The 43081-nt window shown below is 57.8% G+C and carries 46 protein-coding genes (1 of these 46 only partly in view); 21 read left to right on the forward strand and 25 right to left on the reverse strand.

The window, feature by feature from the left end; genetic code table 11:
• From ACR1XU_RS14500 to mdh, 7 genes are all read right to left on the reverse strand, one after another.
• Positions 1 to 1471 carry the 5' portion of a 2-oxoglutarate dehydrogenase E1 component gene (locus ACR1XU_RS14500; protein WP_480904748.1) on the reverse strand. 1487 nt of this gene lie to the left of the window's left edge, so only the first 1471 of its 2958 coding nucleotides appear in the window; it begins with the start codon at positions 1469 to 1471; its stop codon lies off the left edge, out of view.
• Positions 1468 to 2007 (reverse strand): DUF805 domain-containing protein, encoded by a 540-nt coding sequence (locus ACR1XU_RS14505; protein WP_480904751.1) that lies wholly within the window; start codon positions 2005 to 2007, stop codon positions 1468 to 1470. Before ACR1XU_RS14505 ends, ACR1XU_RS14500 begins: the two co-directional genes overlap by 4 nt.
• A 206-nt stretch (positions 2008 to 2213) precedes the next feature.
• On the reverse strand, positions 2214 to 3095 hold the full coding sequence (gene sucD / locus ACR1XU_RS14510) for a succinate--CoA ligase subunit alpha (RefSeq protein ID WP_170350627.1): 882 nt from the start codon (positions 3093 to 3095) through the stop codon (positions 2214 to 2216).
• 19 nt (positions 3096 to 3114) lie between these two features.
• The gene (locus tag ACR1XU_RS14515) at positions 3115 to 3636 is read right to left on the reverse strand and encodes a hypothetical protein (RefSeq protein WP_480904754.1); all 522 of its coding nucleotides are present in this window, start codon (positions 3634 to 3636) and stop codon (positions 3115 to 3117) included.
• A 19-nt stretch (positions 3637 to 3655) separates the two neighbouring features.
• The gene (locus tag ACR1XU_RS14520) at positions 3656 to 4324 is read right to left on the reverse strand and encodes a class I SAM-dependent methyltransferase (protein ID WP_480904757.1); all 669 of its coding nucleotides are present in this window, start codon (positions 4322 to 4324) and stop codon (positions 3656 to 3658) included.
• 42 nt (positions 4325 to 4366) lie between these two features.
• Positions 4367 to 5560 carry an ADP-forming succinate--CoA ligase subunit beta gene (gene sucC / locus ACR1XU_RS14525; RefSeq protein ID WP_480904760.1) on the reverse strand — a complete coding sequence of 398 codons (1194 nt, stop codon included), beginning with the start codon at positions 5558 to 5560 and terminating at the stop codon, positions 4367 to 4369.
• A 330-nt stretch (positions 5561 to 5890) separates the two neighbouring features.
• Entirely contained in the window at positions 5891 to 6853 is a 963-nt protein-coding gene (gene mdh, locus ACR1XU_RS14530) for a malate dehydrogenase (protein ID WP_170614403.1), read from the reverse strand.
• A gap of 161 nt (positions 6854 to 7014) precedes the next feature.
• Between mdh and ACR1XU_RS14535 the strand changes: the two genes are divergently transcribed.
• On the forward strand, positions 7015 to 7770 hold the full coding sequence (locus tag ACR1XU_RS14535; RefSeq protein WP_480904763.1) for a sulfite exporter TauE/SafE family protein: 756 nt from the start codon (positions 7015 to 7017) through the stop codon (positions 7768 to 7770).
• Between the two features lie 4 nt (positions 7771 to 7774).
• Here ACR1XU_RS14535 and ACR1XU_RS14540 read toward each other — a convergent pair whose 3' ends face one another.
• Entirely contained in the window at positions 7775 to 8089 is a 315-nt protein-coding gene (locus ACR1XU_RS14540; RefSeq protein ID WP_170807421.1) for a hypothetical protein, read from the reverse strand.
• A gap of 167 nt (positions 8090 to 8256) precedes the next feature.
• Between ACR1XU_RS14540 and ACR1XU_RS14545 the strand changes: the two genes are divergently transcribed.
• The 12 genes from ACR1XU_RS14545 to ACR1XU_RS14600 all read left to right on the forward strand — a co-directional run bounded on the left by ACR1XU_RS14545 (position 8257) and on the right by ACR1XU_RS14600 (position 18503).
• On the forward strand, positions 8257 to 9114 hold the full coding sequence (locus ACR1XU_RS14545; RefSeq protein ID WP_170679705.1) for an HpcH/HpaI aldolase/citrate lyase family protein: 858 nt from the start codon (positions 8257 to 8259) through the stop codon (positions 9112 to 9114).
• Between the two features lie 6 nt (positions 9115 to 9120).
• Positions 9121 to 9675, forward strand: coding sequence for an NnrU family protein (locus ACR1XU_RS14550; RefSeq protein ID WP_321249260.1), 555 nt, complete (start codon positions 9121 to 9123; stop codon positions 9673 to 9675).
• A gap of 12 nt (positions 9676 to 9687) precedes the next feature.
• A complete protein-coding gene (locus ACR1XU_RS14555) occupies positions 9688 to 9894 on the forward strand; it encodes a DUF1737 domain-containing protein (RefSeq protein WP_170679708.1) in 207 nt (68 codons plus the stop codon).
• The gene (locus tag ACR1XU_RS14560; RefSeq protein ID WP_480904769.1) at positions 9894 to 10922 is read left to right on the forward strand and encodes a MaoC family dehydratase; all 1029 of its coding nucleotides are present in this window, start codon (positions 9894 to 9896) and stop codon (positions 10920 to 10922) included. The genes ACR1XU_RS14555 and ACR1XU_RS14560 overlap by 1 nt, the downstream gene beginning before the upstream one ends.
• Before the next feature lie 52 nt (positions 10923 to 10974).
• Positions 10975 to 11646 carry a DUF1194 domain-containing protein gene (locus ACR1XU_RS14565; protein ID WP_480904772.1) on the forward strand — a complete coding sequence of 224 codons (672 nt, stop codon included), beginning with the start codon at positions 10975 to 10977 and terminating at the stop codon, positions 11644 to 11646.
• A 205-nt stretch (positions 11647 to 11851) separates the two neighbouring features.
• On the forward strand, positions 11852 to 12238 hold the full coding sequence (gene sdhC, locus ACR1XU_RS14570; RefSeq protein ID WP_480813109.1) for a succinate dehydrogenase, cytochrome b556 subunit: 387 nt from the start codon (positions 11852 to 11854) through the stop codon (positions 12236 to 12238).
• Between the two features lie 13 nt (positions 12239 to 12251).
• Entirely contained in the window at positions 12252 to 12623 is a 372-nt protein-coding gene (gene sdhD / locus ACR1XU_RS14575; RefSeq protein ID WP_170614412.1) for a succinate dehydrogenase, hydrophobic membrane anchor protein, read from the forward strand.
• Between the two features lie 19 nt (positions 12624 to 12642).
• Positions 12643 to 14448, forward strand: coding sequence for a succinate dehydrogenase flavoprotein subunit (gene sdhA, locus ACR1XU_RS14580; protein WP_480904775.1), 1806 nt, complete (start codon positions 12643 to 12645; stop codon positions 14446 to 14448).
• Between the two features lie 63 nt (positions 14449 to 14511).
• Entirely contained in the window at positions 14512 to 16179 is a 1668-nt protein-coding gene (locus tag ACR1XU_RS14585) for a glycosyltransferase family protein (protein WP_480904778.1), read from the forward strand.
• Positions 16180 to 16276: 97 nt separating this feature from the next.
• The gene (locus ACR1XU_RS14590) at positions 16277 to 17056 is read left to right on the forward strand and encodes a succinate dehydrogenase iron-sulfur subunit (protein ID WP_480904781.1); all 780 of its coding nucleotides are present in this window, start codon (positions 16277 to 16279) and stop codon (positions 17054 to 17056) included.
• Between the two features lie 136 nt (positions 17057 to 17192).
• Positions 17193 to 17339, forward strand: coding sequence for a hypothetical protein (locus ACR1XU_RS14595; RefSeq protein WP_480904784.1), 147 nt, complete (start codon positions 17193 to 17195; stop codon positions 17337 to 17339).
• A gap of 318 nt (positions 17340 to 17657) precedes the next feature.
• Complete coding sequence (locus ACR1XU_RS14600) at positions 17658 to 18503, forward strand: urea carboxylase-associated family protein (protein ID WP_480904787.1); 846 nt, start codon at positions 17658 to 17660, stop codon at positions 18501 to 18503.
• Positions 18504 to 18546: 43 nt separating this feature from the next.
• Here the strand turns inward: ACR1XU_RS14600 and deoD are convergent, their stop codons facing one another.
• From deoD to ACR1XU_RS14615, 3 genes are all read right to left on the reverse strand, one after another.
• A complete protein-coding gene (deoD, locus tag ACR1XU_RS14605; RefSeq protein ID WP_480904790.1) occupies positions 18547 to 19260 on the reverse strand; it encodes a purine-nucleoside phosphorylase in 714 nt (237 codons plus the stop codon).
• A gap of 16 nt (positions 19261 to 19276) precedes the next feature.
• A complete protein-coding gene (locus ACR1XU_RS14610; RefSeq protein WP_170614421.1) occupies positions 19277 to 19594 on the reverse strand; it encodes an H-NS histone family protein in 318 nt (105 codons plus the stop codon).
• 122 nt (positions 19595 to 19716) lie between these two features.
• Positions 19717 to 21684: a methylmalonyl-CoA mutase family protein gene (locus tag ACR1XU_RS14615; RefSeq protein WP_480904793.1), complete on the reverse strand. Its 1968-nt coding sequence runs from the start codon at positions 21682 to 21684 to the stop codon at positions 19717 to 19719.
• A gap of 143 nt (positions 21685 to 21827) precedes the next feature.
• Here ACR1XU_RS14615 and ACR1XU_RS14620 point away from each other — a divergent pair, with 143 nt between their 5' ends.
• The 4 genes from ACR1XU_RS14620 to ACR1XU_RS14635 all read left to right on the forward strand — a co-directional run bounded on the left by ACR1XU_RS14620 (position 21828) and on the right by ACR1XU_RS14635 (position 25697).
• Complete coding sequence (locus ACR1XU_RS14620) at positions 21828 to 23216, forward strand: 1-acyl-sn-glycerol-3-phosphate acyltransferase (RefSeq protein ID WP_480491315.1); 1389 nt, start codon at positions 21828 to 21830, stop codon at positions 23214 to 23216.
• 113 nt (positions 23217 to 23329) lie between these two features.
• Entirely contained in the window at positions 23330 to 24616 is a 1287-nt protein-coding gene (gene ccrA / locus ACR1XU_RS14625; RefSeq protein WP_170614424.1) for a crotonyl-CoA carboxylase/reductase, read from the forward strand.
• Positions 24617 to 24820: 204 nt separating this feature from the next.
• A complete protein-coding gene (locus ACR1XU_RS14630) occupies positions 24821 to 25039 on the forward strand; it encodes a hypothetical protein (RefSeq protein WP_170614121.1) in 219 nt (72 codons plus the stop codon).
• Positions 24978 to 25697, forward strand: coding sequence for a LuxR family transcriptional regulator (locus ACR1XU_RS14635; protein WP_170614425.1), 720 nt, complete (start codon positions 24978 to 24980; stop codon positions 25695 to 25697). The genes ACR1XU_RS14630 and ACR1XU_RS14635 overlap by 62 nt, the downstream gene beginning before the upstream one ends.
• Positions 25698 to 25745: 48 nt before the next feature.
• Here ACR1XU_RS14635 and ACR1XU_RS14640 read toward each other — a convergent pair whose 3' ends face one another.
• The 3 genes from ACR1XU_RS14640 to ACR1XU_RS14650 form a co-directional block, all read right to left on the reverse strand.
• Positions 25746 to 26165, reverse strand: coding sequence for an excalibur calcium-binding domain-containing protein (locus ACR1XU_RS14640; protein ID WP_480904797.1), 420 nt, complete (start codon positions 26163 to 26165; stop codon positions 25746 to 25748).
• Positions 26166 to 26237: 72 nt separating this feature from the next.
• Positions 26238 to 26645 (reverse strand): universal stress protein, encoded by a 408-nt coding sequence (locus tag ACR1XU_RS14645; RefSeq protein WP_170614427.1) that lies wholly within the window; start codon positions 26643 to 26645, stop codon positions 26238 to 26240.
• A 70-nt stretch (positions 26646 to 26715) separates the two neighbouring features.
• Positions 26716 to 27036 (reverse strand): antibiotic biosynthesis monooxygenase family protein, encoded by a 321-nt coding sequence (locus tag ACR1XU_RS14650; RefSeq protein ID WP_170614428.1) that lies wholly within the window; start codon positions 27034 to 27036, stop codon positions 26716 to 26718.
• A gap of 141 nt (positions 27037 to 27177) precedes the next feature.
• Between ACR1XU_RS14650 and ACR1XU_RS14655 the strand changes: the two genes are divergently transcribed.
• Positions 27178 to 27840, forward strand: coding sequence for a hypothetical protein (locus tag ACR1XU_RS14655; RefSeq protein ID WP_170614429.1), 663 nt, complete (start codon positions 27178 to 27180; stop codon positions 27838 to 27840).
• 43 nt (positions 27841 to 27883) lie between these two features.
• Here ACR1XU_RS14655 and ACR1XU_RS14660 read toward each other — a convergent pair whose 3' ends face one another.
• The 3 genes from ACR1XU_RS14660 to ACR1XU_RS14670 all read right to left on the reverse strand — a co-directional run bounded on the left by ACR1XU_RS14660 (position 27884) and on the right by ACR1XU_RS14670 (position 32334).
• Positions 27884 to 30172, reverse strand: a complete 2289-nt coding sequence (locus ACR1XU_RS14660; protein ID WP_480904801.1) for a glycosyl hydrolase family 28-related protein — start codon at positions 30170 to 30172, stop codon at positions 27884 to 27886.
• Positions 30173 to 30309: 137 nt separating this feature from the next.
• Entirely contained in the window at positions 30310 to 30711 is a 402-nt protein-coding gene (locus ACR1XU_RS14665; protein WP_170679728.1) for a DUF4864 domain-containing protein, read from the reverse strand.
• Between the two features lie 48 nt (positions 30712 to 30759).
• Positions 30760 to 32334: a lysine--tRNA ligase gene (locus tag ACR1XU_RS14670; protein WP_170679730.1), complete on the reverse strand. Its 1575-nt coding sequence runs from the start codon at positions 32332 to 32334 to the stop codon at positions 30760 to 30762.
• A 239-nt stretch (positions 32335 to 32573) separates the two neighbouring features.
• On the opposite strand from ACR1XU_RS14670, the gene ACR1XU_RS14675 reads away from it, so the two are divergent.
• Positions 32574 to 32981: a hypothetical protein gene (locus ACR1XU_RS14675; RefSeq protein WP_170679731.1), complete on the forward strand. Its 408-nt coding sequence runs from the start codon at positions 32574 to 32576 to the stop codon at positions 32979 to 32981.
• Positions 32982 to 32991: 10 nt separating this feature from the next.
• On the opposite strand, the gene hemF is transcribed toward ACR1XU_RS14675, so the two are convergent.
• From hemF to clpS, 4 genes are read right to left on the reverse strand one after another with little or no spacing between them, the layout of a single operon-like run.
• Entirely contained in the window at positions 32992 to 33876 is an 885-nt protein-coding gene (gene hemF, locus ACR1XU_RS14680; protein WP_480813121.1) for an oxygen-dependent coproporphyrinogen oxidase, read from the reverse strand.
• A 5-nt stretch (positions 33877 to 33881) separates the two neighbouring features.
• Positions 33882 to 34682, reverse strand: coding sequence for an SDR family NAD(P)-dependent oxidoreductase (locus tag ACR1XU_RS14685; protein WP_480904806.1), 801 nt, complete (start codon positions 34680 to 34682; stop codon positions 33882 to 33884).
• A 37-nt stretch (positions 34683 to 34719) separates the two neighbouring features.
• On the reverse strand, positions 34720 to 35685 hold the full coding sequence (locus tag ACR1XU_RS14690) for a class I SAM-dependent methyltransferase (RefSeq protein ID WP_170614436.1): 966 nt from the start codon (positions 35683 to 35685) through the stop codon (positions 34720 to 34722).
• A 53-nt stretch (positions 35686 to 35738) separates the two neighbouring features.
• Positions 35739 to 36080: an ATP-dependent Clp protease adapter ClpS gene (gene clpS, locus ACR1XU_RS14695; RefSeq protein ID WP_170614437.1), complete on the reverse strand. Its 342-nt coding sequence runs from the start codon at positions 36078 to 36080 to the stop codon at positions 35739 to 35741.
• 91 nt (positions 36081 to 36171) lie between these two features.
• On the opposite strand from clpS, the gene ACR1XU_RS14700 reads away from it, so the two are divergent.
• The gene (locus tag ACR1XU_RS14700) at positions 36172 to 36873 is read left to right on the forward strand and encodes an HAD family hydrolase (protein ID WP_170614438.1); all 702 of its coding nucleotides are present in this window, start codon (positions 36172 to 36174) and stop codon (positions 36871 to 36873) included.
• 278 nt (positions 36874 to 37151) lie between these two features.
• Positions 37152 to 38552: a D-alanyl-D-alanine carboxypeptidase family protein gene (locus tag ACR1XU_RS14705; RefSeq protein WP_480904809.1), complete on the forward strand. Its 1401-nt coding sequence runs from the start codon at positions 37152 to 37154 to the stop codon at positions 38550 to 38552.
• Between the two features lie 60 nt (positions 38553 to 38612).
• Here the strand turns inward: ACR1XU_RS14705 and ACR1XU_RS14710 are convergent, their stop codons facing one another.
• The 4 genes from ACR1XU_RS14710 to ACR1XU_RS14725 all read right to left on the reverse strand — a co-directional run bounded on the left by ACR1XU_RS14710 (position 38613) and on the right by ACR1XU_RS14725 (position 42527).
• Complete coding sequence (locus ACR1XU_RS14710; protein ID WP_170614440.1) at positions 38613 to 39860, reverse strand: hypothetical protein; 1248 nt, start codon at positions 39858 to 39860, stop codon at positions 38613 to 38615.
• 172 nt (positions 39861 to 40032) lie between these two features.
• Positions 40033 to 40794: a LamB/YcsF family protein gene (locus ACR1XU_RS14715; protein WP_480904812.1), complete on the reverse strand. Its 762-nt coding sequence runs from the start codon at positions 40792 to 40794 to the stop codon at positions 40033 to 40035.
• Positions 40795 to 40806: 12 nt separating this feature from the next.
• Positions 40807 to 41805 carry a 5-oxoprolinase subunit C family protein gene (locus tag ACR1XU_RS14720; RefSeq protein ID WP_480904816.1) on the reverse strand — a complete coding sequence of 333 codons (999 nt, stop codon included), beginning with the start codon at positions 41803 to 41805 and terminating at the stop codon, positions 40807 to 40809.
• Positions 41805 to 42527, reverse strand: a complete 723-nt coding sequence (locus ACR1XU_RS14725) for a 5-oxoprolinase subunit B family protein (RefSeq protein ID WP_480915622.1) — start codon at positions 42525 to 42527, stop codon at positions 41805 to 41807. Before ACR1XU_RS14725 ends, ACR1XU_RS14720 begins: the two co-directional genes overlap by 1 nt.
• Positions 42528 to 43081 lie beyond the last annotated feature (554 nt).

The raw sequence follows: 43081 nt of genomic DNA on the forward strand, positions 1-43081 counted from the left end.
GATAGCAGAAGATGTCGATGACCACGTCCTTGTGGAACTTCTGACGGAACTCGGTTGCCACCTTGGCGGCATGTACCACGGCCTCTGGGTCGTCGCCATTCACGTGGAAGATCGGTGCCTCGACCATCAGCGCGATATCGGTGGGATAGGGGCTGGAGCGCGAGAAGTGCGGCGCGGTCGTGAAACCGATCTGGTTGTTCACGACGATGTGCATGGTGCCGCCGGTCTTGTGCCCGCGCAGACCCGACAGACCGAACCCTTCGGCGACAACACCCTGACCGGCAAAGGCCGCATCGCCATGCAGCAGAATGGCCATCACCTTGGTGCGGTCGGTGTCGTTCAACTGATCCTGCTTGGCGCGGACCTTCCCCAGAACCACCGGGTTCACCGCCTCAAGGTGCGATGGGTTGGCGGTCAGCGACAGGTGCACCGAGTTGCCATCGAACTCGCGGTCGCTGGACGCGCCGAGGTGGTATTTCACGTCGCCCGAACCGTCCACGTCCTCGGGCTTGAAACTGCCGCCCTGGAACTCGTTGAAGATGGCGCGATAGGGCTTGCCCATCACGTTGGCCAGAATGTTCAGACGGCCCCGGTGCGGCATCCCGATCACGATATCGCTCAGACCCAGCGCGCCGCCGCGCTTGATGATCTGTTCCATCGCGGGGATCAGCGCCTCCCCGCCGTCCAGACCGAACCGTTTGGTGCCCATGTATTTGACGTGCAGGAACTTTTCGAACCCTTCTGCCTCGACCATCTTGTTCAGGATCGCCTTGCGGCCTTCCTTGGTGAAGGCGATCTCCTTGCCGTATCCCTCGATCCGTTCCTTCAACCATGCGGCCTCTTCCGGGTCAGAGATATGCATGTATTGCAGCGCGAAGGTGCCGCAATAGGTCCGCTTCACGATCTCGACGATCTGACGCATGCTGGCCATCTGCAGGCCCAGAACGTTGTCGATGAAGATCGGACGGTCCATGTCGGCATCGGTAAAGCCGTAGGTCCTTGGGTCCAGCTCGGGGTGGTTGCTGGCTGCGCGCATGCCAAGCGGGTCCAGATCGGCGGCCAGGTGGCCCCGGATACGATAGGCCCGGATCAGCATCAGCGCCCGCAGGCTGTCCAGCACCGCGCGCTTGATCTGATCGTCGCTGACCTCGACACCTTTGGCCGCAGCCTTGTCCTTGATCTTCTTGCCTGCCGCCTTGGCGTCGATCTCGGCCCATTCGCCGGTCAGCGCACCCGTCAGGTCATCCGCCGGCACCGGCGGCCAGTCCGTGCGTGCCCAGGATGGCCCCTCCGCTTCTTTCTGCACATCCGGCGCGTCGTCGCCCATGGCTTTGAAGAACTCGGCCCAGGCGGCATCCACCGCACCGGGGTTCTTGGTGTACTGGGCGTAAAGCTGCTCCAGATATTCGGCATTATGCCCCTGCATGAAGCTCGAGGCATGAAAGGCTGAGTTGGGCGAATGTTCGGTCATTGGGCTACCTCATATGGGTTGGGACCGTATTGGTTGGTGCCTGGCTGGCTGGGGCGGGTCAGCCACCACAGCACCAGAAGGGGCGACACAAAGAGAACAAGCAGTGTCGGAATGACGATCAGCAGCGTGGCACGTGTCAGCAGAATATCCATCGTACCACCGTGGAACTGGCTGGCGAGGCCGATGCCAAAGATCAGAACCGCAAACGCGCCCACGATCAGCAGGATCGGCAGCAGGGCATAAAGCCCACTGCGCCCTGTGTCGTGCATCCGGCGGAACGCCACGGCCAGATGCGGAAAGAATACGATCAGGCCGACAATGCTCTGCACAGGCTGCCGGGACGTGGCGGCGACGGACTTGACCTCATCGCTTTCGCTGACAGCGACCTGAGTGAAGAACTGCCAGTCGATGATCCCGGCAATGATGTTCCAGATCACGATGAACAGGAAAAAGAACCAGTATTCGGGCCTAGAGGCACGCCCCGAGAAGGTGAGGAACTTGGAGAAGCAGGTGCGGACGGCGTCGGAGAAGGTCATGGGCTTTCCGACCATCGAGTTACGAACCGACCATCGGCAGCGGACGCAGCCTTGGATTGAGCGACTGTTGCAGCCAATATCGCGACGAATGGAATTGCCCAAGTAGCAAATTTTCGCGGCAAAAAGATAGGAACATCGGGCGGGCGTTTTTCGCCCACCCGTTTTTCGGGCGCTGCCCTCAGAGCATATGCCCGGTTCTTGTTCATTTACCCAATCGCTTCCAGCACAGCCTCACCCAGCTGCGCCGGGCTTTCGGCCACGACGATTCCGGCCGAGCGCATGGCTTCGATCTTGTCCTCGGCACCGCCTTTGCCACCGGCGACGATCGCGCCCGCGTGGCCCATGCGACGGCCCGGAGGGGCTGTGCGGCCTGCGATGAAACCGGCGGTTGGCTTCTTGCGGCCTTTCTTGGCCTCATCCGCCAGGAACTGCGCGGCTTCTTCTTCGGCCGAGCCACCGATCTCACCGATCATGATGATCGACTCGGTCTCGTCATCGGCCAGGAACCATTCCAGCACGTCGATATGCTCGGTGCCTTTGATTGGGTCGCCGCCGATGCCCACACAGGTAGACTGGCCCAGACCCACATCGGTGGTCTGTTTGACGGCCTCATAGGTCAGCGTGCCCGAGCGCGACACAACACCGACCGATCCGCGCTTGTGGATGTGGCCGGGCATAATGCCGATCTTGCAGGCGTCGGGCGTGATGACACCGGGGCAGTTCGGGCCGATCAGGCGCGAGCTTGAGCCTTCCAGCGCGCGTTTCACCTTCATCATGTCCAGAACCGGGATGCCTTCGGTGATGCAGACGATCACTTCCATCTCGGCATCGATGGCTTCGAGGATCGAGTCGGCTGCAAACGGCGGCGGCACATAGATCACGCTGGCATTGGCTTCGGTCACATGCTTGGCCTCGTGGACCGAGTTGAACACGGGCAGGTCAAGATGGGTCATCCCGCCTTTGCCCGGGGTCACACCGCCGACCATCTTGGTGCCATAGGCGATGGCCTGCTCAGAGTGGAATGTGCCCTGCGAGCCGGTGAAGCCCTGACAGATGACCTTGGTGTTTTCGTCGATGAGGACTGCCATTTACTTTCCTTTGTTCCTGCTAGCCGGGATAGGTCATAGAGACGCGCACAGTGCCCGGAGTTTCATATCTGTGGTTGTTCTGGATGGTTGAGAGTTCGATGATCAACGGCAAGCCGCCCTCCAATGAGATATGCCAGCTTGTCGGGCTGAACTGCTCAGTCGTCGGAAAATACTGGTAAAGCGTTCGGCCCACGATCGCCGCCATGTCCGCCTGATTCAGATGGGTTGTATACACAGTGCAAAGACCGGCGGGGCGGCTGGTATCGTCCACCTCAGCATGCGCCGTGTTTGCGGGTGCGTCGAAGTAGTGGCTGCTGCCCCGATGAATGCCGTATTCGTTCACGCCGCGATCCACCTTGCGATAGGTGAACCCCGCTGCCGGAAAGGCCTGCGCGGCCTGCGCCCGACGGAACATCACCTCGACGCACCAATAGGTCAGGCCGGTGACATTGGCCTGCGCCGCATCACGCAGCGTTACGCCCTGCTGCGCCAGAACCGGTTGCGCCAGCGTCAAAAGCGATATGAATGCCCAACGGATCATGACAGGGTTTCAGCGCCTTTCATGACGCACCTCTGTGCCGCTCAAGGGCGGCGATGACCTGTTCGCGTAACCAAATCCCCAATGACCGCTGGTTCTGCCCCGCCGGGCTTTGCAGATACTCGGGGTCCAGGTTGATCTCGCCTGTTTCCGAAATGGTCTCAACGGGGTCTTCGAAATTAAATGGCGCGGCGCAGGGGTTGAACCTTTGAAAGCCAGCATTGGCTCTTAGCCTTCCATTGACGGGAACGTAATGCATTGTGGTCAACAGGTAGGGTGTCCCGCTTCGCACGAAATTTTCGAAGAAGGCCCAGCGCAGCCACCATTTCAGGTGAAACAGGCAATCCCGGCACATCATCAGGTCGACCCGGGGCAACGGATCGGACGTGATGTCCAGATGCATGAAGGAACGACCCGGTGCCCCGTGCCGGGCTTTGACCGCGTCAACCACCTCAAGCGAGATATCCCCGCCGGTATAGTCGATGCCCGTCAGATCCACATGCTGCATCCATGTCCAGTCACCACAGGGCGCATCAAGAAATGTCCGGACCCGATACCTCTCAAAGATCCCGGGCAGTGCCGCGCGCAGCGGAGCCGTCGCCTCAAGCGTCGAACCCTGACCCGAGCGCGGCCCCTTACGGCGCCCCGCCCAGCTCAAGTTTTCAAACGCGTTTCTCAGACCGCTGCGCATCCCGGATGTCCTATCAGCCCCTGTAGTTGAACCTTCCCGAGCTTACCCCTTGACCGCCTTCACGATCTTCTCGGCACCGTCTTTCAGGTTGTCTGCCGCAATCACATCCAGGCCGGAGGAGTTGATGATCTCTTTGCCCTTCTCGACATTCGTGCCTTCCAGGCGCACGACCAGCGGAACTTTCAGGCCGACCTCTTTCACAGCCGCGACAACGCCCTCGGCAATTACGTCACAGCGCATGATGCCGCCGAAGATGTTGACCAGAATGCCTTTTACGTTCGGATCGCTGGTGATGATCTTGAACGCTTCGGTTACTTTCTCTTTGGTCGCACCACCGCCAACGTCCAGGAAGTTGGCAGGCTCGGCCCCATAGAGCTTGATGATGTCCATCGTTGCCATCGCCAGACCGGCACCGTTGACCATGCAGCCGATCTCACCATCCAGCGCGATGTAGTTCAGGTCGTATTTCGACGCTTCCAGTTCCTTGGGATCTTCCTCGGTCGTGTCGCGCAGTTCGGCGATATCGGGGTGGCGGTAGACCGCATTGCCGTCAAAGCCGACCTTGGCGTCCAGCACCTTGAGGTCGCCCTTGTCCGAGATGATCAGCGGGTTGATCTCCAGCATCTCCATGTCCTTCTCGACGAAGGCATTGTAGAGCTGGTTCATCAGCTTGACGCATTGCTTGACCTGCGCGCCTTCCAGACCCAGCGAGAAAGCGATGCGGCGGCCGTGATAGGCCTGATAGCCGGTTGCCGGATCAACTGAGAACGACAGGATTTTCTCGGGTGTGGCTGCGGCCACTTCCTCGATGTCCATGCCGCCTTCGGTCGAGCATACGAACGAGATGCGGCTGGTCTGGCGGTCCACCAGCAGGGCCAGGTACAGTTCACGCTCGATGCCCGAACCGGCTTCTATATAGATGCGGTTGACCTGCTTGCCTGCCGGGCCGGTCTGATGGGTCACCAGTGTGCGGCCCAGCATCTTCTTGGCTTCTTCGGCGGCTTCCTCAACCGACTTGGTCAGACGGACGCCGCCCTTTTCGCCGGCATCGGCTTCCTTGAAGGAGCCCTTGCCGCGCCCGCCCGCATGGATCTGTGCCTTGACGACCCAAAGCGGTCCATCCAGTTCACCGGCTGCGGTTTTGGCTTCCTCGGCGCGCAGAACCGCGCGACCCTCGGAGACCGGAGCGCCATAGCTGCGAAGAAGAGCCTTGGCCTGATATTCGTGAATGTTCATCGAAACTGTCCCGTCTGACTACGATTAAACCGTTATAGGGGGGTCTAAGGGACAAGTTTAAAGGGTTTTTTGATGGGGGTGGGGAAATTAGCGAAGATTTTTCGGATTTGTGATCACGGCGTTTTATCGTGTGATCACAAAATTCAGTCGCCGTCGTCATTGATTCGAAAAATCTTTGGCGGCACTGGAAAACATATTCAAAAAAGGCATTTGCGACGTTTGCGCCAACACTGCCGATCGGGCTTTGCCCTGAAATCCGTCGTCGTCCGGATAGTATGAAAAAAGAGCCGGCCCGAAACGGACCGGCTCAACTTTAGTGCAGGCGCGAGATTAGCTCAGCGAGCCGTCGATGCCCTTGCAGGCTTCGATCAGGCCTTTGACGGCGTTGACCGAGTTGTCGAACCCGGCCTGCTCGTCTTCGTTCAGCTTGATGTCGACGATCCGCTCGATGCCGCCGGCACCGATAACGGTCGGCACACCAACATACATCCCATCGACGCCGAACTCACCGTTGCAATAGGCCGCGCAAGGCAGAACGCGCTTTTGGTCTTTCAGATAGGCCTCGGCCATTTCGATCGCCGAGGTGGCGGGCGCGTAATAAGCCGAACCGGTTTTCAGCAGGCCAACGATTTCGGCGCCGCCGTCACGGGTGCGCTGCACGATGGCGTCCAGTTTCTCCTGCGTGGTCCAGCCCATCTCGACCAGATCGGGCAGCGGGATGCCGGCGACGGTCGAATAACGGACCGACGGCACCATGGTGTCGCCGTGGCCGCCCAGGACAAAGGCGGTGACGTCGCGCATCGAGACGTTGAACTCTTCCGACAGGAAATGCGCAAAGCGCGCCGAATCCAGAACGCCCGCCATACCGCAGACCTTGTTGTGGGGCAGACCCGAGAATTCGCGCAGGGCCCAGACCATCGCGTCCAGCGGGTTGGTGATGCAGATCACGAATGCGTCGGGGGCGTGGGCCGCGATGCCTTCGCCGACCGACTTCATGACTTTCAGGTTGATGCCCAGCAGGTCATCGCGGCTCATTCCCGGCTTGCGGGCCACGCCTGCGGTGACGATGCAGACATCAGCGCCCGCGATATCCGCATAGTCGCTTGTGCCGGACATGGCCGCGTCAAAGCCCTCGGACGGGCCGGACTCGGCAATGTCGAGCGCTTTGCCCTGCGGCAGCCCGTCAGCAATGTCAAACAGGACAACGTCACCCAGTTCCTTGACAGCTGCAAGGTGCGCGAGCGTGCCGCCGATGTTCCCCGCGCCGATCAGCGCAATCTTGGGTCTGGCCATTTGGAATATCTCCGGTCGGTTTTGAAATCGCGGTTTTGCTAGTCCTTAAATGGGTTTCGCGCAAGGGCCGCGCAGCGCGGCATGCGACCGCATACCGTTTGCGCCGGGCAATCAGTTTGCGCTAAACCGGCTGGGAAATATGCCAAATCGGGGCCGCCCGCATGTTCGATCTGAACCTGATGTTTTTTGCCGTGGCGATCCCGGCGGTGATATTTGCGGGGATTTCCAAGGGCGGTTTCGGCTCGGGCGTGGCTTTTGCGTCCTCGTCGATTCTGGCGCTGATCCTCGAGCCGGGGCAGGCGCTTGCCCTGATGCTGCCGATCCTGATGGTGATCGATGTGGCCACCCTGGGGCCCTACTGGAAACGCTGGAGCTGGCCGGATTCGCGCCTGTTGATCCTGGGTGGCGTGCCGGGCGTGGCGCTGGGCGCATGGCTCTATCGCGCCACCGATGACGACCTGCTGCGACTACTGATCGGCGGAATCTCGGTCGGGTTCGTGATTTGGCATCTCGCGCAAACCCGGGGCTGGGTGCGCGGCTTTGCCAACCGGCTGCCGCCTTCGGCAGGTCTGACAGCCGGTCTGGTGGCAGGCTTCACCAGCTTTGTCAGCCATGCCGGCGGTCCGCCCGCCGCCGTCTATCTTCTGTCACAGCGCCTGTCGAAGACCGAGTTTCAGGCCTCGACCGTTCTGGTGTTCTGGGTGATCAACGTCGCCAAGTTCATCCCCTATGCATTTCTCGGCCTGTTCACCTGGCATACCGCGCTGGTGGACCTTCTGCTGGCGCCCTTCGCCATTCTCGGCGCCTGGCTGGGCGTCCGGGCGCACTGGATGATGTCCGAGCGCCTGTTCTTTGGCATCGCCTACGTCCTGCTGACCCTGACCGGAACCAAGCTGATCTGGGATGCACTGACCTGACGGGTCAGATCTTGTCACCTTTTGGCGGCAGCGCATCCGCCAGCGCCTCATAGGATTGACCTGATGCGACCAGACACGCCATACCGTCAGGCAAGGTGACGATGATGGTCCAACTGCCGGTTTCGTCTGACGCGTAGATCTCCATCACCGCGCCTTGGCGGGCAATTCCGATGCCTTTTCGTGTTTCGCCGTATGTGGCCGCCAACCGCTCGATTACGTCCGGGCGCAGGGCGCAGGTGCCCGGCCGGGCAAAGACCTGCTGCGCGGCGGCGACCATGATTATCAGACCCAATGTCATCCTCAGAACCGTCATCCTCATATCCGACCCCTTTGCTGTAAGACCTCAAAAGCTGGCGGCAGAGGTGTGAAATCCGGTTAAGCCGCCGAGCGTTGCGTGCCGATGCTGCGCTGCGGCGATTTTTGCCTTGAACTTTCCGGTAAAAAATGCCCCATTCCGCGCAACATTATTTCTTTGGGAGAAGACAGATGGACCCGCGCCAGCGCCCCTATCGTTCCGTTCTTTATATCCCCGGTTCGAAAGAACGGGCGCTGGACAAGGCGCGCACTCTGCCTGTGGACGCGATTATTTTCGATCTGGAGGATGCGGTTGCAGCAGACGAAAAGGACAATGCGCGCGAAACGCTGAAAGGTGCTCTGGCCCAAGGCGGTTACGGCAACAGAGTCCGGATCGTGCGAATCAACGGTCTGGACACCGAATGGGGCCGCGCCGATGCCGAGGCCGTGCGCGACATGGACGCAGACGTCGTGCTGCTGCCCAAGGTCAACTCTGCCGCAGATGTGGACGCGCTGGCGGCCATCACCGGCGATCTGCCAATTTGGGCGATGATGGAAACCCCGCGCGGCATGCTGAACGCGGCTGAAATCGCGGCGCATCCCCTGATGGCCGGATTTGTCATGGGAACCAACGATCTGGCCAAGGAACTGCAAACCCGGTTCCGCCCGGACCGCCTGCCTCTGATGACCTCATTGGGCCTGTGCCTGCTGGCCGCCAAGGCCGAGGGCCTCATTATCGTCGACGGCGTCTACAACGCCTTCAAGGACAATGACGGGTTGGCCGCCGAATGCGCGCAGGGTCGCGACATGGGCTTTGACGGCAAGACGCTGATCCACCCGGCGCAGGTCGACGTCACCAATGCGGCCTACGCGCCATCGGACGCCGAGATCGATCTGGCCCGTCGTCAGATCACCGCCTTTGAAGAAGTCGAGGCCCAGGGGCAGGGGGTTGCTGTCGTCGATGGGAAGATTGTTGAAAACCTTCACGTTGTAACCGCACGGGAAATTCTGGCAAAAGCAGAGGCAATATTGGCTTTGCAAGCGGGGTAGCCGGCAATGGGTTTTCTTCTTCTGATTCTTGGTGTGGCGCTTTGGTGGGCGGCGCATCTGTTCAAACGCGTCCGTCCGGAACAGCGCGCCGCCATGGGCGAAAAGGGCAAGGGCGCGGTGGCATTGGCGCTGCTGGTGTCGGTCCTGCTGATGATTTTCGGCTACCGCATGACCGATTTCATCCATGTGTGGTCGCCGCCGACCTTCATGATCCACATCAACAACCTGTTGGTCCTGATCGCGATATTCATGATGAGCCCCGCAGGAACCAAGGGAAAGCTGCTCAACGGCATGCGCCACCCCATGCTGGCCGGGTTCAAGACATGGGCCTTCGCGCACCTGCTGGTAAACGGTGATCTGGCGTCGATCATCCTGTTCGGCGGGCTTCTGGCCTGGGCTGTAGTCGAGGTGATCGTGATCAACCGGTCCGAGCCTGAATGGACGCCCGGCGAACCCGGCACTTATGGCAAGGACGCGATGTTCTTTGTGGCTTCGATCGTTCTCCTGGGCGTCATCGGTTATATCCACGGGCTGGTCGGCCCTTCACCTTTCCCCTCGTAAGGAGCTGACAATATGGCATTGCTCTACCGTCTCCTGACCGAGGAAGACACGTCAGCCTTCTGCCACAAGGTTTCGGACGCGCTGGCCAAAGGGTGGGAACTGCACGGATCACCGTCCTACGCATTCGATCCGGCCGGCAACGTCATGCGCTGCGCGCAGGCCGTGACCAAAGAGGTTGCGGCCGACTATTCACCTGACATGAAACTGGGACAACAATAATGGCAAAGACAAATCCGGGTCATTTCTTCGAGGATTATTCGGTCGGGCAGGTTCTGCATCACGCGGTGCCCCGCACCGTCACGACCGGCGAGCGTGCACTGTATCACGCGCTTTATCCCGCGCGGCACGCGCTTTACTCCTCGGATGAATTTGCCCGGAATTGCGGCCTGCCGCAAAGTCCGATTGACGATCTGGCCGCCTTTCACGTCGTGTTCGGCAAAACGGTCCCCGACATCTCGCTGAACGCGGTGGCCAATCTGGGCTATGCCGAGGGCCGCTGGCTGCAACCGGTCTATCCCGGCGATACGCTGCGGTCGGAATCCGAGGTGATCGGGCTCAAGCAGAACTCGAACGGCAAGACCGGTGTGGTTTGGGTGCGTACCCGCGGGCTGAACCAGCGCGACGAAGTTGTGATCGAGTATGTCCGCTGGGTCATGGTGCGCAAAGCGAACCCTGATGCCCCTGCGCCGGAAACGGTTGTGCCGGATCTGAAAAAAGTGCTGGACCCGCGGGATCTGGTGGTGCCGCAGGGCCTCGATTTCTCGAAATATGACTTTGTACAATCCGGCGAATCCCACCGTTGGGATGCGTACAAAACAGGCGAAACAATCGATCACGTCGACGGCGTGACCGTGGAAGAGGCCGAGCACATGCTGGCCACCCGCCTGTGGCAGAACACCGCCAAGGTTCATTTCGATCTGACCTTCCGACCCGAAGGACGTCTGATCTATGGCGGCCACGTCATCTCGATGGCACGTGCGCTGTCGTTCAACGGGCTGGCAAACGCGCAGATGATCGTCGGCCTGAACGGTGGTGCCCACGCCAATCCGTGCTTTGCCGGCGACACGATCAAGGCGTGGAGCGAGGTTCTGGACAAGGCCGAAACCGGCACGCCCGGCATTGGTGCCATCCGTCTGCGACTGGTGGCGACCAAGGGGGGTGAACCGTTTGGGTTGAAAAACAATGACGGAAAATACCTGCCGGACGTTCTTTTGGATCTGGACTACTGGGCCCTGATGCCGATCTGACAGATTACATTCATTTGAACGCAGATCGCGCCAACCATGCTAATCTGGGTTCATGTCTTGGCTTCGCAATATTCTGGCCTGTCTCTGCTTTGCCCCTCCGGCAGCCGCGTGCGATCTTGCGCTGGCGCTGGCGGTTGACGTATCAGGATCGGTCGACGCGCAGGAGTTCCGTATTCAGATGGATGGCCTGTCTGCTGGATTGCGCGACCCGGTTGTGTCCGAGGCACTTGTCAGGGGGCAGGCGCAACTGATGCTTGTCCAGTGGACGGGGTCTTCGCGCCAAAGGATCACGATCCCCTGGACCCGCATCGACAGCTTCGAAGCGCTCGAAAGGTTTTCCCAACAGGTTTCCGATGATCCAAGGGTATGGCGCAACTTTTCCACGGCGATTGGCGAGGCACTGGAGATGACGGTTCCCAGCTTTGACGAGGTTGCGGACTGCAAACGACGCCTGATCGACATTTCCGGGGACGGGATTTCGAACGAAGGGGTTGAACCCTCGCAGTTGCATGCGGTTCTGCGCAGCCGGGGCATTACCGTAAACGCCATCGCAATCGAAGAAAGCGAGCCGGATCTGACCGCCTATTTCTTTGAGAATGTCATTGTCGGCGAGGGCGCATTTGTCGTCTCGGCGGCTGGATTTGACGATTACCCGGAGCGTATCCGCAAGAAACTGCTGCGCGAAGTGACGCAGCAGACGGCGGGCTTGCGACAGAGCAGATGAGATTCGTGATCACATTGCTTTGCCGTTGAAAACGCTAACATAGGCGGCGCAATATGTGATTTGTGATCACGAGAATATTTACCGTGATCACATATTAACTTTATCTGTGATTTTGGACCGAATATGCGGCTTTTTGCATCCGCAGCACGTGACAGACCCACAAAAAACGGTAAAACCTTCGGTAGCCAACCGAAAAGGAGCCGCCATGGCCGATGTTAATCGGGGCAACCGCCCGCTTTCTCCGCATCTGTCGATTTATCGTCCGCAGCTGACGTCGGTCACGTCCATCCTGACGCGCATCACCGGCAACGCCATGATCGTGGCCGCTTTGCTGATCGTCTGGTGGTTCCTGGCCGCTGCCACATCGCCCGAAGCGTTCGCACGGGCCAACTGGTGGCTGACCTCGGTTCTGGGCGATCTGATCATGGCCTTTTCGTTGCTCGGCCTGTGGTATCACCTGCTGGCGGGCGTGCGCCATCTTATCTGGGACAACGCTGTGGGGTTGGACATTCCAACCGCCTACAAGCTGGGTTGGGCCGTGGTGATCGGTTCCGTTGTACTGACCGTTCTGACCCTTTTGATTGTCGGATAATTAGGAGGCCCTCATGCGTTATCTTACCGACCGCAAGCGTGCGATTGGCCTGGGCTCTGCCAAGTCCGGCACGGCTCATTTCTGGGCGATGAAGGTCAGCTCGGTTGCATTGCTGATCCTTGTACCGCTGTTTATTTTCACTTTTGGACCGATTTTGGGACAGCCGTTTGACGTGGTGCTCGACTACTATGCGCGCCCGTTCCCGGCCATTGTCGCCGCGCTGACCCTGGCGGTTGGTTTCAAGCACTTCGCCGACGGCGCGCAGGTGATGATCGAGGACTACGTGCATGGCACGATGAAAAAGGTCCTGATCATCCTGACAATCTGCCTGTCCTACGCCGCTGCCGCCGCTGGCATCTTTGCCATCGCGCGCATCGCCTTGTAACACCCCGGAGCTGAACGAAATGGCTGCATACGAATACGAAACACACGAATATGACGTGGTCGTTGTCGGCGCTGGCGGGGCAGGTTTGCGCGCCACGCTGGGCATGGCCGAGCAGGGGCTTCGCACAGCCTGCGTAACCAAGGTTTTCCCGACCCGTTCGCACACGGTTGCCGCGCAGGGCGGTATTGCCGCGTCGCTGGCCAATATGGGCCCCGACAACTGGCAATGGCACATGTACGACACCGTCAAAGGCTCGGACTGGCTGGGTGATACCGACGCGATGGAGTATCTTGCGCGCGAGGCCCCAAAAGCGGTTTACGAACTGGAACATTACGGTGTGCCGTTCAGCCGGACCGAAGAGGGTAAAATCTATCAGCGTCCCTTTGGCGGTCACACTACCGAGTTCGGCGAAGGCCCCGCAGTGCAGCGCACTTGCGCGGCGGCTGACCGAACCGGTCACGCAATTCTGCACACGCTTTACGGCCAATCGCTGAAGAACAATGCTGAATTCTACATCGAGTATTTCGCCATCGACCTGATCATGTCCGAAGACGGGCAGTGTCAGGGTGTCGTCTGCTGGAAGCTGGACGACGGCACGATGCACGTCTTCAATGCCAAGATGGTTGTGCTGGCCACGGGTGGTTACGGCCGCGCCTATTTCAGCGCCACCTCGGCCCACACCTGCACCGGTGACGGTGGCGGCATGGTGGCCCGTGCCGGTCTGGCGCTGCAGGATATGGAGTTCGTTCAGTTCCACCCAACCGGCATCTATGGGTCCGGCTGCCTGATCACCGAAGGTGCACGGGGCGAGGGCGGATACCTGACCAACTCGGAAGGCGAACGGTTCATGGAGCGCTATGCGCCCCAGTACAAGGACCTTGCGCCACGTGACTATGTCTCGCGTTCGATGACCATGGAAATCCGCGAAGGACGCGGTGTTGGCAAGGACGGGGATCACATTCACCTGAACCTGAGCCACCTGCCGGCAGAAGCGTTGGCCGAACGTCTGCCGGGCATTTCGGAAAGCGCCAAGATCTTTGCCGGCGTTGACGTCACCAAGGAACCGATTCCGGTACTGCCGACCGTGCACTACAACATGGGCGGTATTCCAACGAACTATTGGGGCGAGGTTCTGAACCCGACCGCCGACGACCCGACCGCCGTGGTTCCGGGCCTAATGGCCGTGGGTGAGGCAGGATGTGCCTCGGTGCATGGTGCGAACCGTCTGGGGTCGAACTCGCTGATCGACCTGGTGGTCTTTGGCCGTGCGGCAGCGATCCGCGCCGGTAAAGTTGTGGACGCAGATACGGCGAACCCTGTTTTGAATCAGGCGTCGGTCGACAAGGCCTTCGACAGGTTTGACGCCGTGCGCAATGCCGATGGTGCAATCCCGACCGCCGATCTGCGGCTCGAGATGCAGCGGACCATGCAGGCCGATGCAGCCGTGTTCCGGACTGCAAAGACCATGGCGGAAGGCGTCGAAAAGATGACCGCGATCGCGGCCAAGATGGACGACCTGAAAGTCACCGACCGCAGCCTGGTCTGGAACAGCGACCTGATGGAATCGCTGGAGCTGACAAACCTGATGCCCAGCGCGCTGGCCACCATCGTCGGCGCCGAAGCCCGCAAGGAATCGCGCGGCGCCCATGCCCATGAAGACTTCACCGAACGCGATGACAAAAACTGGCGCGTTCACACCGTCAGCCGTGTCGAGGGCAACAAGGTCGATCTCAGCTATCGCCCCGTTATTGTCGATCCGCTGACAACCGAAGATCAAGGTGGCATAAACCTGAAGAAAATCGCACCCAAGGCGCGGACGTTCTGAGGGTTCGGGGCAAGGTAAAACTCTGAGGTTTTGATTGCATGAGTTGTCGGAGAAAACGTCGGAATGGCTGAGCAACACCAAAAAGGTTTCCACCTTGCTGATGGGCTTGACTATCTGGAATTCCTCCGGCGTCTGCACGTGAATCTGAAACCGGAATGGTATTTCGAGGTTGGAACCCAGACAGGTGCCAGTCTGCGTTTGAGCGATGCGAAATCCATATCGGTCGATCCCAGTTTCGCGGTGCGACACGAACTGATCGGTGCAAAACCCGAGCTATATCTGTTCCAGCAAACCAGCGACGAATTTTTCGCTGAAAACCGGCTTGCCGTTCTTGGGGTCACCGTCGATCTGGCGTTCCTTGACGGTATGCATTTGATGGAATTCCTGCTGCGCGACTTCATCAACACCGAGCGGTACTGTTCCGCGGATAGCGTGATCGTGATGCACGATTGCGTCCCCTGGAACAGCGCCATCACGGCCCGCCAGCGTGGTCAGGGTCCGACCAGCGACTGGACGGGTGATGTATGGAAAATCGTTCCTATTCTTCAGGCGTATCGTCCGGACCTGGAGCTTGAGATCGTCGATTGCGCACCGACGGGTCTCGTAATCGTCACGGGCCTTGATCCGGACAGCAACGTGCTGTCCGACGCATATGACGAAATACTGGCCAGGTTTAAGGATACCGATATCGAAGAATACGGTGTCGAGCGATATTTCGATGCAGTCGATATTGTTCCCGCCGAACAAAGCCGGTGGCTTTCTGCATGTCCAAGGCTGTTGCCCGCCGATTGGAAGCGAAACCCGGATGTATCCATCAAAGTAGCCGCACCCAACCGTGAGACGCAGACTGCTTGGGGGGATTACTATTTCGCGCTCGGCTTGGCCAAGGAATTTTCGCGGCTGGGATATAAAACGACGATCGACCCGGCGGATGAATGGTACAAGAACACGAAACCCGGCGGTATTGATCTGGTATTGAAGGGACGTGCCAACTTTGGAAAACAAAGGGGACGAACTTGCCTGTATTGGGCGATCTCGAAGGGGATTCGAAAGATAAACTACGACGAGGCCGACCATGTATTCTGGGCATCCGGGCTGATGTATGCTGCCGCTTTGGAAAGCGAGATGGCAGAGAAATCGTCTCTGTTGCCTCAAGGGTTCGATTCACACACCATGCACCCTCGTGAAAACCTTCGCGGAGACGGGATCGTTTTCGTCGGCAGAAGCCGCGCAGGATTTGAGCGCGTTTCCGTCGGGTACGCTGCCCGCTCTGAACGCGACCTGAACATCTGGGGACCGGGTTGGAAGGCCAGCGAATATGCTGAGTTCGTACGCGGTGATCGAGTTGAAAACAGCCGCCTGTCCGAAGTCTATTCGCAAGCAGACATTGTGCTGAATGATCATACTCCGCAGATGAAGGAGAATGGCCAGACGTCCAATCGTATATTCGACACACTGGCTTGTGGCTCAGTGCCTCTTTCCGACGACGTCAGATGGTTGCCCGAAGATCTGCGTGAGTATGTATATTTGTTTGACGACGAAGAAAGCTTTGGTAAAGCCATTGAAGCTGCGTCATCTGAAACCGATGCAAAACGCCGTAAGCGCCTGAAATTTGCCAGCCAGATGCGCGAGACTCATTCGTTTGAGGCCAGAGTCCGAACTATTCTGGAAGTGGTCGAAACACTTCCCGTTGAAGGCGAACATAAAACCGCAGCGGAGGTCAGCCAGTGAAAAAAGCTTGTCCCGCCTGCGGTGGACCTGAACGCCGCTATCCCGCGCTGAACAAGTGCGGGCCTGAACTGCCGATGCCCTGCCGGAGAGTCCAAAAATGGTTCAATTAACGCTTCCCAAGAATTCCCGTATCACGACAGGAAAAACCTGGCCCAGGCCGGACGGCGCCCGCAACGTGCGCAAGTTTCAGATTTATCGCTGGAACCCGGATGACGGGCAGAACCCGCGCGTGGATACGTATTTCGTTGATATGGACGATTGCGGCCCGATGGTTCTGGACGCGCTGATTTATATCAAGAACAAAGTGGATCCGACCTTGACGTTCCGCCGCTCGTGCCGTGAAGGCATCTGCGGTTCCTGCGCAATGAATATCGACGGGATCAACACGCTGGCTTGTATCTACGGCATGGATGAGATCAAGGGCGACGTGAAGATTTATCCTCTGCCGCACATGCCGGTGGTCAAGGATCTGATCCCCGACCTGACGCATTTCTACGCGCAACACGCCTCCATCATGCCGTGGCTGGAAACCAAGACCAACCGCCCGGCGAAAGAGTGGAAGCAATCCATCGAGGATCGCAAGAAATTGGATGGCCTTTACGAATGCGTTATGTGCGCCAGCTGCTCGACATCCTGCCCCAGTTACTGGTGGAACGGTGATCGTTACCTAGGCCCCGCCGCTCTGCTGCACGCCTATCGGTGGATCATCGACAGCCGGGACGAGGCCACGGGCGAGCGCCTGGATGAATTGGAAGATCCGTTCAAGCTGTATCGCTGCCATACGATCATGAACTGCGCCAAGACTTGCCCCAAGGGGCTTAATCCGGCCAAGGCTATTGCCGAGATCAAGAAAATGATGGTTGAGCGCGCCGTTTAATCGAAACACGACAATATGCGCTTGCCGCCTTGCGGCAAGCGCATTGCCCGTCTGCAAAATTGTATGATGTAGCGGTGACCCTGCAGCTATATCTTTGCGACAGGGAGGAGTGACAGGATCTAACGGGGTCACTCCGATGAAAAAATCTAAAGACAACAAAAAGATCAACGCGTCCGAAGCATTGGAAATTCTGGGTCAGGCCTGGGCCTATTACACGCCGGAACCTGTGCTGAGGCTGGCTGAGGGTGAGCCTGAGTTGTTCGAATACGCAAACGCAGCTTGATGCGCGCGGCAAGGGCAACCCTCTTGAAATTCACCGGCAGATGAGCAAAGCAGAACCATGCCAGTTCTTCTGCTTTTGCTCGCTGCGGGTGTTATTGCCTATTTCTTTTGGAGGTCGCGCCATTCGTCTCTGACCCGGGATTGCCGGTGGCGTCAGCATCTGAAAGAGGGCACGTGGTCCTGCGCGTTTTGTGGGGCCGTTGTCCAAACAAATGATCAGCCTATGCAATGCCTGAGGAATCAGGCTTAGCCGGAACGCCGAGGCTTTTCAGGTCGGGCGATATGAGGCACTCTGGCCAAAAAGCTGGATGGACTGAAGATGGCTCTGCCCCCTGAAGATGCTGCGGCCCGTCGGGCGATAAAACCGGTGATCTGTTATCCTAATGACACTTTGCCCATACCTGATCTTGCGCTGTACCGGCGCGTCCGAAAGGATGCGATAAAGACGGATGTGGTGTTGGTGCCCCCGCGCGATGCCCGGTGTTTCGAGGTGCCGGCGGGTCATTTCTTTCGCATCACTTCTGTCGAAGGGCCGCAGGTCGGCGATCTGAATATATGGAATCTCAACGACTTATCGGAACGATTCTATTCCGGAAAGTCCCGCGCCCTGCATGGCACGCATCTGACAGTCGGAGAGCGGATGTGGTCAAGCTTTCCCAACCTGCGCCCTTTGGCCACGATTGTCGAAGACACGCTGGACTGGTACGGGATCGACGAATTTGGCGGGTCCGTACATGATGTGATTGGAACCCGGTGTGATCCTTACACCGGAAACCTGTTGTCGGGGACGCAATACCACCATTGCTGCCACTCCAATCTGACCCGCGCACTGGCGGACCATCTGGGAATTGAGATGTCCGAGGCTGAGCAGGCAGTTCACGACGTCCTTAACGTTTTCATGTGCACCGGATTCACGCGAGATACCGGTCAGTATTTCATGAAGGCGTCACCCGTCCGTCCGGGCGATTACCTGGAGTTCTTTGCCGAGATCGACCTGTTAGGCAATCTGAGCGCATGTCCGGGCGGGGATTGTTCATCCGTGCATTCTTCGGATACCGCAACCTGCCATCCGTTGCTGGTTGAAGTCTTTGCCCCGTTGGACGGTGCGCTGGACGGCTGGGCAAGCCCTGATCCGAACGGTTATAACCGGTCGCATGGGCGTTAGCCTGACGGGGCAACAAGGGGCGAAAGGATCGCCCCTAGCTTGGTCACGTCGCGTCCGGGAACGCGGCTTGCAATGCGATTTCGACCATGTCGCCAAAGCTGCTTTCACGTTCTGACGACGGCAGTGCCTCGCCGGTCAGCAAATGGTCTGAAACGGTCAGAACCGCCAGCGCCCGGCATTTGTGGCGGGCGGCCAGAATATACAGCTCTGCGGCTTCCATCTCGACGCCCAGAATCCCGTGCCGGACCATCTGTTCATTCAGATCGGGACGCTCATCGTAGAATACGTCCGACGAATAGATGCCGCCGACATGCGTGGTCGTGCCCTTGGCTTGCGCGGCGCTGGCTGCGGCCTGCAACAAGCTCCAATCGGCGCAGGGGGCAAAATTCAGCTCTTTCATGATCCCGCGCGAAGGCGTGCTGAGCGTGGTCGAGGTCATGGCCAGAATAACGTCACGGATATTGACGTTGTCCTGCATTCCGCCGCACGAGCCGATGCGGATCAGGGTTTTCGCGCCATAATCACGGATCAGTTCATTGACGTAAATTGACAGGGACGGCATTCCCATGCCGCTGCCCTGAATGGTTACAGGATTTCCCTTCCAGGTGCCGGTAAAGCCCAGCATTCCGCGCACGTCATTGATTTTTCTGACATCCGTCAGAAACGTTTCCGCCGCCCATTTTGCCCGGTACGGATCACCGGGCAAAAGAACGGTTTCAGCGATTTCACCTTTTTCAGCGCCGATATGAATAGTCATTTTCCGGCCAGCCCTGTCAGATTTCCAGATCTGCGATATCCGCGCCCGATTTCAGCGCGTCATGTACCCATTGCGGTTTGCGACCGCGGCCAGACCAGGTCTGTTCGGGTGCGGCCGGATTACGGTATTTTGCCTTGGCTTTTGAGCCTTTGGGTCCACGCGGCGCGTCGCTCGACAATTCGGCCAGTGAAAACCCAAATTCGGCGGCAGCTTGTTCTGCCGCTTTCAAGGCGTTTTGGCGCTCGCGTTTTTCCGCTGTTTTAAGTGCCTTTTCGATCTGATCGCGCAATTCCAACAGGTCCTTGCGGGACATATTGTCCAGATTGATCCCCATTATTTCTCTCCCATTCATTTATTTTACGAAAGGCCAATTGGCCTTTCGCATCCCGAACAATGCCGTAATCCATTCATTCGGGTTTGGGAATAGAAACTGGGAATTAATCTCGGTTTTGTGCGTTATTCTGCTGCAAGGTTTTTTGGATCGGCCAAGGTGACAATATCGCCCATGATCGCATTCAGTTCGAAATTTTTTGGCGTGTAAATTCGGGCAACGCCAAATGATTTCAGTTTTGCCGCATCGTCATCCGGAATAATGCCGCCGACAATGACCGGGATATGATCCAGTCCGGCTTCGCGAAGCCGGGCCATGACATCCTGTACCAGCGGCAGGTGGCTGCCGGAGAGGATCGACAGGCCAATGACATGAGCGTCGTCCTCGATCGCAGCCGTCACGATTTCCTCGGGCGTAAGGCGGATGCCCTCATAGCTGATATCCATACCGCAATCGCGGGCACGGAAGGCGATTTGTTCGGCTCCGTTGGAATGACCGTCCAGCCCCGGCTTGCCAACCAGGAACTTTAGACGCCGCCCCAGCTTGTCGCTGACCGCGTCCACTGCGGCCCGCAGATCCTCCAGGCCTTCGGTCTTGTTCGAGACCGAGCCCGACACGCCCGTCGGGCCGCGATAGGTGCCGTACACCTTGCGCATCTCTTCGGCCCATTCGCCGGTTGTTACGCCCGCTTTGGCGGCGGCAATCGAGGGTTCCATGACGTTGGCCCCGGATTGCGCAGCCTCGCGCAACGCCGCCAGAGCCGCTGCGACCGCGTTGTCGTCGCGGTCCGCCCGCCATTCGTTCAGCCGCCCGATTTGCTCCTGTTCAACCGCCGGGTCGACGACCATGATGCCGCCATCTTCGGTTTGCAGCGGCGAAGGTTCGCCTTCGGTCCATTTGTTCACGCCGACCACGACGGTCTCATTGCGCTCGATGCGGTTCAGGCGATCCGCGTTGGAATCCACCAGCCGCGATTTCATGTATTCGATCGCGGCAACAGCACCGCCCATCGATTCGAGGTTTACCAGTTCGGCCCGCGCACCCTTTTTCAACTCTTCGACCTTTGCATCCACGGCCGGGTTGCCGTCGAACAGGTCGCCAAACTCAAGCAAGTCGGTTTCATAAGCCAGAATTTGCTGCATCCGCATCGACCATTGCTGATCCCAGGGCCGTGGCAAACCCAATGCTTCGTTCCAAGCAGGCAACTGCACCGCCCGGGCGCGCGCCTTTTTCGACAACGTCACGGCCAGCATCTCAATCAGGATGCGATAGACGTTGTTTTCCGGCTGTTGCTCGGTCAGACCAAGAGAGTTCACCTGAACGCCATAGCGGAATCGGCGGAATTTGGGGTCTTCGACCCCATACCTTTGTTGCAGGATTTCATCCCAAAGGTCGACGAATGCCCGCATTTTGCACATTTCAGTGACAAAGCGGATTCCCGCATTCACAAAGAACGAAATCCGTCCGCACAGCGCGGGGAAGTCTTCGGCCGGAACGCGCGGGCGCAGTTCGTCCAGAACGGCGATAGCGGTGGCCAGCGCATAGGCCAGTTCCTGTTCAGGTGTCGCGCCAGCCTCTTGCAGGTGATAGGAACACACGTTCATCGGGTTCCACTTCGGCACGTTGGTGTAGCAGTATTCGGCCACGTCCGCGATCATCTTCAGCGACGGTTTCGGCGGGCAGACATAGGTGCCGCGGCTCAGGTATTCCTTGATCAGATCGTTCTGAACCGTGCCCTGCAGCTTGGAGACATCCGCGCCTTGTTCTTCGGCCACGGCGATATAAAGCGCCAGCAGCCAGGGCGCGGTGGCGTTGATCGTCATCGAGGTGTTCATCTGCTCCAACGGAATCTGGTCGAACAGAACCCGCATGTCACCCAGATGGCAGACGGGCACACCCACTTTACCCACCTCGCCCCGTGCCAGCGTATGATCGCTGTCATACCCCGTTTGAGTCGGCAGATCGAAGGCAACGGACAGGCCGGTCTGCCCTTTGGCCAGGTTGCTGCGATACAGCGCGTTCGAGGCCTGTGCGGTGGAATGACCAGCATAGGTTCGGATGAGCCAGGGGCGGTCTTTCTGCATCTGCGTCATGGGTGGGCCTCGCGTTTGGGTGGGCAACATAATTTCGTCTAAGGGTTCTAAAGCGCAATTTTTGGGATATGTCAATTCGCTGCGTTGCGGCATCCCGAATTGTTCAGATTGTAGGTGTTTTGGAATAATGGCACTGTGCCGCCATGACGCAGACCGTGGAACTTCCGCTTTGGCTGTTTGTACTGATCGTGGTCTTCGCTGCGGTCACTTTTGCGTCGCATTTTCTGTTCCCGTCGGTGCGCTGGTTTTTTCGCCGCCGCCTGGAGCGGGCCGTGTCGCGCCTGAACCAGCGGCTGCAAAGACCAATTCAGCCGTTCAAGCTGGCTCGGCGGCATGACATGATCGAAAGGCTTATCTACGACCCACAGGTTGGCTATGCGGTGCAGCAACATGCACGTGAACAAGGTATCCCCGAAGGCGTTGCTTTCGAGCAGGCCCGCCGCTTTGCCCGCGAGATCGTTCCGTCGTTTTCAGCCTTTGCCTATTTCAGCTTTGCCATCCGTATCGCGCGCCTGCTGAGCAACGCGTTTTACGAAGTCCGACTGAGCCATCAGGATGAGGACGCCTTAAAGAAAATAGATCCCGACGCGACGGTTGTCTTTGTCATGAACCATCGAAGCAACATGGATTATGTACTTGTCACTTACCTGGCAGCGCAGCAATCGGCACTGTCTTACGCGGTCGGAGAATGGGCGCGCGTCTGGCCGCTGAGCCGCCTGATCCGGGCGATGGGCGCGTATTTCATCCGGCGAAAGTCGGGAAGTGACCTCTACCGTCATGTACTGGCTTGTTATGTGCGTCATGCAACCGAGGCCGGTGTTACGCAGGCGATGTTCCCCGAAGGCGGGCTGAGCCTGACCGGCGCATTGGGGCGGCCCAAGCTTGGCTTGCTTAAATACATCATAGACGGGACCACATCCGATGGACGGGATGTGGTCTTTGTTCCCGTGGCGCTGAATTACGATCGTGTACTGGAAGATACGATTCTGACCCGGGCCGCGCTGGGAAGCGAGCGGCGCTTTCGCGCAAGGATCGGGGTTGTGACGCGTTGGATGCTCAAGCAGGTCTGGCGGCGCATTATTGGTCGATACACAAGGTTCGGCCTTGCCTCTGTGCGCTATGGCGAGCCTGTTTCGCTGCGGGCCTATCGGGCAGGTGGCAGCAAGGACCTGATGACCGATCTCGCACGTCTGCTGATGGCGCGTATTGGTGAGGCGATACCCCTGGTGCCTGCGCCTGCAGCCTGTTGGCTTGTGCGCGAACATGGTGAGATGTCCGGTGCAATGCTGACCGACCTGATCGCCCGCTTCATGCAGCGGGACGGAGGCGGATCCGAATCCAACAGCGATGCGATAACGTCCGCTGTCAACCAGTTGGTCGAGCGCAGGGTATTGCGACAGGTTGACGGAAAAATCTCATCCTCAGGGCAAAGATTGGATCTTCTGAACTACTATGCCGCCTCTGCGCCAAAGGAAATCGAGACGTATTATGCTGCAGAAGCGAAAGGTCTTTCTGCAACTGCTGGGTCATAAAATTACAAAAACAGTGTCAATATCTATTGCAATGTTACTCGATGGCCAATATTCCATCGGTTAACGGGCGCGATTCTGCGTCGCGGCAAACGAACTGATTAAAGGAGGCCAACATGGCTCTGGACACCGACAGCGGTATCGCGTCGTACGAGGCACCTGAAAAAGACCTCTATGAGATGGGTGAGATCCCTCCGATGGGGTATGTCCCCAAGAAAATGTATGCCTGGGCCATCCGCAAAGAGCGCCATGGCGAGCCTGACACTGCCATGCAGCTGGAAGTGGTTGATGTGCCTGTATTGGACAGCCACGAGGTGCTGGTTCTGGTGATGGCCGCAGGTGTCAACTACAATGGCGTCTGGGCGTCGCTGGGCAAGCCGATCAGCCCGTTTGATGGCCACGGCCAGCCGTTTCACATCGCAGGTTCCGATGCTTCGGGTATCGTCTGGGCCGTGGGCGACAAGGTCACACGCTGGAAAGTCGGCGATGAGGTCGTGATCCACTGCAACCAGGATGACGGTGATGACGAGCACTGCAATGGCGGCGATCCGATGTACTCGCCCAGCCAGCGTATCTGGGGCTATGAGACTCCGGACGGCTCGTTCGCGCAGTTCACCAACGTTCAGGCTCAGCAGCTGATGCCGCGACCCAAGCACCTGACTTGGGAAGAAAGCGCCTGCTACACGCTGACGCTGGCAACCGCATACCGGATGCTGTTCGGTCACGAGCCGCATGACCTGAAGCCGGGTCAGAACGTTCTGGTTTGGGGCGCGTCGGGTGGTCTGGGCTCTTACGCGATCCAGTTGATCAATACAGCCGGCGCGAATGCGATCGGTGTGATATCAGACGAAAGCAAGCGTGACTTTGTCATGGGGCTGGGCGCCAAGGGTGTACTGAACCGCAAGGACTTCAATTGCTGGGGTCAGCTGCCCACCGTGAACACGCCGGAATATGCTGAGTGGTTCAAAGAGGCCCGCAAGTTTGGCAAAGCGATCTGGGACATCACCGGCAAGGGTGTGAACGTCGACATGGTGTTCGAACATCCGGGCGAAAGCACCTTTCCGGTCTCGACATTCGTCGTCAAAAAAGGCGGCATGGTTGTGATCTGTGCCGGCACCACCGGCTATAACCTGACCTTCGACGTGCGTTACATGTGGATGCACCAGAAGCGACTTCAGGGGTCTCACTTCGCGCATCTGAAACAAGCCGCCTCGGCCAACCAGCTGATGGTCGAACGCCGTCTTGATCCCTGCATGTCCGAGGTCTTTTCCTGGAACGAATTGCCTGCTGCGCACATGAAGATGATGCGCAACGAACACAAGCCCGGGAACATGTCCGTTCTGGTGCAGGCACCGAGAACCGGTATGCGCACACTGGAAGAGGTTCTGGACGCGCGCGACTAAGTCCACGAAAGCCAATTTCAGCGCCCGCGAATCACATTTTTGGTTCGCGGGCGTTTCTTATTTTAGAGGGACTTCAATGCTTTCAGAGAGTTGCAATATCGGTCCCCGCTATTTTTGGGGAGTAGAAAGCAGTGAATATGCGAAAAAACACTATGCATGCTATGGTTGTGTTAACCCTTCGTTAACCGTTTCGGAGAGACCCTGATGGCGCAAAATGAGTGGATACTGGACGTATTGTCGGACCTCAACGCCTTTGCTTCGGCAAACGGTTTGACCGCGCTGGCCGAGCAGCTTGACGATACCAGGCTGATCGCAGCGGCCGAAATCGCGTCCATGAAGAATGAGGTGCGGGCGCCGGCGGATGGTCACAAGACTCGATTTGAGCCAGATCCTGGAGGATTTGGAAAACACCAGCACGCTTGATGAGCTAAGCGCTATCGCTGTTCATCTCAGAGACAAGCTGCAGATTGAACACATCATCTATCACTGGGTTGATGGGGCAGGGGACCAATACGGATATACGACCTATCCCGACGCCTGGGCCGAGCGATATCAGGAAAAGAACTATCACCGGATCGACCCGGTCATAATCGGGTGCTTCCAGCGATTTCATCCTGTTGACTGGAAATCACTGGACTGGTCCGGAAAGGTCGCCAAGGCTTTTCTTCTGGACGCGCAGCAGCACGGCGTCGGCAATCAGGGTTACTCCATCCCGATCCGCGGTCCCAACGGCCAGTTTGCTCTGTTTACAGTGAACCATTCCTGCGATGACGAAACCTGGCAGGATTTCATCTCCGAAAATGGACGTGGCCTGATTCTGATTGCCCATTACTTCAACCGAAAGGCGCTGGAGTTTGAGCGTGAGCGGCAACCGGACGCTCCACGTGCCCTGTCCCCGCGCGAGATTGACGCGATGACCTTGCTTGCGCTGGGCTATAGTCGCGCTCAGGTCGCGCACTCCCTGTCGATTTCGGAACACACGCTGCGTGTCTATATTGAAAGCGCGCGGGCAAAGCTGGGCGCACAGAATACCACCCATGCCATCGCCACGGCCCTCAGCCGGGGACTGATCGTGGTTTGATGGCCTGCGGTTCCGGTTTGTCTTTGTGGATGAGCAGGTGCTCAGCCTTTAGGGCCGGACGAATTTTGCATTACCGACCGAACGCACGCTCGTGGCTGGGGGGCGTTGTTGTGTCTGTCCGGTCGAAGAGGCTTGATTGAGAATCCCGCAGGCGACACCGTCGCCATTTGGATCGTTGCGTTCATGATACCCTGGTTGGCCCCGGACGAATGGTCCCGGGACAATCTTCAGAACGGTGTCACACCCCGCCATCGCCACAAGATGAATAATGGCGTCGTTTCTTTCGTACTCGGACGTCCGCAAATAGATGTTGACGGCGACCAGTGCCGTAGTCAGGGGCAGGGCCAGAACCATGAACAGAATGCGGATCGGGGACAGAGCCCTTTTGCGCGTCGCGTCTGCCCGACGATACCGGTGAGCGGCGCGCGAATTCAGTTCGGGCTCAGGTGGTACGGATCTTTTCAACATTTCGCGCTGATCTTCGCCCGGATTTGTGGCAAAGCTTTGGCCTCGGAATGGCGAATGCTGAAGGACTGAATATCAGCGTACTACGTGAACCGCGCAGGCCGCATGGCGCACCACATGGTTGGCGGTTGATCCAAGCAACAGATCCTGCATGCCCGGTCGGTGGGAAGCTATGATGATCAGATCAGGTTTGTGCTCCTGCGCCCAATCCAGAATGGTCCGGCCGGAATGCCCTTCGACCACAACGCCCCGCGCGTTGGGAATATTTGCTGCCAGTTTGTCCAACTCGGCTTGAATGGCCCTGCGGGCTTCGGTCAGATATTCCGTCGGCATGTACGAGATCGCGTAGCTTGGAATATGTTCAACGACATGCAGCAGCGTGACCTTTGCCTCAGGGGTCGCCAGAATTTGCGCCAGTTTCAGTGGTCCGGACGTGTCACGTTCGACATCGAACGAAATGGGTACAAGAATGTTGTGATACATGACACGAGCCTCCGTTTCAGGTTTTCAAACTGAACCCAAGTTCAGTTGTGGTCTTTGATTCAGGTCAGGATCAGCCGAATGTTTCCGCGACATCATACATGACCGGTTCGAAACTTTTGCACAGCTCATTGATCTTGCGGTTCCGGTCGCGCATCTCGGGAGTGCGGAGCATGGCAAGGAAGTCTTCGCGGCGTTCCCATTGCGAGTAGTTTGCGATCCTGGTTTGGGCATCGTTGACGTGCAGACCGGCGGATACGAAACCCGGTTGTTTTGAGATGAATTCCGCATAGGCATCCGTCAGCGCCTCAAGCAGGTCCTGACAGGTCCCCGGTGTCATTTCGAATGTGGTGATAACAGTCTGAACGCTTGCGGATTTTGAAATCTGTAGCATCTGGAATCTCCTTTGGCTTTTCTCAGCCTAACACAGGAACCGGAAACGTCTCGTGTTTCGTTTTGTGTCTTCGGGAATTAGTTTCCAGAAAACAAACGAAAAACTAACGATCCGTTAACCATGCTCGGGGAAGGTGCGGTCATGATCCGCATCTTGCTTTTCCTTTTTCTGATGACATTGGCCGGTCCGGTTTTTGCCGGGGCCTGGCTGAGGGAACAGAATACCGGCTTTGTCGCGGCTGCAATCACGGGATTCAGGACCGAGGACGGCAGCTACGAATACAAATCGTCACTTTATGCAGAATGGGGGTTACGCCCCGGACTGACGATTGGGCTAGACGCCGAGGAGCACCAACACCTTTATGGCCACGCTTTGATTTTCGCCCGTACTCCGGTCGCGGATCTTGGGCGCAAAGGTCGGTTTGCCGCCGAATTTGGTGTCGGCGCACATCACCGGCAAAAAAGCGCGTGGGCCTTGTACAAGGCGACTGTGTCTTACGGAAATGGGTTTGAAAGCGGTTGGGGAAATGGCTGGATCGCGATCGACGCAGCTTTGGAATACCGCACGCACGATGCGCTGTTTCGCAAACTTGATCTGACGGCGGGGCTGTCATCTCAGCGATGGATCAATCCACTGCTGCAGCTTGAAAGCACATATACCCCCGGCCGTCCGGTTTATTGGAGCGCACGGCCGTCAGTGATGATCCGCCGAAAGGGCGGGAGTACAACTTGGGTTGTTGGTGCCGAACGGAATGCCTTCCAAAGCAACGTCGGGATCAAATTTGCCTTGTGGCGCGACTTCTGATGCGGCGGGAGTTGGCCGTCCTCCAGGGACGGCCATGTCGGCCTCAGCTGTCCATGCGTAGGGTAACGGATACTTCCCCGCTAAGTTGCTCTGGCCAGCGGAGGATCACGTCGCGAGCGCCAAAACCCTGTTCGAGCTCGGCATATGGGCTCGCGTGGCTCACACTGCCAAACACCGTTCTCAGGGGACCAAGCGTGGTTACGGCGTCGCATCCCCGAGATTTGCCCGCGAATGGGAGTTTGCCCACCGACAACACACCCCATGCAAAGGATGGCGTCTGTTGCTTGTGCCGCACCCGAACCGGGTTCTCTGAATCCGTCAGCGTTCCGTGGAATGTATTGTGTTGGAACGTGACATTCATGTGCGCGTTATTGTTCAGGTCCGCAAAGCTCGTGTCCACGCGTTCGGCCTTGTAGATACTCCCGCTCGAAGACCGGAACTTGTTTCCGGTGACGATGAAGCCGTTCAGGAAGTGGCCGGGGCCGTGCGGTCGGATAACGATGAAACTGAACCATGACGGCGCCTCGCTACAGTAAAAAATATTGTCTGTGATACTCAGCGCGCTGAAGGAATAGCCGGACGTATAGGTCGGAGCGGCATCCCGTTCATTCGTCCATTCGAAGTAGCAATTGTCGATGTAGTTCTCAGCAATGGTCGAACTGTTGTAAGTGCGCGTCAGGATCAACCCGGCGGTTCGCAACCCCTGCGGAATGCTGTCGCCCTGAAAGAAATGATTGCCCAGAATCAAGTTGTTGGTGCCGCCCAACAGAGCAAAATGCAGGAACCGAACCGCCCGATTGTGCCGCAGTTTGACATCATTCGCTGTTGCATTGAGGGCGATCGACCGGCGATCGGTAACGTTCAGGGACTCCTCGGCGGACAGGAACTGGCAATTGTCGATCAGCATGCCCTGACAACCGGTTCCGATGGATGTGATCCCCCGATCCATGGGACGGCTGATAAAGCAATTGCTTACCGCAAACGTGCTGCCGGATGGAGCCAGACGAATGGCGCTACATCTGCTGTTGCACTGAAATTCGATTTCTTCCAGGCCGAACTTCCGCAGCGTGTCGAAGCCGCTGAAATCAAGCAGATACTTGAAGCTGGTGAAGGTGAAGGTCTGTGTGCCAGCAGCATTGTAAATCGGCGCGTTCAGCGTGATTTCACCGGCACCCTCGTTCTTCGAGCGGACGTAGATCTCGCGCCCGACACCATTGCCCTGAACCAGAGCACCAACCGGAATATTCGCAACGTTGGCGACATTTGTCAGCCGGGTTTGGTCCGCAGGGTTGTAGGTTGCGACCGAGGTGAAGATCTCGGTGTCCCAGGTCGAGCTGCTTTTGACGTCAAACTGACCATTGCGGATCACGCGCCGGGTTGAAAAACCACTTTGCTTATTGGGAACGGCAGCGGCCATGTCGATGGGCTGGCTGACCGAAATCTTGCGCCCGCCCATATCCAGCGATTCATGATCTGAATTGTTCAGCAAAGCCTGAAACGCTTTTTTGAAAGCAAGCTCTTCATCGCCAAAGGCCGATATATAAGTCGGCAGGTCAAAACCTTGGGTCAGCAACAGCATCTTGTCGTCGGGCATTGTAACGGTGCCCTCAAAATCAACTTCTGACACGATGGTTGTGTTTTCTGCCAGCAAATAAGTACCCTGCGGCACAAACACACGACGGCCCCCCGCCGCCTGATCGGCTGCTTCGAACGCAAGGGAATCGTCCACAACCCCATCGCCGACTGCGCCGAAATCCGTGACATCCACGATGCTGATCATATCGCGCAGAAAAACACTCGTGATGTCGGTGATCTGAAGATCGTCAATGCGCACCACGGCCCCATTTGGCCCGTCGATATCCAGACCGAAATGTCCATACATTGCCTGTGCGCCCCACGCCATGTCGACGCCAGCCCGCTGACCAGTTCCGACTATGGCGGTAATCTCATGAACTGTGCCGTACCCCGACAATTGCGTGGCAGGCCCCTGTTCGACGACACCGGTCACGTGCACGTCGCCGGCACCACCGGCCCACCCTGCGATCCTGACGGTGGGCAAGGGACCACTGATGGCTTTGACCCGTGCCTTGATTTGCAGGTAACAGCCGGGCAGCAATGGCGTCTGCCCCATATAGCGCAAGTGTTGGGTCGTGCTCACTTTGAGGATTTCAAGACATCCGGCAAAGTTCGGATCCGAGGGCACAAATGCGCCCGTACCCGACCCGGCATATGTCGGAGACCCCGGGGTGCCATCGCCACTTGACCAGACGCCCAAACCATCTGCGAACTGAGGCGGCATAAACACGATGCCGTCGGTGATTGCCTTGTTCATTCGAATCCCTTTCCCAAGCGCTGCCGATCAGATTGCAGCGCGCACCAGACCATTGCCCGGGTGAATTCCGGGCGCGAAAGTCTGGATAACGAATGGGGATTAACCGGGTCTCATGTCACCGTGACGGTCGTGTTGCGTCAGGCTGCGGGGTCTGCTTTCCCCAGCAACTGAACCGCGTTGATTTTCCAGCCGTCTTCCTGCTGAACCATCTGATAGTCCAGGATATGGGTTTGGCCGCGACCATCCACGATCAGAACTTTCTGCCACAACGCCCCGGCAATTTCGCGCAGTTCCAGAAACCGCAGGTCCGACGGGCGCCAGACCATCGGATATCCATTGCGAACCATTGCCCCGAAATTATCGGGGTTTCGGAACAGACGCTGGATATTCGGGCTGGCGAAAGTAAAGGCGGTATCAAAATCATCGACTTTGAACGCCTGAATCTGCGCCGCTATATTTGCCTCGATTTCGGAGTTCTGGGCAAAAACGCCCGTAGCCACTGCGACAGATAACGATAAGGCAAGTAATGAACGACGCATGGGGTCACCTCCTGACGGAAGGGTAGCCCCATGCGGGATCAGGTCAAATCAGGCCAGTTCTCCGGCCAGCGCTTTTTCGATCAGCGCGATGGTTTCAGGCACGCCATAGAGCGCAATGAAGCCGCCGAAACGCGGCCCCTGAGAGGCGCCAAGCAACACTTCGTACAAGGCGGTGAACCAGCCGCGCATCGGATCAAACCGCTCGCGTCCGATGGAATAAACCACTGACTGCAGCGCCTCATCTTCAATCGGGCCGTCATAAACCTCCAGCGCGGCTTTCAGCGCTTCCAGCGCCTCGCGTTCCTGATCCGTCGGTGCGCGATGTTTGCGGGTCGGCTTGACGAAATCATTGAAGTAACGCACCGCAAAGCCTGCCGCCTGATCCAAGTCGGGATGCGTCTCGGCCGTGGCCTCCGGCGCGTAGCGACGGATAAAGCCCCACAGCGCTTCTTTGTCTTCGGCACCAGATACCGATGCCAGATTCAGTAGCATCGCGAACGGAACCATCAGCGTGGATTCAGGGACATCCCCACCATGGATATGCCAAACGGGGTTGTTCAATTGTGCCTTCAGATCCTGCCCCGGATAAGCGCGCAGCTGCTGATGATACTCATCATAGGCCTTTGGGATCACGTCGAAATGCATCCGTTTCGCCGTCTTGGGTTTTTGATACATGAAATAGGCCAGCGACTCGGTCGGCGCATAGGTCAGCCACTCATCAATCGACACGCCATTGCCGGAGGATTTAGAGATCTTCTGCCCGTTCTCATCCAGAAACAGCTCGTAAGAAAAATGCTCGGGCGCGCGACCACCCAGGGCCCGGCAGATTGCGTCGTAGATTTTCTCGTTGGTGGCATGTTCCTTGCCATACATCTCGAAATCCACACCCAGCGCCGCCCAGCGCGCACCGAAATCCGGCTTCCACTGCAGTTTGACGTGGCCACCGGTGACAGGAACCGTCCATTCCTTACCAGTCTCATCGTCAAAGGTCACAGTATAGGTCTCGGCGCAGACCTTTTTCATCGGCACATACATCACCCGCCCGCTTTCGGGGTGCAGCGGCAGGAAGATCGAATAGGTCTGCTGGCGCTCTTCCCGGAGGCTTTTGAGCATGATCGCCATGATCTCGTCATAACGCTCGACCGCACGCTTGAGCACTTCGTCAAACTGCCCGGACTCATAAAATTCCTTGGCCGAGTAGAACTCGTACTCGAAACCAAACGTGTCCAGAAACCGCCGCAGCATCGCATTGTTATGCTCGCCGAAGCTGTCATATTCACCAAACGGATCAGGCACCGAGGTCAGCGGGCGTTGCAGATGCTGCTCCAGAATCTCGGGGTTCGGCACATTGGTCGGCACCTTGCGCATCCCGTCCAGATCGTCCGAGAAGCAGATCAGCTTGGTAGGAATATCCGACAACGCTTCGAATGCGCGCTTGACCATCGTGGTCCGCGCGACCTCGCCGAAGGTTCCGATATGCGGCAGACCGGACGGGCCATAGCCGGTCTCGAACAGCACATACCCCTTATCCGGAGCCCCTTTCTGATAGCGTTTGAGCAACCGACGCGCCTCTTCAAAGGGCCAGGCCTTGGACGACATCGCGGTTTCACGCAGGTCAGACATTTGCTTTGAACTCCATAGGGAAATGCGCAGGTCGCCCGATGCGACCAACCCGGCCTCTCCTATTGTGCCGGTGCAGCATGAGTCAATAAAGGGCGTTCGTTTTCCCGGCAAATTCGAGCCGTCTGCCAAATGCACAGGGGTAAAACACTGAAAAAGGGCAGGCGACCACGGCTTTACTCGTCGCGCAGCACAATTATTATTTTATATCGGATAACTTGGGTTACACGGAGGCGATCAAGATGCGGATTGCAAAGACTGCGGCTCTGGCGATGTTGATCGTCATACCGGGGATAGCACAGGCGGTCGGTTTTGGCATTGCCGTGCGGCCCGCGTTTCGGACCACGGTGACGCCGCTGCCAAACGGTGTCTACGAGGTTGCCGCGATCGGCACTTCTGCCCCGGTGGCGTACTGGTGCGGCATAGGGGATTATGCAATCCGGACGCTGAGAACCAAATCCAACCAACGCATATATATTGCCGGCGCCTATGTGCCCAAAGCAAGGACTGTACAGTTCTCGCTGACACCGCCCGAGGGTGCCGATACCAGCCCGGGCTATTCCGTCACCGTCAAACGGGTAGGCGCGAACATGACGGCGGCCTCAGCACAGGACTATTGCTATGACAATTTCATGGATTTCGGGTTCTGAACGAGATTGATCAGACCCATTTGGCCATAGGCGGCAGGCTCATCAGAACGGCGTCCGGATCGTGCCCGGTTTCCAGTCCGAATTTGGTGCCCCGGTCGTAGACCAGATTGTATTCCGCATAAAGCCCGCGATGCACAAGCTGAGCGTTCTTGTGGATGTCATCAAACCCCTGGACCCGACGCCTTTCCACCAATGGCAGGAACGCAGGCAGGAATGCGCGGCCGATGTCCTGCGTCAGGGCAAAATCAGCCTGCCAGTCGCCGGTGCAGTAATCATCCATGAAGATGCCGCCAACCCCGCGTGCCCGCTTCCGGTGGGGGATATAGAAATACTCGTCAGCCCAATCCTTCAGCCGCGGGTAATGTCCTGGCCCGTGCGGGTCCAGATGGGCTTTTTGGGTGGCGTGGAAATGCGCAGTGTCCTCGTCATATTCAATGCAGGGATTCAGGTCTGAACCGCCCCCGAACCACCAGGCATGAGGTGTCCAGAACATCCGCGTGTTCATGTGCACCGCCGGTACGTGTGGGTTTTGCATGTGCGCGACAAGGCTGATGCCTGATGCCCAGAACCTGGGATCTTCAGTCATGCCCGGAATACCCTTGCGGGCTGCCATGGCCTGCTGCGCACGCTCGCCCAGTGATCCGTACACGGTCGAGACGTTGACACCGACTTTTTCAAAAACGCGCCCACCGCGCAGGACCGACATCAACCCGCCACCTGCGTCCGATCCATCCTCTGATTGCCGCGTGGTTTGTTTGACTTCAAAACGTCCGGCTGCGGCGTCCGAAAACGGCCCGGTCTCATGTGTATCCTCCAGAGACTCGAACGCATCAACGATTTCATCACGCAATTGGCGGAACCATGCGGCAGCGGCGGATTTTTCGTTTTCGAACATTTGTCTCAGTGCGCTGGAGCGGCGACCGGATCCAGCAGGGTTCGGCCTCCGTCGATTGTCATGATCTGACCGGTAATGAAGCCGGCCGCATCAGAGGCCAGAAACTGCGCGGTTTCCGCCAGTTCGTTCGGAGCAGCAATCCGGGCCAAAGGTGTATGTTTTTCAATGTCTTTGCGAAAATCGCGGTTTTCTTTCAGGGTTGATTGCAGTGACGCGCTCATGACCGAGCCCAATGCGATGGAATTTACGCGGATACGGTTCGGCGCCAGTGCAACTGCCAGAGAGCGCGTCATCTGATCCAGTGCAGCGGTCGAGACAGAATAAGCCAGCAAATCGGGGTGCGTGCGCCGCGCCGCTATGGAAGACAAGTTGATGATCGAACCCGCAGGGCCATCATCCTGATCTTCGGCCTGTTTCGTCATGCGTTTGGCAACCAGCTGACTGAGCCGCAAGGCAGGCATCAGGTTTTGGTTCAGCAAATCACGGACCGAGTCGTCTTCCGCATCCAGCGGGTCCGTCTGCCGGACCTGTCTTGATCCATTGACCAGAATATTCACCTGATCGAAGGCATCGATGGTTGCGGAAAGCAAATTGGCAATGGTCAGCTTCTCGCGCAGATCGCCTGCGAAATACCGAATGTTGCTGTCATCTGCCTGTTCCCCCAACTCCTCGATCAATCGCTTTTCGTCCATATCCGCGAACATGACGTTTGCACCCGCATCCGCAAAATGACGGCCGATTGCCAGACCGACGCCGCTGGCACCGCCTGTTACGATTGCGGTTTTGCCTGAAATGGAAAACGACATGAGCTTCCTCCGGAGGTTTGGCGCAGGTTAACCGGGATCACCGGCGAGGGCGAGAGGCGTGGAACACCTTGAAACGGTTGTCACCGGCGACCTCTTCAACTTGCCTGAAACAGTCTGACAACGTGGCCTCATAGGGCAGATGCCGGTTTGCGACGATCCACAGTTCGCCATTGCGGGTCAGGTTGCGTGCTGCCGCCTTGATAAAGTCCTGGCCCAGCGCAGGTTCAGCGCTTCTTCCGGTGTGAAACGGTGGGTTCATTATCACCGTGTCCAAGGGCTCGGGCGCTGTCCACGTCACGGCATCAGCCCAATGAAAACACGCAACCCGAGAAGTCACGTTAGAGCGGGCGCAGGTCAACGCTGTATGATCGGCCTCAACAAGATGCAGCGTGCGAACTTCGGCTCGTTCCAGCAGTTTGGCCGAAAGAAATCCCCAGCCCGCGCCGAGATCGGCAACCCGAGGCCCCGGATTTTCAGGAAGTACCTGCGCCAGCAATGCCGATGCCGGATCAATACCGTCAGCCGAAAAGACACCGGGGGCTGTTAGATAGCCGTCAGCGTGCTGAACTTCCGGCGCGGCCCAGTCGGAAAAGGCCGTTTTGTCGGACTGGAACCAGAAAATCTTGCCATGCGCCTTTGCAATCGGTCCCTCGACAGGCACCCGTTTGCGAACATCTTTGAGAATGCTGTCAACGCCATTCGTTTTGCCGCCGTCGACGACGACCCTACCGCTGGCATGGTGACACGCCTGATGAATCATGGACCGGGCAAGCGCTTTGGCGCGTGGCAAAAAGACAATTGCGTCCTCGCACGGTTCCTCAGATGCCGACGTGACATCGAAACCCAACGTCGCGAAATGGTCGTGGAAGGGTTTGAAGGGCTGAACCAACTGAGTTCCGCGTGGCAGAGCGGAAAGACTGCAATCCGGCGAAGGGCCGATCACGGTCAGCGGCTGCGACAGCACCAGACCGCTTTCCAGAGCAAGATCAATACGTGACGTCATGTGTGATACCGGCAAGAGGTCCGGCTCGGAGCATCAGGCCCGGCCGCTTTTGCTTACTCTTCTCTTTCCATGGTGCATTGCAGGGGGTGTTGGTGCCTGCGGGCGAAATCCATTACCTGTCCCACTTTGGTTTCGGCGATCTCGTGGCTGAAGACACCCACGACGGCAACACCCTTCTTATGGACCGTCAGCATGATCTCGAACGCCTGCGCATGGGTCATCCCGAAGAATCGCTCCAGTACATGCACCACAAATTCCATCGGCGTGTAGTCGTCGTTCAGCAGCAGAACCTTGTATAATGGCGGACGCTTGGTCTTGGGGCGTGTCTGCACAAGGACCGACGAGTTCGCATCGTCGTCCGATTGGTCAGACATCATCCATTGGTAATGCAGCATCGCGTGTAACAATTCGATTCAGGCTTCGGTTTATCTGAGCGCTTATATAACGTCGTTGGCGTCAGAGGAAAGAGCAAGCGGACGTATCGGAATGCATGAAAAACTGACCACCATCGGCTTCGATGCAGACGACACATTGTGGCACAACGAGCGATTCTTTCAGCTCACCCAAGCCCATTTCGCGGATCTGCTGGCCGATCACGCGGACCGCGATCACTTGATGGATCGCCTGTTGGCTGCCGAAAAGCGGAATATCCGGCACTACGGATACGGTATCAAGGGCTTTACCCTGTCCATGATCGAAACTGCGATCGAAGTGACAGAGGATCGGGTGCCCGCATCCGTCATTCGGCAGCTTGTCAATGCGGGGCAGGAGATGCTGGCCCACCCGATCGAGCTTTTGCCGCATGCGCAGGCCGCCATCGAAGGTGTATGTGAAACCCACCGTGTGGTTCTGATCACAAAGGGAGATCTGATCGATCAGGAAAGGAAACTGGCACAGTCGGGATTGGGCGATCTGTTTGATCACGTGGAAATTGTCTCGGAAAAGACACCGGAGGTTTATCGCGGGATTTTCGAACAGCATGGCGATGGTCCGCTGGCTTCCATGATGGTCGGCAACTCGATGCGGTCGGATGTCGTTGCGCCAATTCAGGCCGGCGCATGGGGCGTTCATGTACCGCACGGGCTGGTTTGGGAGGTCGAGCAGGCAGAAACCCCCAGCGACAATCCGCGATTCCACGAGCTTGCGGATCTGGGCGATCTGGTCGATCTCGTCAGGGGACTGACCTGATGTTGCCAATAGGTCTCAGTTTCATAAATTCTTGATCTACCGTGACCAAACCCGAGTCCGGGGTGTGCATCTAGTGGGCGGATTTGGTCGCGCCGCTACATATTGGGGTTTTGTTAGGCGTCACGAATTGGCGAATTGCCCAGCTTTCGGTTTATTTAGCGACAGCCCTGTGCTAGCCTTGTTGCCAACAAAATAAATGAAGCCGACCGGGAAAACCCGGCGGTGCGAGGCAGACAGAGGCAAAGATCGTGCAGATTCGGCGGACAGTTCCAGCCCGAATGGGCTTATTCCTTACAGCACTGTTGTGGTTACTTGTTTTTGTGCCATTGCAGGCCATTGCAGCACCCTACGCGGCGATGGTGATTGATGCGCGCACCGGTGAGGTTCTTCATTCGCGCAACGCCGATACGCGCCTTCACCCGGCCTCTCTGACCAAGATGATGACGCTATACATTGCGTTCGAGGCGGTGCGTAACGGTGAAATCACGCTGGATACGCCGGTTCGGATCACCAGCAAGGCTGCTTCCGAGCCGCCTTCAAAACTGGGCCTGCGGACCGGACAAACCATCGCGTTCCGCTACCTGATCCGCGCAGCCGCAGTAAAATCGGCCAATGATGCGGCCACGGCCATCGGGATTACTCTCAGCGGGTCCGAGGCAGCCTTTGCCCGCCGCATGACGCGGACGGCCAAGGCGATGGGGATGAGCCGCACGACCTTCAAGAACGCGCATGGCTTGACCGAGTCGGGTCATTTGTCGACAGCCCGCGACATGACAACGCTGGGGCGCCATCTGCTTTATGATTATCCGCAGTACTATAACCTGTTTTCGCGTCAGTCGACGCATGCGGGCATTAAGACCGTGCCCAACACCAACCGCCGGTTGCTGGCTGCGTACAAAGGCGCGGACGGGATCAAAACCGGATACACACGGGCTGCGGGCTTCAACCTCGTTGCATCGGCCAAGCGCAAGGATGAACGGATCATTGCAACTGTCTTTGGCGGCAAGTCGGGCGCGTCGCGCAACGCCAAGGTGGCCGAACTGCTGGACATGGGTTTCCGCCGGGCTCCTTCGCGCGCGCCAATTCGCAAACCCGCACGTCCTGCCTATGCAGGAAACGCCGGGCTGGGCAGCGCTACGCAGGTCGCCAGCCTTGTAGGCGCGCCGGAAAAAAGCCTGCGACCGGTCCTTCGCCCAACCGCTGGTGGTGCGGTGCAGGTGGCAGGAACCGTCGCCGAAACAGCAGCCGAGAACGGAGAGCGTATTCAGGACGGGATAGCGGCAGCGATTGCGGCGGCAGATATCGCGCCGACCGCACCTCCTGTCGAAAATTCGGACACGCGTCCGGCGCTTCGCCCGGACAATCTGGTTTTGGCGTCGGCCGAACCTGCAAAGGAGCCCGAACCCGAGCAGGAGGTCGTTACCCGCCTGTCTACGTCAGGTGGGCACCTTTGGGGCGTGAACGTGGGACGCTACACAACCCGGTATGAAGCTGAGAAGATTCTGTTGAAAACGGCGCTGTCGGAGATGACCACGCTGGAAGGCACTTTGCGCAAGGTGAACCACAGCTCGCGCGGGTTTGACGCCACCTTTCAGGGCATGACCCGCGAACAGGCCGATCTGGCCTGCCGCCGCCTGCAGGCGCGCAATATCACATGTTTCATGATCGGGCCATCATAAGGTCCGGCATATTCTCTCCTGGATGGGTCTGGGCTGCGAGTTCCCCTCGCAGCCTTTTTTTCAGTCGAATACGTGGCCGTGTTCGTATTGTTCATCCTGACCGGCGGCGGCTGTCAGGGCAGCGACGTTGTCCTTGGTGAAGAACCCATCATACTTGTGGCAGCGTTCGATGTACTCGGTGATCAGCAATGTATTCTTCGAGTGTTTCGAGAAGATCTGTTTAAGGTTTGGGTCGTCTTTGCATTCGCCCACCACATGGGCCAGAAACGGTACGCCCTTGTCCTTGAGAGTGTTCACCACGAAATCGACGTTCTTTTCACCCGCGCCGTGATCGCCATCCAATATTTCGACGGCCATGTGATGCAGGCGACGTCCGAAATTGCGGACAAAATCCTCGGTCGGCATCGGCAGCTTGGCAAATGAGTTCACGAATGACGGTGTGTTGTTGGCTGTGAACACCTTGGCAGGCGATTTCTTGTCGTCATCGACATTGGCGTTCCGGTTCACGTTCGTAGACGAGTTCATGTCAAAGATGTTGTACGCCCCCCAGAAATAGTAGGGAACCATGGTCAGGAACTCGAGGATCGCATCTTCCCGCTCACCGGCCAGAACACGGGTGGCCAGATGGTCGAACCCCAGCATCAAGGGACCGATCTTGGTGTCTTCTGCAAAGGCCGCCGCCTCGTGCAGCCGCTGCTTCTCGGCGTCGCTCAGCAAGACGCGGTCGCCCAGGCCCAGGCTGTCGGGATCATTGAAATCATGTGAGGAATAGCCGACCCGGTTACAGGTGAAATCCGACGGGGTGGTAAAGCGGAATCCGTCCAGCGTGTAAAACGGGTTCTCGGTATCACCGCTATATTCAAATCGGATGTTCTGATCTTCCAGCGTTTTGCTCAGATCATTCAGGTCCGAGGCCGCGAACACCTCACCTACGTAGCGGGTTTGCGGTGTTTTGCGCGCCAGAGGGTACATGCGGTTGATGCGGGGTATGAAATCCTCGAACGTGTCGCTCAGCGGCGCCATGATGATCAGCGACGGATATTCGGGATGAGAGTGCATTACCGCGAATTTGTGCGTCGCCCCAAGATAGCTTGCCGAGTGGCGATACGGCGTCATCACGTAAAGTTCGACCATCGTGTCGAACAACGCATTCGGTTCGACCTGAATGACAATCGCCCGCATTGGTCCGACCTGATCAGCAATTCCGGAACTGGTCCGCCGCTCATAAATCATTGGCAGATACTCAGCGAAAAATTCGGAATTCTTCTTGTCGCCTCTGGGCTGATACGACATCAGGTCGAAAGACATTTGTGTGCCTCCTTGCGAGAAAACAGGCTGCGACAGGATTGGCCGGACCAACCATCGCGAATTACGTTATTTTAATTACAGTATTCAGAACATGCACTTGCGCACATGCTAGGGGCTGGCCGACAATCGGGCAACAGTAAGATACTGGGGGCAGATGGTCGCGAAGACCTGTCTATCTGGTGAATTTTGTGACCTCGACCCCGCCGTCAATCAGGTTCTGACGTACCGAGCGGGCGATTTGAACAGCGGTCGGTCCGTCGCCGTGCAAACAGATCGTGTCAATCGAAGTTTCCAGCCGCTTCCCGCTTTCGGTGATGATTGCGCCCTCCCGGACCATGTTCAGAATGCGTGGCCCGGCGATGTCGGCGTCGTGAATGACGGCTCCGGGCAGGCTGCGGTCGACCAGAGTGCCATCATCGTTGTAAGCGCGATCGGCGAAGATCTCGCCCACCCAGTTGCAGCCCAGTTCGCGCACGGCTTCTTCCTGCCGGGTTACTGCCAGAACCATTATGATGATGTCCGGGTCCACGTCCAAGGCACCCTGATAGCAAGCCCGCGCCATGTCTAGATCGACCGAGCACATGTTGGCCAGCGCGCCATGAAGCTTCAGGTGGCGTACATGGGTCCCCACTGCTTTCGCCACCCCAATGGCGGCGCCCAATTGATACCGCACCAGATTGCGCAGGCTGGCATGCGGCACTTTCATGTTGCGCCGTCCGAAGCCCTGAAGGTCCGCGAAGCCGGGATGCGCGCCAATGCCGACGTCATTTTCAGCGGCAGTGGCCATTGCTTTTGCCATCACATCCGGATCGCCCGCGTGAAAGCCGCAGGCTATATTGGCCGAGGTGATGATCTTTAGCAGGTTCTCGTCGTCCCCCAATTTCCAGGGTCCAAAGCTTTCACCCATATCGGCATTCAGATCGACGCGGGGCATCGGCATATCTCCTTAGTCGGTGGCAGAGACGACTCCGCCGATCAATTGGTAAGACAACAGGTCGGTGATGTCATGCGGATCGCGCACAAGTGCCTCGACACGGCCCGGCAGGCGCTCAAGTTCAGATTGGTAAGCGGCATGCAGGTTCAGGGCCTCGTCCATGGTGACAAACGAAAACCGAATCTTTCCACTCGCCGGGGTCTGCGCAGCGCGCGGCAAATCGCATGGTAGAACGGTAGCGATACGCGGGTAGCCTCCGGTGGTCTGGCACTCGGGCAGCAGAATGAAGGGGTTTCCAGTGCCGGTCATCTGGATGTCGCCGGGCGTAATGACCTCGGACAGAATATTGAGCTGGCCTTTGGCGGCAAAGCCGTCGCCATCACTCTCCAGTTGCATGCCCATCCGATTGGCCCGCGCGCCCCGCCGGAACTCGGTGGCGGCAAAGCGATCAAGGGTTGCATTGTCAAAGAGAGGGGTCTGAAAACTTCTGACAACGCGCAGTACGCCACCCGAAAACCGATCATCGGGGCGCAGTTTCATCCCAGTATTGCCGTTGTCAGATCCAGCGACCAAAACATCGCCAGGCTGCAATGGTTGCCCGATCCTGGCGGTCAGGTGGGTCGAGCGGGACCCAAGAAAAACCTCGGCATCAACGCCACCGCCCAGATGCAGGTAGCCATAGTTGCCTTGAAGCGCCGCCCCGATTACCAATCGCTGCCCGGTCTCCAAACTGTGCGAGGCGTGCCACGCGACGGCGCTGCCATCAATGCTGGCCTGCATTGGTGCACCGGTCAAAGCGATGCGAATGGTCCGGGTGGCTTCGAACTCTCCTCCGGTCCCCGCCAATTCCAAAGCTGCACGTTCCGGGCTTTGCCCCAACAGGGCCGCGCCTTCGTGCAATGCAAGATTATCGGCGGCTCCTGACCTTGAAAGACCTTGATCCAGATAGCCAGAGCGTCCCTGATCCTGGAGCGTGCAAGACGGGCCAATGCGATGGACGATCAGACTCATCAGACAATCTCCTGAAAGGTCGCGCCACCTGTGCCGTCACTGTTTGTTGCCTGAATATGTTCCAATTCCTCACGCGAGACAGGTTCGAATTGCATTTCGTCCCCTGGGTTCAAGGCAAAGCACGGATCGCTCTCGGGCCGGAAACAGCGAAAGGCAGTCTGCCCTACATGCCGCCACCCGGTCGGCGTTGGACCGGAGAACAGCACGAATTGGGAGATTGCCAGAACCAAAGCCCCTTCTGGCACCATCGGGTTCAAATCCTTCAGCCTGGGAATGTTGAACTCCGGACCCAATGGTCCGAGATATGGCTGCCCCGGCGCAAAGCCGATTGTCAGCACACGAACCCGGGACTGGCCAAGCCGATCAATCGCTTCACTTGCTATCAGCCCGGCCGCCCTGGCGGCGTCCTCCAGTTGGGGTGCCAGTTCCGTGCCAAATACCGTTGGCACTCGCCACAGCTTGCGGCCCGAAGGCAAAACAGCATTGTACCAGTCGCGCTGTTTCAGAAGCGCTTGGACGCGAATCTCCAACTCACGATAGTGCAGGCGTAACGGATTGAAGCGAATGTAGACCGACGCAAGTGAGGCCGACGTCTCAAGCACACCTTCCCAGTTCCGGCTTTCAACCTCTGTCCGAAACGCCAGCGCTGCACGATTTGACCGTTCTGTCATGGTATCGGCGTAGGTCACCAGAATGCCGTCAAGGCCGACGGTTCGAACCATTGGGAAAGGATCAACGGTATTCATGTTTTTCCAAAGCCAGCACAGTTTCAGTCGCCCGGGAACCTGACCGCATCTGACGTGCGTGTGCAAGTGTTTGGCTGGATGTATCTCCGGTTATCGCCTGTTGGCAAACGGGTGCGGGAAATCGATCACCAATGTGCCTTGTTGTGTGAATCGTATCGCCAAACTTGGCGATTCAGACACGGAAAGACCGGCGACTCGCACAATCCGAGTCGTGGCTTCTTGTGTAGTGTATCCACGTAGCCTCTATATATTGTGTGCTGGTGCTGGTCCCCGTACGATTCCAACAAAGGGTTCCGCCTGCTAACCGTGATGAGGGTATGGATTCTAGGGCAGTATGGCATCTTATAATATTGATATTATTTCAGAAAATCGCTCTTCGCAAAAAATTTCCGCAGAACGTGTTTTTTCGCTTGCGGCTGATAGGTGTTATGCTTAGAACCCCCTTCACCGGCGCTGCTGAGGCGGTGCTGACGGGTCGGGGAGACGGCCTGACGGACTGGAAAGACGGTTGAGACGCTCGGGAGAGACCG

Source organism: Ruegeria sp. D1(2025), from assembly GCF_056536425.1.

What these genes read in the sequence shown, in the direction of transcription:
- ACR1XU_RS14505 (WP_480904751.1), bottom strand. Translation starts at nt 2,007, where the DNA reads ATGACCTTCTCCGACGCCGTCCGCACCTGCTTCTCCAAGTTCCTCACC.
- sucD (WP_170350627.1), bottom strand. Translation starts at nt 3,095, where the DNA reads ATGGCAGTCCTCATCGACGAAAACACCAAGGTCATCTGTCAGGGCTTC.
- ACR1XU_RS14515 (WP_480904754.1), bottom strand. Translation starts at nt 3,636, where the DNA reads ATGATCCGTTGGGCATTCATATCGCTTTTGACGCTGGCGCAACCGGTT.
- ACR1XU_RS14520 (WP_480904757.1), bottom strand. Translation starts at nt 4,324, where the DNA reads ATGCGCAGCGGTCTGAGAAACGCGTTTGAAAACTTGAGCTGGGCGGGG.
- sucC (WP_480904760.1), bottom strand. Translation starts at nt 5,560, where the DNA reads ATGAACATTCACGAATATCAGGCCAAGGCTCTTCTTCGCAGCTATGGC.
- mdh (WP_170614403.1), bottom strand. Translation starts at nt 6,853, where the DNA reads ATGGCCAGACCCAAGATTGCGCTGATCGGCGCGGGGAACATCGGCGGC.
- ACR1XU_RS14535 (WP_480904763.1), top strand. Translation starts at nt 7,015, where the DNA reads ATGTTCGATCTGAACCTGATGTTTTTTGCCGTGGCGATCCCGGCGGTG.
- ACR1XU_RS14540 (WP_170807421.1), bottom strand. Translation starts at nt 8,089, where the DNA reads ATGAGGATGACGGTTCTGAGGATGACATTGGGTCTGATAATCATGGTC.
- ACR1XU_RS14545 (WP_170679705.1), top strand. Translation starts at nt 8,257, where the DNA reads ATGGACCCGCGCCAGCGCCCCTATCGTTCCGTTCTTTATATCCCCGGT.
- ACR1XU_RS14550 (WP_321249260.1), top strand. Translation starts at nt 9,121, where the DNA reads ATGGGTTTTCTTCTTCTGATTCTTGGTGTGGCGCTTTGGTGGGCGGCG.
- ACR1XU_RS14555 (WP_170679708.1), top strand. Translation starts at nt 9,688, where the DNA reads ATGGCATTGCTCTACCGTCTCCTGACCGAGGAAGACACGTCAGCCTTC.
- ACR1XU_RS14560 (WP_480904769.1), top strand. Translation starts at nt 9,894, where the DNA reads ATGGCAAAGACAAATCCGGGTCATTTCTTCGAGGATTATTCGGTCGGG.
- ACR1XU_RS14565 (WP_480904772.1), top strand. Translation starts at nt 10,975, where the DNA reads ATGTCTTGGCTTCGCAATATTCTGGCCTGTCTCTGCTTTGCCCCTCCG.
- sdhC (WP_480813109.1), top strand. Translation starts at nt 11,852, where the DNA reads ATGGCCGATGTTAATCGGGGCAACCGCCCGCTTTCTCCGCATCTGTCG.
- sdhD (WP_170614412.1), top strand. Translation starts at nt 12,252, where the DNA reads ATGCGTTATCTTACCGACCGCAAGCGTGCGATTGGCCTGGGCTCTGCC.
- sdhA (WP_480904775.1), top strand. Translation starts at nt 12,643, where the DNA reads ATGGCTGCATACGAATACGAAACACACGAATATGACGTGGTCGTTGTC.
- ACR1XU_RS14585 (WP_480904778.1), top strand. Translation starts at nt 14,512, where the DNA reads ATGGCTGAGCAACACCAAAAAGGTTTCCACCTTGCTGATGGGCTTGAC.
- ACR1XU_RS14590 (WP_480904781.1), top strand. Translation starts at nt 16,277, where the DNA reads ATGGTTCAATTAACGCTTCCCAAGAATTCCCGTATCACGACAGGAAAA.
- ACR1XU_RS14595 (WP_480904784.1), top strand. Translation starts at nt 17,193, where the DNA reads ATGAAAAAATCTAAAGACAACAAAAAGATCAACGCGTCCGAAGCATTG.
- ACR1XU_RS14600 (WP_480904787.1), top strand. Translation starts at nt 17,658, where the DNA reads ATGGCTCTGCCCCCTGAAGATGCTGCGGCCCGTCGGGCGATAAAACCG.
- deoD (WP_480904790.1), bottom strand. Translation starts at nt 19,260, where the DNA reads ATGACTATTCATATCGGCGCTGAAAAAGGTGAAATCGCTGAAACCGTT.
- ACR1XU_RS14610 (WP_170614421.1), bottom strand. Translation starts at nt 19,594, where the DNA reads ATGGGGATCAATCTGGACAATATGTCCCGCAAGGACCTGTTGGAATTG.
- ACR1XU_RS14615 (WP_480904793.1), bottom strand. Translation starts at nt 21,684, where the DNA reads ATGACGCAGATGCAGAAAGACCGCCCCTGGCTCATCCGAACCTATGCT.
- ACR1XU_RS14620 (WP_480491315.1), top strand. Translation starts at nt 21,828, where the DNA reads ATGACGCAGACCGTGGAACTTCCGCTTTGGCTGTTTGTACTGATCGTG.
- ccrA (WP_170614424.1), top strand. Translation starts at nt 23,330, where the DNA reads ATGGCTCTGGACACCGACAGCGGTATCGCGTCGTACGAGGCACCTGAA.
- ACR1XU_RS14630 (WP_170614121.1), top strand. Translation starts at nt 24,821, where the DNA reads ATGGCGCAAAATGAGTGGATACTGGACGTATTGTCGGACCTCAACGCC.
- ACR1XU_RS14635 (WP_170614425.1), top strand. Translation starts at nt 24,978, where the DNA reads ATGGTCACAAGACTCGATTTGAGCCAGATCCTGGAGGATTTGGAAAAC.
- ACR1XU_RS14640 (WP_480904797.1), bottom strand. Translation starts at nt 26,165, where the DNA reads ATGTTGAAAAGATCCGTACCACCTGAGCCCGAACTGAATTCGCGCGCC.
- ACR1XU_RS14645 (WP_170614427.1), bottom strand. Translation starts at nt 26,645, where the DNA reads ATGTATCACAACATTCTTGTACCCATTTCGTTCGATGTCGAACGTGAC.
- ACR1XU_RS14650 (WP_170614428.1), bottom strand. Translation starts at nt 27,036, where the DNA reads ATGCTACAGATTTCAAAATCCGCAAGCGTTCAGACTGTTATCACCACA.
- ACR1XU_RS14655 (WP_170614429.1), top strand. Translation starts at nt 27,178, where the DNA reads ATGATCCGCATCTTGCTTTTCCTTTTTCTGATGACATTGGCCGGTCCG.
- ACR1XU_RS14660 (WP_480904801.1), bottom strand. Translation starts at nt 30,172, where the DNA reads ATGAACAAGGCAATCACCGACGGCATCGTGTTTATGCCGCCTCAGTTC.
- ACR1XU_RS14665 (WP_170679728.1), bottom strand. Translation starts at nt 30,711, where the DNA reads ATGCGTCGTTCATTACTTGCCTTATCGTTATCTGTCGCAGTGGCTACG.
- ACR1XU_RS14670 (WP_170679730.1), bottom strand. Translation starts at nt 32,334, where the DNA reads ATGTCTGACCTGCGTGAAACCGCGATGTCGTCCAAGGCCTGGCCCTTT.
- ACR1XU_RS14675 (WP_170679731.1), top strand. Translation starts at nt 32,574, where the DNA reads ATGCGGATTGCAAAGACTGCGGCTCTGGCGATGTTGATCGTCATACCG.
- hemF (WP_480813121.1), bottom strand. Translation starts at nt 33,876, where the DNA reads ATGTTCGAAAACGAAAAATCCGCCGCTGCCGCATGGTTCCGCCAATTG.
- ACR1XU_RS14685 (WP_480904806.1), bottom strand. Translation starts at nt 34,682, where the DNA reads ATGTCGTTTTCCATTTCAGGCAAAACCGCAATCGTAACAGGCGGTGCC.
- ACR1XU_RS14690 (WP_170614436.1), bottom strand. Translation starts at nt 35,685, where the DNA reads ATGACGTCACGTATTGATCTTGCTCTGGAAAGCGGTCTGGTGCTGTCG.
- clpS (WP_170614437.1), bottom strand. Translation starts at nt 36,080, where the DNA reads ATGCTGCATTACCAATGGATGATGTCTGACCAATCGGACGACGATGCG.
- ACR1XU_RS14700 (WP_170614438.1), top strand. Translation starts at nt 36,172, where the DNA reads ATGCATGAAAAACTGACCACCATCGGCTTCGATGCAGACGACACATTG.
- ACR1XU_RS14705 (WP_480904809.1), top strand. Translation starts at nt 37,152, where the DNA reads ATGGGCTTATTCCTTACAGCACTGTTGTGGTTACTTGTTTTTGTGCCA.
- ACR1XU_RS14710 (WP_170614440.1), bottom strand. Translation starts at nt 39,860, where the DNA reads ATGTCTTTCGACCTGATGTCGTATCAGCCCAGAGGCGACAAGAAGAAT.
- ACR1XU_RS14715 (WP_480904812.1), bottom strand. Translation starts at nt 40,794, where the DNA reads ATGCCCCGCGTCGATCTGAATGCCGATATGGGTGAAAGCTTTGGACCC.
- ACR1XU_RS14720 (WP_480904816.1), bottom strand. Translation starts at nt 41,805, where the DNA reads ATGAGTCTGATCGTCCATCGCATTGGCCCGTCTTGCACGCTCCAGGAT.
- ACR1XU_RS14725 (WP_480915622.1), bottom strand. Translation starts at nt 42,527, where the DNA reads ATGGTTCGAACCGTCGGCCTTGACGGCATTCTGGTGACCTACGCCGAT.